General features: G+C 71.4%; 49 protein-coding genes (1 of these 49 cut by a window edge). 27 read left to right on the top strand and 22 right to left on the bottom strand.

Features of this window, described 5'->3' with window-relative positions; genetic code table 11:
* Nucleotides 1-2,470: the 3' end of an SDR family NAD(P)-dependent oxidoreductase gene (locus ACIG36_RS15490; RefSeq protein WP_399927048.1), read on the top strand. 4,976 nt of this gene lie to the left of the window's left edge; the window shows 2,470 of its 7,446 coding nt (coding positions 4,977-7,446); its start codon lies beyond the left edge, outside the window; it ends in the stop codon at nucleotides 2,468-2,470.
* 53 nt (nucleotides 2,471-2,523) lie between these two features.
* The gene (locus ACIG36_RS15485) at nucleotides 2,524-4,170 is read left to right on the top strand and encodes a CocE/NonD family hydrolase (protein WP_399927046.1); all 1,647 of its coding nucleotides are present in this window, start codon (nucleotides 2,524-2,526) and stop codon (nucleotides 4,168-4,170) included.
* Here ACIG36_RS15485 and ACIG36_RS15480 read toward each other — a convergent pair.
* Complete coding sequence (locus ACIG36_RS15480) at nucleotides 4,138-5,649, bottom strand: FAD/NAD(P)-binding protein (RefSeq protein WP_399927044.1); 1,512 nt, start codon at nucleotides 5,647-5,649, stop codon at nucleotides 4,138-4,140. The two genes, ACIG36_RS15485 and ACIG36_RS15480, sit on opposite strands and share 33 nt — an antisense overlap.
* Nucleotides 5,650-5,787: 138 nt before the next feature.
* Here ACIG36_RS15480 and ACIG36_RS15475 point away from each other — a divergent pair, with 138 nt between their 5' ends.
* Together ACIG36_RS15475 and ACIG36_RS15470 are read left to right on the top strand one after the other, a co-directional pair.
* Nucleotides 5,788-7,980 carry an MMPL family transporter gene (locus ACIG36_RS15475; protein WP_399927042.1) on the top strand — a complete coding sequence of 731 codons (2,193 nt, stop codon included), beginning with the start codon at nucleotides 5,788-5,790 and terminating at the stop codon, nucleotides 7,978-7,980.
* 43 nt (nucleotides 7,981-8,023) lie between these two features.
* A complete protein-coding gene (locus ACIG36_RS15470; protein WP_399927040.1) occupies nucleotides 8,024-9,037 on the top strand; it encodes a hypothetical protein in 1,014 nt (337 codons plus the stop codon).
* A 68-nt stretch (nucleotides 9,038-9,105) separates the two neighbouring features.
* Here the strand turns inward: ACIG36_RS15470 and ACIG36_RS15465 are convergent, their stop codons facing one another.
* Complete coding sequence (locus tag ACIG36_RS15465; RefSeq protein ID WP_399927038.1) at nucleotides 9,106-9,966, bottom strand: SDR family oxidoreductase; 861 nt, start codon at nucleotides 9,964-9,966, stop codon at nucleotides 9,106-9,108.
* 282 nt (nucleotides 9,967-10,248) lie between these two features.
* Between ACIG36_RS15465 and ACIG36_RS15460 the strand changes: the two genes are divergently transcribed.
* The 3 genes from ACIG36_RS15460 to ACIG36_RS15450 are packed head-to-tail and all read left to right on the top strand — an operon-like array spanning nucleotide 10,249 to nucleotide 12,724.
* Nucleotides 10,249-11,196, top strand: a complete 948-nt coding sequence (locus ACIG36_RS15460; RefSeq protein WP_399927036.1) for a 3-oxoacyl-ACP synthase III family protein — start codon at nucleotides 10,249-10,251, stop codon at nucleotides 11,194-11,196.
* Between the two features lie 41 nt (nucleotides 11,197-11,237).
* On the top strand, nucleotides 11,238-11,501 hold the full coding sequence (locus ACIG36_RS15455) for an acyl carrier protein (RefSeq protein ID WP_399927034.1): 264 nt from the start codon (nucleotides 11,238-11,240) through the stop codon (nucleotides 11,499-11,501).
* Nucleotides 11,501-12,724 (top strand): beta-ketoacyl-[acyl-carrier-protein] synthase family protein, encoded by a 1,224-nt coding sequence (locus tag ACIG36_RS15450; protein WP_399927032.1) that lies wholly within the window; start codon nucleotides 11,501-11,503, stop codon nucleotides 12,722-12,724. Before ACIG36_RS15455 ends, ACIG36_RS15450 begins: the two co-directional genes overlap by 1 nt.
* Before the next feature lie 28 nt (nucleotides 12,725-12,752).
* Here the strand turns inward: ACIG36_RS15450 and abc-f (ACIG36_RS15445) are convergent, their stop codons facing one another.
* Entirely contained in the window at nucleotides 12,753-14,408 is a 1,656-nt protein-coding gene (abc-f, locus tag ACIG36_RS15445) for a ribosomal protection-like ABC-F family protein (RefSeq protein ID WP_399927030.1), read from the bottom strand.
* A gap of 245 nt (nucleotides 14,409-14,653) precedes the next feature.
* Between abc-f (ACIG36_RS15445) and ACIG36_RS15440 the strand changes: the two genes are divergently transcribed.
* From ACIG36_RS15440 to ACIG36_RS15405, 8 genes are all read left to right on the top strand, one after another.
* On the top strand, nucleotides 14,654-14,893 hold the full coding sequence (locus ACIG36_RS15440; protein WP_399927028.1) for a hypothetical protein: 240 nt from the start codon (nucleotides 14,654-14,656) through the stop codon (nucleotides 14,891-14,893).
* 2 nt (nucleotides 14,894-14,895) lie between these two features.
* Nucleotides 14,896-15,504: a Clp protease N-terminal domain-containing protein gene (locus ACIG36_RS15435; RefSeq protein WP_399927026.1), complete on the top strand. Its 609-nt coding sequence runs from the start codon at nucleotides 14,896-14,898 to the stop codon at nucleotides 15,502-15,504.
* 54 nt (nucleotides 15,505-15,558) lie between these two features.
* Nucleotides 15,559-16,263 (top strand): ribonuclease H, encoded by a 705-nt coding sequence (locus ACIG36_RS15430; protein ID WP_399927024.1) that lies wholly within the window; start codon nucleotides 15,559-15,561, stop codon nucleotides 16,261-16,263.
* Nucleotides 16,260-16,592, top strand: coding sequence for a hypothetical protein (locus ACIG36_RS15425; protein WP_399927022.1), 333 nt, complete (start codon nucleotides 16,260-16,262; stop codon nucleotides 16,590-16,592). Before ACIG36_RS15430 ends, ACIG36_RS15425 begins: the two co-directional genes overlap by 4 nt.
* Before the next feature lie 189 nt (nucleotides 16,593-16,781).
* Entirely contained in the window at nucleotides 16,782-18,074 is a 1,293-nt protein-coding gene (locus tag ACIG36_RS15420) for an MFS transporter (protein WP_399927020.1), read from the top strand.
* 6 nt (nucleotides 18,075-18,080) lie between these two features.
* A complete protein-coding gene (locus ACIG36_RS15415) occupies nucleotides 18,081-20,480 on the top strand; it encodes a phosphotransferase (protein WP_399927018.1) in 2,400 nt (799 codons plus the stop codon).
* Between the two features lie 201 nt (nucleotides 20,481-20,681).
* The gene (locus tag ACIG36_RS15410) at nucleotides 20,682-21,023 is read left to right on the top strand and encodes a hypothetical protein (RefSeq protein ID WP_399927016.1); all 342 of its coding nucleotides are present in this window, start codon (nucleotides 20,682-20,684) and stop codon (nucleotides 21,021-21,023) included.
* Between the two features lie 245 nt (nucleotides 21,024-21,268).
* Complete coding sequence (locus ACIG36_RS15405) at nucleotides 21,269-22,507, top strand: PP2C family protein-serine/threonine phosphatase (protein WP_399927014.1); 1,239 nt, start codon at nucleotides 21,269-21,271, stop codon at nucleotides 22,505-22,507.
* An 11-nt stretch (nucleotides 22,508-22,518) separates the two neighbouring features.
* On the opposite strand, the gene ACIG36_RS15400 is transcribed toward ACIG36_RS15405, so the two are convergent.
* Both ACIG36_RS15400 and ACIG36_RS15395 read right to left on the bottom strand, forming a co-directional pair.
* Entirely contained in the window at nucleotides 22,519-23,343 is an 825-nt protein-coding gene (locus ACIG36_RS15400) for a DJ-1/PfpI family protein (RefSeq protein WP_399927012.1), read from the bottom strand.
* Entirely contained in the window at nucleotides 23,340-24,344 is a 1,005-nt protein-coding gene (locus tag ACIG36_RS15395) for a GlxA family transcriptional regulator (RefSeq protein ID WP_399927010.1), read from the bottom strand. Before ACIG36_RS15395 ends, ACIG36_RS15400 begins: the two co-directional genes overlap by 4 nt.
* 61 nt (nucleotides 24,345-24,405) lie before the next feature.
* Here ACIG36_RS15395 and ACIG36_RS15390 point away from each other — a divergent pair, with 61 nt between their 5' ends.
* The 4 genes from ACIG36_RS15390 (at nucleotide 24,406) to ACIG36_RS15375 (ending at nucleotide 28,682) form a co-directional block, all read left to right on the top strand.
* The gene (locus tag ACIG36_RS15390) at nucleotides 24,406-24,855 is read left to right on the top strand and encodes a DUF523 domain-containing protein (RefSeq protein WP_399927008.1); all 450 of its coding nucleotides are present in this window, start codon (nucleotides 24,406-24,408) and stop codon (nucleotides 24,853-24,855) included.
* Nucleotides 24,856-25,149: 294 nt separating this feature from the next.
* Nucleotides 25,150-25,506 (top strand): DUF805 domain-containing protein, encoded by a 357-nt coding sequence (locus ACIG36_RS15385; RefSeq protein WP_399927619.1) that lies wholly within the window; start codon nucleotides 25,150-25,152, stop codon nucleotides 25,504-25,506.
* A gap of 170 nt (nucleotides 25,507-25,676) precedes the next feature.
* Nucleotides 25,677-26,909: a GNAT family N-acetyltransferase gene (locus tag ACIG36_RS15380; RefSeq protein WP_399927006.1), complete on the top strand. Its 1,233-nt coding sequence runs from the start codon at nucleotides 25,677-25,679 to the stop codon at nucleotides 26,907-26,909.
* Between the two features lie 150 nt (nucleotides 26,910-27,059).
* On the top strand, nucleotides 27,060-28,682 hold the full coding sequence (locus ACIG36_RS15375; RefSeq protein WP_399927004.1) for an alkaline phosphatase D family protein: 1,623 nt from the start codon (nucleotides 27,060-27,062) through the stop codon (nucleotides 28,680-28,682).
* A 117-nt stretch (nucleotides 28,683-28,799) separates the two neighbouring features.
* Here the strand turns inward: ACIG36_RS15375 and ACIG36_RS15370 are convergent, their stop codons facing one another.
* A complete protein-coding gene (locus ACIG36_RS15370) occupies nucleotides 28,800-29,288 on the bottom strand; it encodes a hypothetical protein (RefSeq protein WP_399927002.1) in 489 nt (162 codons plus the stop codon).
* A gap of 206 nt (nucleotides 29,289-29,494) precedes the next feature.
* Between ACIG36_RS15370 and ACIG36_RS15365 the strand changes: the two genes are divergently transcribed.
* Complete coding sequence (locus ACIG36_RS15365; protein ID WP_399927000.1) at nucleotides 29,495-29,926, top strand: MarR family winged helix-turn-helix transcriptional regulator; 432 nt, start codon at nucleotides 29,495-29,497, stop codon at nucleotides 29,924-29,926.
* A gap of 57 nt (nucleotides 29,927-29,983) precedes the next feature.
* On the opposite strand, the gene ACIG36_RS15360 is transcribed toward ACIG36_RS15365, so the two are convergent.
* Entirely contained in the window at nucleotides 29,984-30,751 is a 768-nt protein-coding gene (locus ACIG36_RS15360; protein ID WP_399926998.1) for a FadR/GntR family transcriptional regulator, read from the bottom strand.
* Nucleotides 30,752-30,868: 117 nt separating this feature from the next.
* On the opposite strand from ACIG36_RS15360, the gene ACIG36_RS15355 reads away from it, so the two are divergent.
* Together ACIG36_RS15355 and ACIG36_RS15350 are read left to right on the top strand one after the other, a co-directional pair.
* Complete coding sequence (locus ACIG36_RS15355) at nucleotides 30,869-31,348, top strand: flavin reductase family protein (protein ID WP_399926996.1); 480 nt, start codon at nucleotides 30,869-30,871, stop codon at nucleotides 31,346-31,348.
* 20 nt (nucleotides 31,349-31,368) lie between these two features.
* Nucleotides 31,369-32,592, top strand: a complete 1,224-nt coding sequence (locus ACIG36_RS15350) for an acyl-CoA dehydrogenase family protein (RefSeq protein WP_399926994.1) — start codon at nucleotides 31,369-31,371, stop codon at nucleotides 32,590-32,592.
* Between the two features lie 85 nt (nucleotides 32,593-32,677).
* On the opposite strand, the gene ACIG36_RS15345 is transcribed toward ACIG36_RS15350, so the two are convergent.
* The 5 genes from ACIG36_RS15345 to helR all read right to left on the bottom strand — a co-directional run bounded on the left by ACIG36_RS15345 (nucleotide 32,678) and on the right by helR (nucleotide 41,414).
* Nucleotides 32,678-35,236, bottom strand: coding sequence for a DUF6185 family protein (locus tag ACIG36_RS15345; RefSeq protein WP_399926992.1), 2,559 nt, complete (start codon nucleotides 35,234-35,236; stop codon nucleotides 32,678-32,680).
* 70 nt (nucleotides 35,237-35,306) lie between these two features.
* Nucleotides 35,307-35,690 (bottom strand): hypothetical protein, encoded by a 384-nt coding sequence (locus ACIG36_RS15340; protein ID WP_399926990.1) that lies wholly within the window; start codon nucleotides 35,688-35,690, stop codon nucleotides 35,307-35,309.
* Nucleotides 35,691-35,842: 152 nt separating this feature from the next.
* On the bottom strand, nucleotides 35,843-37,444 hold the full coding sequence (locus tag ACIG36_RS15335) for an alpha/beta fold hydrolase (protein ID WP_399926988.1): 1,602 nt from the start codon (nucleotides 37,442-37,444) through the stop codon (nucleotides 35,843-35,845).
* Between the two features lie 13 nt (nucleotides 37,445-37,457).
* Nucleotides 37,458-39,008, bottom strand: a complete 1,551-nt coding sequence (locus ACIG36_RS15330) for an alpha/beta fold hydrolase (RefSeq protein ID WP_399926986.1) — start codon at nucleotides 39,006-39,008, stop codon at nucleotides 37,458-37,460.
* A 231-nt stretch (nucleotides 39,009-39,239) separates the two neighbouring features.
* Nucleotides 39,240-41,414, bottom strand: coding sequence for an RNA polymerase recycling motor ATPase HelR (gene helR / locus ACIG36_RS15325; protein ID WP_399926984.1), 2,175 nt, complete (start codon nucleotides 41,412-41,414; stop codon nucleotides 39,240-39,242).
* 293 nt (nucleotides 41,415-41,707) lie between these two features.
* On the opposite strand from helR, the gene ACIG36_RS15320 reads away from it, so the two are divergent.
* Nucleotides 41,708-42,121, top strand: coding sequence for a hypothetical protein (locus tag ACIG36_RS15320; protein ID WP_399926982.1), 414 nt, complete (start codon nucleotides 41,708-41,710; stop codon nucleotides 42,119-42,121).
* A gap of 289 nt (nucleotides 42,122-42,410) precedes the next feature.
* Nucleotides 42,411-42,941, top strand: coding sequence for an RICIN domain-containing protein (locus ACIG36_RS15315; protein WP_399926980.1), 531 nt, complete (start codon nucleotides 42,411-42,413; stop codon nucleotides 42,939-42,941).
* 91 nt (nucleotides 42,942-43,032) lie between these two features.
* Here the strand turns inward: ACIG36_RS15315 and ACIG36_RS15310 are convergent, their stop codons facing one another.
* Nucleotides 43,033-43,455 (bottom strand): hypothetical protein, encoded by a 423-nt coding sequence (locus ACIG36_RS15310; RefSeq protein WP_399926978.1) that lies wholly within the window; start codon nucleotides 43,453-43,455, stop codon nucleotides 43,033-43,035.
* Nucleotides 43,456-43,532: 77 nt separating this feature from the next.
* Nucleotides 43,533-44,108: a GNAT family N-acetyltransferase gene (locus tag ACIG36_RS15305; RefSeq protein ID WP_399926976.1), complete on the bottom strand. Its 576-nt coding sequence runs from the start codon at nucleotides 44,106-44,108 to the stop codon at nucleotides 43,533-43,535.
* A 281-nt stretch (nucleotides 44,109-44,389) separates the two neighbouring features.
* On the opposite strand from ACIG36_RS15305, the gene ACIG36_RS15300 reads away from it, so the two are divergent.
* Complete coding sequence (locus tag ACIG36_RS15300) at nucleotides 44,390-44,869, top strand: hypothetical protein (RefSeq protein WP_399926975.1); 480 nt, start codon at nucleotides 44,390-44,392, stop codon at nucleotides 44,867-44,869.
* 80 nt (nucleotides 44,870-44,949) lie between these two features.
* Nucleotides 44,950-47,718 carry a M48 family metalloprotease gene (locus tag ACIG36_RS15295; protein ID WP_399926973.1) on the top strand — a complete coding sequence of 923 codons (2,769 nt, stop codon included), beginning with the start codon at nucleotides 44,950-44,952 and terminating at the stop codon, nucleotides 47,716-47,718.
* Here ACIG36_RS15295 and ACIG36_RS15290 read toward each other — a convergent pair.
* The 3 genes from ACIG36_RS15290 to ACIG36_RS15280 are packed head-to-tail and all read right to left on the bottom strand — an operon-like array spanning nucleotide 47,654 to nucleotide 49,980.
* Nucleotides 47,654-48,850, bottom strand: a complete 1,197-nt coding sequence (locus ACIG36_RS15290; protein WP_399926971.1) for a winged helix DNA-binding domain-containing protein — start codon at nucleotides 48,848-48,850, stop codon at nucleotides 47,654-47,656. The two genes, ACIG36_RS15295 and ACIG36_RS15290, sit on opposite strands and share 65 nt — an antisense overlap.
* Before the next feature lie 18 nt (nucleotides 48,851-48,868).
* Nucleotides 48,869-49,264 (bottom strand): VOC family protein, encoded by a 396-nt coding sequence (locus ACIG36_RS15285; RefSeq protein ID WP_399926969.1) that lies wholly within the window; start codon nucleotides 49,262-49,264, stop codon nucleotides 48,869-48,871.
* Nucleotides 49,265-49,266: 2 nt separating this feature from the next.
* Nucleotides 49,267-49,980, bottom strand: coding sequence for an NADPH-dependent F420 reductase (locus tag ACIG36_RS15280; protein ID WP_399926967.1), 714 nt, complete (start codon nucleotides 49,978-49,980; stop codon nucleotides 49,267-49,269).
* Between the two features lie 92 nt (nucleotides 49,981-50,072).
* Between ACIG36_RS15280 and ACIG36_RS15275 the strand changes: the two genes are divergently transcribed.
* Complete coding sequence (locus ACIG36_RS15275) at nucleotides 50,073-51,074, top strand: helix-turn-helix transcriptional regulator (protein ID WP_399926965.1); 1,002 nt, start codon at nucleotides 50,073-50,075, stop codon at nucleotides 51,072-51,074.
* Between the two features lie 73 nt (nucleotides 51,075-51,147).
* Here ACIG36_RS15275 and ACIG36_RS15270 read toward each other — a convergent pair whose 3' ends face one another.
* The 5 genes from ACIG36_RS15270 to ACIG36_RS15250 form a co-directional block, all read right to left on the bottom strand.
* Nucleotides 51,148-51,708, bottom strand: coding sequence for a CGNR zinc finger domain-containing protein (locus ACIG36_RS15270; RefSeq protein WP_399926963.1), 561 nt, complete (start codon nucleotides 51,706-51,708; stop codon nucleotides 51,148-51,150).
* Nucleotides 51,709-51,786: 78 nt separating this feature from the next.
* Nucleotides 51,787-53,421, bottom strand: a complete 1,635-nt coding sequence (gene abc-f, locus ACIG36_RS15265) for a ribosomal protection-like ABC-F family protein (RefSeq protein WP_399926961.1) — start codon at nucleotides 53,419-53,421, stop codon at nucleotides 51,787-51,789.
* Between the two features lie 347 nt (nucleotides 53,422-53,768).
* Complete coding sequence (locus ACIG36_RS15260) at nucleotides 53,769-53,963, bottom strand: hypothetical protein (RefSeq protein WP_399926959.1); 195 nt, start codon at nucleotides 53,961-53,963, stop codon at nucleotides 53,769-53,771.
* A 64-nt stretch (nucleotides 53,964-54,027) separates the two neighbouring features.
* Nucleotides 54,028-55,110, bottom strand: a complete 1,083-nt coding sequence (locus ACIG36_RS15255; protein WP_399926957.1) for an alpha/beta fold hydrolase — start codon at nucleotides 55,108-55,110, stop codon at nucleotides 54,028-54,030.
* Nucleotides 55,111-55,320: 210 nt separating this feature from the next.
* Complete coding sequence (locus ACIG36_RS15250) at nucleotides 55,321-56,259, bottom strand: amidohydrolase family protein (RefSeq protein WP_399926955.1); 939 nt, start codon at nucleotides 56,257-56,259, stop codon at nucleotides 55,321-55,323.
* Between the last annotated feature and the right edge of the window lie 98 nt (nucleotides 56,260-56,357).

Genomic DNA, 56,357 nt, shown 5'->3' with positions numbered 1-56,357 from the left:
GCGCCGCGTCGCCGGCCTGGCCGGGTTCGCGCAGGCCATGGCCACGGGCGACGCGGTGGCGGCGCTGTGGCTGGTGACCGGCTCCGGCGCGGCGTTGCCCGCCCCGGCCATGCCCGGCCGGGAGGGGGACGCGGCGCCATGGGCCGCGGCCCGCTGCCTGACCAACGAACACCCCTCCCTGACAGTGCGCCGGGTCGCCGTCCAGGAAGGGGTGCCCGTCCGCCGCCTGGCGCTGGAGCTGCTGGCGCCCACGGACGAGGACGACGAGGTGCTGCTCACATGCGACGGCAGGTTCGTGGGCCGCGCCTGGCCGGTGTCCACCGCGCGGCCACCCGCCCGGCCGAGCCCGTACCGCTGCGAGGTGCGCGAGCCGGGGCTCGCCCACCGCGTCACCTGGACGCATGCCGTGCCACCCGTCCCGGGGCCGGACGGCGTGCTGATCGCGGTCCGTGCCGCGGGCCTGAACTACCGGGACGCCATGGAGTCGGCCGGTCTGCTGAGGCCGGGTCCGGCGTCCGTCACCCCCACCGGTCAGTGCCCGGGACTGGAGTGCGCGGGAGTCGTCGCAGCCGTCGGAACGCGGGTCACCGGCCTGGCACCCGGCGACCGGGTGTACGCCCTGGCTCCGCGCTCCCTCGCCTCTCATGTGGTGGCCGACCGGCGGCTGGCGGGCCGGATGCCCGACGGCATGGACTTCGCCGCGGCGGCCACCTTGCCGGTCGTCTTCCTCACCGTCCGCCACGGGCTGGAACGGCTGGCCCGGCTCTCCGCCGGGGAGACACTGCTGGTGCACGGCGCCGCCGGCGGGGTGGGGCTGGCCGCGCTCCAGCACGCGCGCGCGTGCGGCGCTGCCGTGATCGCCACAGCGGGTACTCCCGCCAAACGCGACCTGCTGCGCCTGATGGGCGTCGAGCACGTCCTCGATTCGCGTGGCGCCGACTTCGGTGAACGCGTACGGGAGCTGACAGGCGGGCGGGGCGTCGATGTCGTGCTCAACTCGCTGGCCGGCGAGGCCCTGGTGCGCAGCGCGGAACTGCTGCGGCCCGGGGGCAGGTTCGTCGAGCTGGGCAGGCGGGACATCGACGCCGACAGCCGGCTCCCGATGTCCCTGTTCGACCGCAGCATCTCCTTCTTCGCGGTCGATCTCAACCGGCTGCTGCACGCGGAGTCGGTTCCCGAGGAGGTGCTGAGCGAGGTGGGGGAGCGGTTCCACGACGGCACCTACCATCCGCTGCCCTATCAGGCGTATCCGGCCGGCCGGCTGCCGGAAGCGCTCGACGCGCTGCGGCACTCGCGGCACATCGGCAAGGTGGTGGTGACCTTCGACGAGCCGCCGCCGATGGAGCCGTCGCCTGTGCCCCGGCCGGAACCGGAGGCCGCCTATCTCGTGACAGGCGGGCTGACGGGCCTGGGAGCCGCCGTGGCCCGGCACCTGGCGTCCCGCGGCGCCCGGCACCTGGTGCTGGCCGGCCGGCGAGGCGGTGCCACGCCGGGGGCCGGCGCGCTGGTGCGGGAGCTCGCGGCCCAGGGCACCGAGGCCGAGGTGCACGCTGTCGACCTGTGCGACCGGGAGGCCGTGGCACGGATCGTCCGGGACGTGGCGAAGGCCGGCCGGCGGCTGCGGGGCATCGTCCACGCCGCCGCGGCGTTCGACGACGCACCGCTGGTGGACCTCACCGAGGAGCGCATCCGTGCGGTGCTGCGGCCCAAGGTGCTGGGAGCGCTGTCCCTGGACACCGCGACGGCGGCCGAGCCGCTGGACTTCTTCGTCTGCTTCTCCTCCGGTTCGGCGGCGATCGGCAACCGGCATCAGGCCAACTACGCGGCCGCCAATCTCGTTCTGGAGGCGCTCGCGCGCAGCCGGAGGGCGGCCGGCCGGCCGTGGCTCGCCGTCGCCTGGGGCGCCATCGGTGACACCGGCCACGCCGCCCGCGAAGGGTTCACGGACGTTCTGCGGCGGGCCGGACTGGGGGCGATGACGTCCCAGGAGGCCTGTGCCGTCCTGGACGGCCTGCTCGCGACGGACGTGACGACGGTCGTGGCCGGCCGCTTCGACTGGGCCCGCGCCGCCGCCCACTTCCCCGGCGTGGACGTTCCGCGCTTCGCGGCGATGGTGCCCCGGGACGGGCGGGAGAAGCACGACGGTCCGGAGCCGCTGCGGCTCCGGCTCCTGGAAGCAGGCCCCGACGATGCCCTGGAACTGGTGGCCGGCGTCCTCGTCCAGGCCGTCGCCGACGTTCTGGAGACCGATCCGAGCCGCGTCGACCGCCGCCGTCCCCTCGACCAGTTGGGCCTGGACTCGTTGATGGCGGCCGAGCTCGTCGGCGTTGTCACGCGCCGCCTGGGCTGCGAGATCCCGGCCGTGGAGCTGGTCAACGCCGGCGGCGTCGACGCCCTCGCCGTCCGGGCCCTGGCCCGTCTGGGCCAACGGCCCGGCGCGGACGCGCAGTCCGTCGCGTCCACACCGTGACAACCGGGGGCGGGCCTGCCGGCCCGCCCCGTCCCTCCCCGCGGAAGGAACCCATGGAATCGTTCCCGCCCTGCCACCGCACGTCCGGGACGGCACGGCGTGCCGTCCGAAGAAGGCGCCCCTGGACCGCCCTCCTTCTCGTCCTGACCGCCCTGGTGCCGGCCCTCGCGGGCGCCGCACCCGCCGTGTGCGCCGCCCCGCGCCCTGCCATCACGGCGCGACCGGTACTGATCCCCGCGCCCGGTGGCGCCCTGCTGAAGGGGACCGTCGCGGAGCCCGGCGGCCGGGGACCGCATCCGCTGGTGGTGATGCCGCGGTGGGCGGCGATGCCCGAGCTCGCGATGACCCGCGCGCAACTGACGGTCGCCCACCGCGGATACACCGCGGTCGTGTACTCGACGCGCGGCCTGGGAGGCCCGGCGGGCGTCGCCGACATGGCCGGCCCCCGGGACGTCGCGGACGTCTCGCACGTCATCGACTGGGCACTGCGCCACACCACCGGCGACCCTCGGCACATCGGCATGGTGGGGGCGTCCTACGGGGCGACGCTCGGCATGCTGGCGGCCGCGGCCGATCCCCGGGTGGACGCCGTGGCCGCGCTGAGCGGCTGGGTCGACATGATGGACGTCCTGGAGGACCACGGGACGCCCACGCTCATGGCGCTCGCCGTGACGCTCTACGGCTCCACCGTCCACGGAGGCGGCCGTCGCGGTGCCCTGCTGCGGGACTTCCTGCGGCAGGACCGCGAACGGCTGGCGGCCTGGGCCCGCCCCCGCTCGCCGATCACGCACCTGGACACGTACAACGCACGCGGGACGGCCTTCTTCCTCGCCCACACCTGGGGGGAGAGCGTCACCCCCTTCGGCAGGATGGGAGAGTTCTTCGACCGGCTGCGCACCCCCAAACGGCTGGAGATGCGGCCGGGTGACCACGCGGGGCCGGAGTTCGCCACCGCGGCACTTCTTTCGAGCGAGCTGATCGACTCGGTGCTGCGGTGGATGGACCACGGGCTCAAGGGGACCGGCAACGGCGTCGACCGTGAGGCGCCCGTGCAGATCAGGCCCGTGAACAGCGGTCCGATGTTCGGCGCCCGTTACGGCTTCGAGGGCCACGCCGGCTGGGAGGCCATGACCGGATCGCGTCACAGGCTCTTCCCCGGCGCCGGCCGGTCGCTGAGCGACGCGCCCGCCGGGCCGCCCTGGCGCACCACGCTGATCACCGGACTCGGCACGGTGGCCGACAACGGACCGGTGTTCATTCCGCGCTCGGTCGTCAAACTCGTCGGCGCGCACGTGCCCAGGCCGCTGTCCCTGGTCCTGCCGGGCACCGGCAGCGTGTGGGCGACGCGGCCGCTTCCGGCGCCGCGGTACGTCCGTGGAACCCCGCAGGTGCGTGTCACCGTCACCCCCTCGGCCGGGAAGGGGACGATCGTCTTCTATCTGTACGACGTGGACGCCCTGGGCAACGGCTCGTTGATGACGTGGGGACCGTGGAGCTTCTCCGGCCGGGCGCCGGGCCGGCCGTTCACCGTGGAGACCGGGCTGCACCCCACCGCGTACGACCTGCCCGCCGGGCACCGGCTGGCGATGGTGGCGGGCACCACGGACTCCCAGATGATCGGCCGGAACCGCTTGGGGGCCCGGATCTCGCTGTCGTCGGAACCCGGGTCACCGTCCTGGCTCGACGTTCCGTTGCGCTGACCGCACCGCGCCGTGGCCGCCGGCACCGTGCGCCGCCCGGGTGCCGGCGGCCACGGCGCGGGCGACGAGCCCGCTCTGGTGGACGAGGCTGGGCATGCCGAAGTAGAACAGCACGGCGCCGCGGGTGGCGTGGCCGAGCGCGTAGATTCCGGTGTGCCCACCGTCGGCGCCGAACACCCGGTGGGTGTGCCGGTCCGTGCGCAGGCCGCCGAGGGGATGCCCGGCGCCCCAGCGGTCGGCGACGGACGCCTCCAGCGGTCCGGGGGCGCAGGCGCCCGGCGCGGCCGGGTTGAGGGCGTTGAACAGGACGTCCACCAGCCGTGTGGTTCCGTTCGCGGTGAAGGTGAACCCGCCGTGCGGGGCCGGTGCCACCGCGGCCAGGCCGCCGGTGACGCGCAGTCGCCCGCTGTCCAGCAGGCGCAGAAGCAGTGCCGCCCGGTGGCGGGGCATGGGGCAGCACAGGCTGGTGACGGCACGGGCGTGGCGGCGCCACAGCGCCGTCTGCTCGTGCTCCGGCAGCAGGTTCCAGGCCTGGCCCGCGAACCGGTGCAGGGCTTGGCGCAGCACGGCCAGGGCGGCCGCGTCGGCGCCGCCGGCCAGTTGCCTGCGCAGCCGCTCGGCCGGTCCCTCGCCGAGGTCGAGCTCCCGGCGCAGGGCCTCGTGATCCGCGCCCGCGGCCCGCAGTTCGGCGCGTATCAAGTCCCACAGGTCCGCGGCTCGCCGTGCCCCCGCGGACGCGGCCAGACTCTCCAGCTGCGGCAGGGTCAGGTGCCGGGGCGGTGGCGGGGGACAGCCCGTGTTCACGGAGGGCAGCGCGCCGCTGCGGGAGGCCAGGGTGACGGGCCCGCGGTGGCCGCGGGTGGCCAGGCCGGCCACCAGGTCCACGGCGGTCAGACCGGAGCCGAGGATGCCCACGTGGCAGTCGGCGGGGACGGCGGGAAGCGTACGGGAGAGGGGGAAGGGCACGGCCCGGTAACCGGCCGCCGCCGCAAGGCCGTACGGGTCGGGGGAGGCGGTGGGCCCCGCGCACAGGACCACGTGGTCGAAGCGTTCGCGGCGTCCGTCCGCCGTGACCACCAGGACGCCGTCCCCTTCGGGCAGCAGGCGGGCGGCGGGCCGGCGCACCAGCCGCAGCCGCCAGCCGCGGTGGGCGAGCCGCCGCCAGGTCCGGGAGAGGGTCTCGGCGAGGTAGGCGCCGTACAGCGCTCGTGAAGTGAGCCCGTGGGCGTCGAGGGCACCGGGTGCTCGGTCGTCCAGCCACCGTGCGGCGTGGCCGGGGTCGTCGGCGCGCAGGGACATGTGGGCGGCGGGGATGTTGGTGAGCACGTCCGCGTCGTCGGGCTGGTAGGCGCGGCCCCGCCACAGGTGGCGTCCGCCGTCGAGCACGGTGAGGGAGCAGGGTTCGGTCATGTGCAGGGCGAGGCTCTCGACCGCGCAGGCCCCGGCCGCGCCGGCCCCGATCACAGCGATGCGCTGCATTCGCCATGCATACCCGGCATTCCCCGGAGAATTCTCCGAGAAGATTGTCCGACCATCACTCTTTCATTGTGCACGGGCGGGGAGCGGACGCCCGTCGCTAATCTGGTCGGGGAATTCCGGCCGGATCAGGGGGAGTTCATGGGGCGCACCGCTCGTATGACGCTGGTGTCCGCCTCCGTCGTCACCCTCTTCCTGCTCTGGGCCGGCATCACCGGAATCGGCCGTCTGTCCAACAGCGGATTCCTCCCCGACGACACGGCCCTGCGGAAGGACAATGCCGCCCTCGGCGCGCGATACGGTGCCGCCGCCCCCGATCTCGTCCTGCTCCTCGACGCGGAAGCGGGCGTCGACGCACCGGCCGTCGTACGGGCCGGCCGGGACATCGAGCAACGGGTACGGCGCGCCCCCGGGGTGGTGTCGGTGACGTCGTACTGGTCGTCCGCCGACCCCGCGCTGCGGGCGCGGGACGGGCGTGCGGCAATGGTGGTGGCCGACCTCGTGGCGGACGAGGCGGCGGCCACCCGGGCGGTGGACCGGTTCGTACCAGAACTGACGGGACGTCATGAGGCGGTCGCCGTCAGCGCCTCAGGTCCCGCCTGGGTGAGCGCGGAGGCCCTGCGGATCAGCCGGCAGGACCTGCTGGCCGGTGAACTGGTCGCGCTGCCCCTGACCGCCCTGGTGCTGCTGTTCGTCTTCCGTTCCGCCGTCGCGACCGTGATTCCGCTCCTCACCGGCCTGACGGCGGTGGCCGGCACGCTGGCGGGGCTGCGCCTGCTGACGGAGGTGACGCACGTCTCCGTCTACGCCGCGAACATCACCTGCGCCCTCGGGCTCGGTCTCTCCGTCGACTACGGCCTGTTCATCGTGACGCGCTTCCGGGAGGAGCGAGCCGCCGGCGCGGACCTGCGCCTCGCCGTCGAGCGCAGCAGGAGGACCGCCGGCCGGACCGTGGTGGTGTCGGCCGCGGTGGTCGCCTCGTCGCTGTGTGCCCTCTTCCTCTTCCCACTGGGTTTCCTGCGTTCCGTCGCCGCCGCCGGCATCCTGGTCGCGGTGCTGTCGGCGACGGCCGTCACGCTGCTGGTACCGGCGATGCTGACCCTGTGGGGCGCGCACATCGACCGCTGGGACGTCTTCGCACCCCTGCGCCGCCGGACCGGCGGGGCGCCGCGGCCCCCGCTGTGGGGGCGGGTGGCGACGGCCGTGTGCCGACGGCCGCTGCTGTGCACGACGGGCGCCCTGGCTCTCCTCGCGCTGCTCGCCCTGCCCATCGCGCACGCGGCCTTCGCCCCGAGCGACGCCACGGCGCTTCCCGCCGGCAGCCACACCGCCCACACCGCCCGGCGGCTCGAGGCCGGCTTCTCCCCCGCGCCGGACAGGGCCGTGACGGTGGGCCTCCCGTCCGGCACGGACGACCGGGCCCTGGACACGTACGCCCGGAGCCTGGCCGCTCTGCCGGGCGCCGGGGAGGTCCGCACCGCGACGGGCCGCTACGCCGACGGCGGGCACGAGCCCTTTCCCGAGCAATGGGCCGAGCGGTTCACTACCCCGGGCGGGCCGCTGCTCACCGTCGTCTCACGGACCGGGCGGGCCACCGCCCCGGCCCAGGAGCTGGTCCGCGACATCCGGACGGTGCCCGTGCCGGGAGGTGGCCGCGCACTGCTCACGGGCGAACCGGTACGTGCCGCCGACACCACACAGGCTCTCGCCCGGGGCCTGCCGGCCGCCTGCGCGCTGGCGGCCGCCGTCACCGTGCTCCTGGTCGGCCTGTTCACCCGCAGTCTGCTGATCCCGCTGAAGGCCGCGGCCGTGGCGGCCGTCAGCCTCGCGGCCTGTCTGGGCTGTATGGTCCACCTCTTCCAGGACGGTCATCTGCGCGAGCCGCTGGGCGGGTTCGCCGTCGCCGGGTTCCTCGACGGCTCGGTGGCCCTGTTCGTGCTCGTCATGGCGTACGCCCTCGCCGTGGACTACGAGATGTTCCTGCTCTCCCGCATCCGCGAGGAATACCTGGCCGGCGGCCGCAACACCGCCGCCGTGGTCACCGGTGTGCGGCGCACCGGCCGGCTGGTCACCGCGGCCGCGCTGATCGTGGTGTGCGCGATGGTGGCGCTGGGCACGTCCGGCGTGACCGTCCTCAAGACGGTCGGCGTGGGCCTGGCCGTGGGTGTCCTCGTTGACGCGACGCTGGTCCGCGGTGTCCTGGTGCCCGGCCTGATGGTGCTGGCCGGCCGCTGGAACTGGTGGGTGCCGTCGTGGCGCGCGGGCACCGGCCGGGAGGCCGTCGCCCGCACGCGTCGGCGGAGCACCGAAGACCCGGCAACCAAAACCGAGTAGCCGGACCCGAGTAGCCGGACCCTCTGCTGCAGGAAGGATCTCCATGCGCATCGCTTCCGCCGTCGGTGTCGTCTCCAGCGCGCTCTGGCTGCCCCGCGGGCAGTGCACCGTTGAGGAGGCAGTGATCGACGGCATCCTGTCCGATGCCGCACAGGCCCCGCCGGACGTGGACGGAGTGCCCCAGAGCCGTGGCGAGACCCCGGAGTTCATGGCCGCCGAGGCGGCCCGTCTGGCGCTGTCCCGCGCCGGGTCGACGGCACAGGACGTGGACATCCTGGCGTATGCGTGGACGCTCCGCATCGGGTACGAGTTCTACTCGCCGGCGCACCGGCTCGCCAAGGAGCTGTCCCTCGGCGACTGCTCGGCGTTCAGCCTGTGCCAGGCGTGCAACGGGGGCGCACTGGCGGTGGAGAGCATCGTGATGCGCATGCTCACCGACGAGCGGGTGCACCTGGGCGTCGCCGTGTCCTCCGACACCTACGAGGAGTTCGGCTCCCGGCGGTGGGCCGAGCCGACGATGATGGTGGGCGGTGACGGCGCGGCGGCCGTGGTGCTGACCCGGGGCCCGGGTGAACTGGCCCTGCGGTCCCTGGCGACCCGCGGCCACACCTGCGCGGACATCCTGGAGGTCGGCCAGGGAATGCGGCACCGCGTCCCCGGCACCGGGGGTGCCGCCAGGCCGCCCTCGGAGACCGAGCTGAAGGAGGCCGCGCACAGCGTGGAGAAGTTCGGGGCCAGCCTGAGCGCGGTCGTGCACGAGGCGCTGAAGGACGCGGATCTCGGCGCGGACGACCAGGGGATCGCGGCAGTGCTGCTGCCCCGGCTGGCCACCCCGTTCACCGACGCCTTCGTCCGCCCCGCCATGCCCGAGGCCCTCCGGGACAAGGCCTACGTCGCCGATCCCCACACCGGTCACCTGGGCGCGGGCGACGCCCTGGCCAACATCGAGTACGCCCAGCGCGAGCTGGACCTGGCCCCCGGCCAGTACCTGCTGGTCGTCAACGGCGGCCAGGGGGTCACGTCCTCGTGCATGGTGCTCACACCGGAGAGCCGCTGACGGCGACGGTGCCTGCGGCGGGCGGCGCGTCGGGGGCCCGCCGCACGCGCCTCCCGCCGCCGGGTCGGTCACGTCTCCATGGGGGGAACCGCCCGGTGCAGGCCGGTCAGCCGGCGCTGGATGCCGTCCATCAGGAGCGCGGGCGCGTACTGGTGGGCACGGATCATGAGAACCTCCCTGCCCGTGCAGTACCGTGCCGCGGGGCGCCGGGCACACACCGCCCGGCACACCGTACGGGCCGCCGCCTCGGCGGGCCGGAACGGGCGGTGGCGGGCCAGGCTGCCCAGAGTCACCCCGTAGGCGTTCTGGTACCAGGAGTTGTGTTCGAGGGCCAGCTGAACGAGCCGGGAAGCCCCCTGGAAGGTCATGGCTGTCTCGTGGAAGCCGGGCTCGACCAGGGCGACGTGTACGCCGAAGTGTGCGCTCTCCATCCGGAGCGCATCGCTCAGCGCCTCCATCGCGTGCTTGCTCGCCGCGTACCAGCCGTTGAACGGGGCGGACACCAGGCCTGCCATGGAGGTCACGTTGACGATGCGCCCGCCGCCGCGGCGCCGCATGACGGGCAGGACCAGCCGGCAGATGCGCGCGGGACCGAGGAGGTTCACCTCCAGCAGCCGGCGGGCCTCCTCCTCGGTGACGTCCTCGACCGCTCCGGCCAGGTGCGCACCCGCGTTGTTCACAACGGCCCAGGGGCCGCCCCCGGTCATCTCCTCCACCTGCTCGAAGGCGGCTTCGCAGCTGTCGGCGTCGGCGACGTCCATCAGGACGGTCCGTACTGTGCGGCTGTGGTCGCCCGCCGCCGCTTCGAGCGCCTTCGCCTTCTCCTCCGTACGGACCGTGCCGATGACGTCGTAGCCCCGGCGGGCCAGCTCGAGCACCACGGCCCGGCCGATCCCGCTGTTGGCTCCCGTGACGACCACACTGCGCATGTGATTCCCCCTCGGCCGAGCGCCGTCGTGATGGATTGCCCGACGGTCATGCCTACCCTTGCGCCGGTGCGGAATCCCCTTTTCTCCGTACGCGCCTCTTCATATGGGAAAGCCGTATAACCTGCTCGTCCTACGAATATTGCTCCTGCTTGTGGGTCCTTCCGGAAGCGGGTATAGGTAGAGGGTCCTCGCAGCTCCCAACGCCCGAGGGAGAACAGCTAGTTGACCCGACAGCGGCATTCCCGGATCTCCGCCGTGGCGACCCATTTCCCGGAACGGTGCGTGTCCACCGAAGCGCTCGAGGATCTGATCGCGCGGGACAGCCCGCAATTCGACGTACCTCGCGGAATGATCCGCCGGATGACCGGCGTCGACCGGCGGTACATCCGCGCGGACGGATGGACGGCCTCGGACTTCGCCGTGGCCGCGTCCGGCAAGGCCCTCGCCGAGGCCGGGCTGGGGCCCGGCGACCTGGATCTGCTGATCTTCTCGGCCGTCAGCACGGATCTGCTGGAACCGGCGACCGCCCATGTCGTGGCCGCCGGACTCGGGGCCGGCTGCCCGGTCTTCGACGTCAAGAACGCCTGCAACAGCCTTCTGAACGCCCTCGAGATCGGTGACTCCTTCATCAGGAGCGGCGCCTACCGGCGCATTCTCGTCTGCTGCGGAGAAACGCTCACCTACGCCCTGCGCACCGGCGTGTCCGGGCCGCGGGAATTCCTCGACGCCATGGTCGGCTACACCGTGTCGGACGTCGGGGCGGCGGTCGTCCTGGAAGCCTCGGACGAACCGGGCATCATCGGCTGCTCGATGCGCGCGATCTCCGCCGAGTGGGCCGCGGGTGCCGTACCCGTGCCCGGTGCCCGCGCACCGCGGCAGTGCCGGCAACGGTTCGACCTGGCGGGCATGCGGCGCGCCGTCCATCGCGCCGTGGGGGAGGGCGATCTGTCCTGGCTCGTGGCCGGCACGGGCCTCAGACCCGAGGACGCCTCGTTGTGCTGTGCTCATTTGGCCGCCGATCTGCTCGCCGACGACTTCTGCGACGTGTTCGGCGTGCCCCGGAGCCGGCTGGTGACGACGATCGCCTCCCACGGCAACACCGGGTCGGCGACGCTCCCGTTGCAACTGGAAACGAGCCTGCGCGAGGGAAGGCTGCGCCGGGGTGATGTCGTCCTGCTCGTCGGCCTCGCCAGCGGCATCGGCCTCGGCGCGCTGTGGCTACGCCTGTGACCGGCCCGCTCCGGGCGGAACGAGAGAAGGGGGACGGGCCCGTGCCCGATCCGCATGAGACCCTGCTCGGCATCCTGGAAGCCCACTTCGGTATCGACCGCGCCGAGGTGAACCCCTCGGTGCCGCTCACCGCCCTCGAACTCGACTCCCTGGCGCGGGCCGAACTCGCCCTCATCCTGCGGGACCGCCTCGGTGTGGCCCTGACCGAGGAGGACCTTCCCGAGGGCGCCACCGTGAGGAACGTCCTGGACCTGCTCGCGGCCCGGATGGAGGAGGCGGAGGCGCTGCGAGCCGGTGGAGCATGATGACTCACCATCAGGTAGTGGTGACGGGGATCGGCCTGGCCACCGCTGCCGGCATCGGGCGGGACGCCACCTGGTCGGCAGTGTGCTCCGGCCGCGGAACCGCCGCCTCCGTGCCCCTGCTCGCCGGTCTGCCCGTCGACTTCGGCTGTACGGTCCCCGGGATGGAAGCCGCCGTCGCACCCCTGCGCCGCAAGGCATGGCGGCTCGACCGCTTCGCCCGCCTGGCGGTCCTCACCGCCCGGGAGGCGCTCGCCGACGCCCGGCTGGATCCCGCCGAGTGGGACGCCGGGCGCGTCGGGGTGGTCGTCGGCAGTGGCTGCGGAGGCGTCGAGAGCCTGTGGGAGCAGCAAGGCCGGCTGCGGGACCGGGGGCCGGAGGCCGTCTCGCCGCTGATGTACCCGTTGACGCTGATCAACATGGCGGCCGGAGAGGTCGCCCTGGACTGCGGGGCCGCAGGCCCGTCGCTGGCCACGGTCACCGCGTGCGCCTCGGGCGCGGACGCCCTCGCCGTCGCGCGCACCTGGCTGACCACGGGCGTCTGCAACATCGTGCTGGCCGGGGGTGCCGAGGCAGGCCTCACGCGCCTGCACGTCACGGGGTTCGAGCGCCTGGGGGTCCTGTCCCACCGCAGGGACGATCCCGCCTCGGCGTCACGTCCCTTCGACGCCTGCCGGGACGGTTTCGTCATGGGCGAAGCAGCGGCTGTCCTGGTGCTGGAGCGGCTCGACCACGCCCAGGCACGCGGCGTGCCGGTACGGGCGGTGTTCGCGGGCTGCGGCTCGGCCACCGACGCCCACCACCCGACGGCCCCCCACCCGGAGGGGGCCGGCGCCCAACGGGCCCTGGAGCGGGCGCTCGCCGACGCGGACGTCCACCCCCGCGAGGTGGACCACGTCAACGCCCACGGCACCGCCACCCCGCTCAACGACACCATCGAGGCCGGAGTCATCACCCGCGTCCTGCCCCACGGCCCCACCGTCACCTCGGCCAAGGGCGCGCTCGGCCACACGCTGGGCGCGGCGGGCGCGGTGGAGGCGGCACTCACGGTGCTCACGATCCACCACGCGCTCGTCCCCCCGACCGCCAACCTCCGGTGCGTCGACCCGGCTGTCCACCTCGACCTCGTGCGGGGCGCGGCCCGACCCCAGCGGGTCGAGGTGGCGGTGAGCCACTCGTTCGGCTTCGGGGGGCACAACACAGTGCTGGTTTTCCGGGCGGGGTAGGCCGCTCAGGCTGCCCGAGCCGACAGGGTCACAGGCTCCTCCGGCCGTCGCGCAGCTCCAGTCGTTCGCCCTGGAACCGCTCGCGGAAGCCGCGGTCGTGCGAGACCGTGACCACCGCGCCCGGGTACGCGGCCAGTGCCGCCTCCAGGTCCTCGACCAGGTCGAGCGCGACGTGGTTCGTCGGCTCGTCGAGGACGAGAAGGTCCGCGGGCCGGGTCACCAGGTTCGCGATCTGCAGCCGCCGCTGCTGACCTGCGGACAGCGCCGTGACCGGGACATGCAGGTCCTCCTCGCGGAACAGGCCCAGTGCCAGCAGCTGTTCTGCGTGCTCCTCCGGCAGGCCCGGCCGCCCGGCCGCGAAGGCGGCGAGGAGCGGGAGCCGCGTGGAACGCGCGGGCAGCTCCTGAGCCAGGTACCCGATCCGGGCAGGGCGGCGGACCGTGCCCGCGTCCGGCTCCAGGTCGCCCGCCAGGACGCGCAGCAGCGTGGTCTTGCCCGCCCCGTTCTCGCCCGTGACCAGCAGCCGCTGCCCAGGTGCGATCGCCAGCAGCCCGTCCAGACGCAGCCGCTCGCCGACGGCTACGCCGTCGAGCTCGGCCAGCGGGCGGTCGGGGGCAGGGCGCTCGCCGCCCGCCGCCGGCAGCGCTGCCGTGAACCGCAGTGGTTCCGGCGGGGCCGCCACCGGGTTGCGCCGCAGGTGGGCCAGCCGCTCGCGGACCGCCCGCACCTGGCCGCCGAGCTTGGCCTCGTGCGAGCGGCGGTGCTTGCCGAAGCCCTGCCGCGGGTCCTTGCCGGTGAAGGCCAGCCGCTTGCCGGCGGCCTCCAGGAGTTCCTCGGTACGGGCAATCTCCTGAAGCCAGTCCGCGTACTCCTGCTCCGCGCGGCGTCGGGCGGCGCCCCTCGCGGCGCGGTAGCCGGCCCAGCCGTCGCCGTACCGGCGCACCGTGCGCGTATCCCGGTCGACCTCGAGGATCGTGGTGGCGATGCGCTCCAGGAAGCCGCGGTCGTGGGTGACCGCGACGACGGTGCCGCGGTGCGCGCGCAGGTGCTCCTCGAGCCAGCGCACGGCCGCCGCGTCGAGGTGGTTCGTCGGTTCGTCGAGGAGCAGCAGCTCGGGTGCGGCGGCCAGCACGCAGGCGAGCGCGAGCCGCGACTGCTGGCCGCCGGAGAGCGAGCCGAGCACGCGGTCACGGGTGATGCCGGCGAGCCCGAGCCCGTGCATGGCGGCGTCGACACGGGCGTCCGCCTCGTATCCGCCGCGTTCCTCGTACGCCATCAGCAGCTCGCCGTACGCGGCGAGTTCGTCCTCCGACGCGTCACCGAGACGCTCCTCCGCGGTGCGCAGCCGGCGCTCCATGTCGCGCAGTTCGGTGAGGGCTAGGTCGACGGCGTCCTGCACGGTGCGGTCCGGGTCGAGGCCGAGGGTCTGGGTGAGGTGGCCGGTGCCGCCGGGGAAGCTGAGGGTGATCTCCCCGGTGTCCGGCACGTCGGCCGCGGCGAGCAGCCGCAGCAGGGTGGACTTGCCCGAGCCGTTCTCGCCGATGACGGCCGCCTTCTCGCCGGGGCGGACGGTGAAGGAGACCTGGTCGAGGACGGTCCGGGTGCCGTAGGACTTGGTGACGTCCTTGACGGAGAGCTGCACCACGGCAGCAGCGGGCATGGCGGTATGGGCGCGTTCGCGCATGTGAACTTCCCTGGGAATGCAAGTGTCTACGGGCAGCAGAAACGGCGGCGTCGGCCGTGCCCGGACTCAGAGAAAGTAGAAGAAGGCCATGCGCCCACCATAGCAAGACGATACGTCTCGGCATCTGGTTTTTTCCGCCTCCCGAAGCCCGTGATCCACGCCACCCGCCGCCCGAGCGGCCTGCTCCCCGCGCGCTTGTCAACGAGTGTTGACGGCGGCTCGGTGTGTCAACCATCATTGACGGCATGGCTGGAACGGATGCTGACGCGGATGCGGGAGAGGCAGCCGGAACCGCCGAGGCCGCTTTGAACGCGGATCCCCGCGTGGGACTACGGGCCGTCGCCGCGCTGCGGCGACTGGTCGAGCACCTGGAGGCCCTGCAGGTCGGCCGGGCACGGCAACTGGGCTGGTCCTGGGAGGAGATCGGCGGCGCCCTGGGCGTCAGCCGGCAGGCCGTCCACAAGAAACACGCCAGGAGGGGTTAGGCATGTTCGAACGGTTCACCAAGGACGCCCGCGTGGCGATCATCAGCGCGCAGGAGGAGGCACGCGCACTGGGTCACGGACGCATCGGCCCCGGGCACCTCCTGCTCGGCGTCACCACGTGCTCCGGGGCCACCGGCACCGCGACACTGATCAGGCTGGGAATCACGCCCGAGGCGCTGCGCGACGCGCTGGCGGCCGCGGGCGCTCCCGCAGCGCCCTTCGACGAGGAGGACGCACAGGCGCTGCGCGCCTTCGGTATCGACCTGGAGGCCGTGCGCGGGCAGGCGGAGAAGGTGTTCGGTCCGGGCGCCCTGGACTCGCCTCCGCCGGCTCCGGCGGGGGAGGGGCGCGGGTTCCTGCGTGGCCGCGAGAGCGGTTCACCGGTTGCCCGGAAGCCGCACATCCCCTTCGAGCGCGAGGCCAAGAAGGCGCTGGAGCAGTCGCTGCGGGCGACCCTGGAGCGCAAGGACCGTTCCATCGGAACCGAACACGTCGTGCTCGGCGTTCTGGACGCCGGTGGAGGGGCGACGGCGGACGTGCTGGGGAGGCTCGGCACCGATCCGGCCGCCGTACGGGCAGGGCTGCTGGCCGACCTGGACCGGGCCGCCTGAGCCCGCCCTGGCGGTCTGCGCAGCGGCCCCGCCCCGAGCTGAGATCATTGCGGCATGTCTATTCGCATCATCGCCGCCTGTGACGGGGCTTCGAAGGGCAACCCGGGGCCCGCTGCCTGGGCTTGGGTCGTAGCCGACGCACAAGGAACCCCCGAGCGCTGGGAGGCGGGCCCCCTCGGCCGGGCCACGAACAACGTCGCGGAGCTCACCGCGCTCGAGCAGCTCCTCGGCGCCACCGACCCGGCCGTTCCCCTCGAGGTGCGCATGGACTCGCAGTACGCCATGAACGCGGTGACCAAGTGGCTGCCCGGCTGGAAGCGGAACGGCTGGAAGACCGCCGCCGGAAAGCCCGTCGCCAACCGTGACCTCGTCGCCCGCATCGACGCCCTGCTCACCGGCCGTCCCGTGGAATTCCGCTACGTGCCGGCGCACCAGGTGGACGGCGACCTCCTGAACGCGATCGCCGACCAGGCAGCCAGCGATGCGGCCGTGGCCCAGCTCCCGGCGGGGACCTCCCACGGGGCCGGGGCCATGCCGGTGCCCGCCGCACGTCCCGAACCCGCGCAGGGCAAGCAGCCCCGTGCGGGGAGGGGTGGGAAGCCCTCGGCGGCCGGAGCCGCCCGTACCACGAGAACGCTCCGCGCGAAATTCGCGGGCCGGTGCGTCTGCGGCCGGTCGTACGCGGCCGGAGAGGACATCGCCAAGAACGCGAAGGGCTGGGGTCACCCGGCATGCCGTGACGTGGTGGCTCAGGCGTGATCAGCGCGGCCATGTGGAAACGGTCGGCGACAGCTGTAGTGGTGAACCTGCTGCTGGGCATTCCTGGAGTCGTGCCGGTGTGGCTCCTGTGGTACTTCGCCGTGAACTGGCCGCTCGCCGCGATCGGCTGGTCCGACCCGGAGCCGACGGAGAACGACGGCACGCTGCCGGGGCTGCTGGTCGGAGTGCTGCTGCTGGGGCTGTTCGTCCTGTGGTGGCTCATCAACCGCTCCGTACGGCGCAGGACCACGCTGGATGCCCGGCTCTACTGGCCGGTGAGTGCTGTGGCGACGCTCGTTCCTACGTTCGTGCTCATGGTCGTCCTGTAAGGCGGGGCTTCCGGTGCACGGCATCCGGGTGATCCCGACCATGGACGGCAGGCGCTGAACGACGGTGGTCTCCAACTGCCCCCCCACCAAGGTGCGATGACGGACGAGTCCCCCGAACCCTTTCCCGTGTAGATCGTTGTCGTAGGTACGACGGTGGAGCGGCAAGGCTTTGGTGGGGAGCGAGGCGTGGTGAACGACGCCACGGAGGACGGCAGTCTCTGGCGGCATCGTGGCTTCCTCCGATACTGGAGCGCGAACGCCGTCGACCTCGTGGGCAGCGGTGTCACGCAGGTGGCGCTCCCGCTGGTCGCGGTCGTGGCGCTGCACGCCTCCGTCTGGCAGGTCGCGCTGTTGTCGTGCGCCCAGAAGCTCCCGCCCCTGCTGGTGTCGCTGCCCGCCGGGGCGGTCGCGGACCGGCACCGTAAGCGTCCCGTGATGGTGGGCGCGGCGCTGGCCGGCGGTGCCGCGTTCCTCATCGTCCCACTTGCCGACGCCATGGGCCGGCTGTCCCTCGAGCTGCTGTACGGGGTGGCGCTGGTGAGCGCGGCCGCGGAGGTGTTCGGATCCACCGCCCGCATCAGCTTTCTTCCCTCGCTGTTGCCCCGTTCGCGGCTGCTGGAAGCCAACTCCAAGCTCAGCGGGGTCAACTCCCTGGCCGACAGTGCCGGATCCCAGATCGGTGGCGCTGTGGTCACCGTCCTCGGTGCCGCCCATGCCATCTACCTGGACGTCGCTTCCTACCTGGCCTGTGCCCTCCTCCTGGCCCGCATCCGTACCCCTGAACCGGCCGCGCCGCAGCCGACCAGGAAGACGACCTTCCGGGCCGAGATCGGCGAAGGGCTGCGCTATGTCTGGTCGCATCCCACGATCCGGCCGTTGGTGCTCGCCGCCACCGCGTACGTCGCCGTCATGGCCTTCCTCGCCACCCTGTGGTCCGTCTACGTGCTGCGCCAACTGCACTACTCGAGCGCGGCCTTGGGTGCCACGCTGAGCGTGGCCGCACTCGGCGGGTTCTGCGGAGCCCTTGTCGTCCGCCCGGTGGTCGCGCGGTACGGACCAGTGCGCGTGATGCTCGCTGCACTGGCCCTGGCCCCGTTCACCGAGGTGCCGCTGCTGCTCGCCACGCCCGGTCGTCCCTGGCAGGTGGCGGTCGGTTTGGGATTGTTCGTCCAGTTGGGGTGTGCCGTCGTCCAGGGTTCCACCCAGCGCACTGTCCGCCAGGCCGTCTGTGACCCCGCACTGCAGGGCCGCATGCTGGCCACGAGCCGGTGGGTCGTCTACGGCTCCCAGCCGGTGGCCGCCCTCCTCGCCGGCGCCGTCGGGACCTGGCTCGGGCTGTGGAACGGCCTCGTCATCGGCACCCTCGCCCTCGCCGTCCCGTTCCTCGTACTGCGCTCTTCCTCGCTCCCCGGCGTGTGCCAGGACACCGCCGTCACCGAAGAAGCCCGTCAGGCACGGTGTGTGCCCACAAAAGGAAAGTGATGCCGCATGAGCCCTGGAGCGATTCCGGGCCAGTCCCGTCAGCCCCGCCCCGTCGGACGGTACGTTCCCGCCAGGGGAATCTACACGGAGTCGGCGCGTCTTCAGCGGCTCGGCTGGCTTCGCTCCATTACCCGGCTGGGACTGGGCTCCTTGCAGCACACGCAACTCGACGCCGGCAAACTGACCGGAAACATCGAGGGATTCGTCGGTACCGTCGAGATTCCGGTCGGCGTGGCCGGGCCCTTGCTGTTTCACGGGGACAATGTCCAGGGCGAGATCTATGCCCCCATGGCGACCACGGAGGGCGCCCTCGTATCGTCGGCGACGCGGGGAGCCCTGGCCGTCACCATGGCAGGTGGCGTCAGCACCCACGCGGTCGCGCAGACGATGACGCGTGCACCTGTCTTCGCCTTCACCCGGCTGTCGGCCGCCGGCCGTTTCGCCTCGGAGATTCTCCAGCACCTCGGCGACCTCCGTACGGTCATCCGGCAGGTCTCCGACCATGCCGAACTCGTCTCGATCGAACCCGTGGTGCTGGGCAGGACCGTTCACCTGAGGTTCCGGTACACCACCGGGGACGCGGCAGGCCAGAACATGACCACTGCCTGCACCTGGCACGCTTGCCAGTGGATCCTGGAGCGGCCTCATCTGATCGAAGGCGAGGAGCTCGAATCCTTCATCATCGAGGGAAACACATCGGGCGACAAGAAAGCATCGTCGCAAGCCGTGGCGGAAGGCCGCGGAATCAGGGTGTCCGCTGACTGCGTCCTGCCAGGAGGCGTTGTCGAGCGGGTCCTGAAGACGACATCCGACGATCTGGTCAGGGGTTATCAGCACATCGCCGCCGGGGCCGTGCACAGCGGAGTGCTGGGCTCGAACGCGAACACCGCCAACATCGTGGCGGCGATTTTCACCGCGACGGGTCAGGACATCGCCTGCGTCCACGAGTCGGGCGCGGGGCAGTTCCTCCTCGAACGGACGCCGGACGGCGTCTATGCGAGCATGACCCTTCCCGGCCTGGCGGTCGGCACGGTCGGGGGCGGTACCCACCTCCCCACGCAGCAAGAACTCCTGGAAGCGATGGGGTGTACGGGCCGGGGAAGCGCGGCCCGACTGGCGGAAATCATTGCCGGCTTCGCACTGGCCCTGGATCTCTCCACGGTCTCGGCAGCCGTTTCCGGGCAGTTCGCCAGTGCCCATGAACGCCTGGGGCGCAACAGGCCGGTCCGCTGGTTCCAACGCGAGGAGCTCGACGCCCGGTTCTTCGAATCGGCGCTGGGCCACTCCGTGATGCCCGGCGTCAAGGTCAGAAGCGTCGAAACCGCCCACATTCCCATGGGGCCCAGCGTCCTGTCGGAGCTGACGTCGCGGACGGTGAAGAAAGCCGTCGGGCTCTTTCCGATGCAGCTGAGGGTCGACCACGACGACGTGGAGCAGAAGCTCGACGTCATGGTCAAGGTGAAACCCACCGACCGGGAGGTCATCAAGATGGGCGGAATGGCGGCCGCCCTGTGTGGTGGTCCGGTGGCTGCCCACTACCGCAGATTCGAGCAACGCCTCGGCTTCGTGGGATGCGATGTGCGGGAACTGGCTCTGTACGAGCAGACCGATTCCCGTTTCACCAGCCTGATCCCGGAGCTGTACCGGACCTATCGCGATGACCGGAGGGAGGCGTACGTCATCGTGATGGAGTGTCTCGGCGACATGGAGCGGATGGACACGTCGGATCACGCACGCGGATGGTCACGCAGGCATCTCGGCATCGCTCTGCGTGACCTCGGGCAACTCCACTCCGTCTGGTACGGCAAGGAATCGGGGCTCCGCCGGATGCCGTGGATCGGGCACGTCCCGAATGCCGCGGACATGGTGGAGATGAAGGAACTCTGGCTGGCGCTGGCCGACCACTCGGCGCAGGAGTTCCCCGAGCTCGTCGGCGAACGCCACCACGACCGGCTGGTTTCCTGCATCGGAACCATTGACCGCTGGTGGCCGCAGATCGAGGCGATGCCGAGGACGCTCGTCCACAACGACTGCAATCCCCGCAACCTCGCCATCCGGGCGGACGGCAGGCTGTGCGCGTACGACTGGGAGCTCGCCACCCTGCACATTCCCCAGCACGACCTGGCGGAACTGCTCTGCACCGCGCTGGAACCCGGCGACATCGATGCAGCGGTGGTCGAGGAACTTTCGGAAGTCCACCGCCGGTCGCTCGAGTCCCATGCCCGGACCCCCATCGACAGGAGCCAGTGGGAATCCGGCTACCGCCTCGCCCTCATGGACCTGGCCGTCAACCGATTCGGGCTCTACTTCGTGGCGCACACCGTTCGCCACTACGGCTTTCTCGAGCAATGGTGGCGCAACCTCTGGTCCTTGATCGATCTGGCGGAAGCTGCCGACGGGAGCTGATTCCCGGCTCTGGGGCGACAAGTTTTCCGCATGATGTTTCCTCGGATCGTAACTTTGATCGCCTCGTTCCGTTAAGCCAACCGGGTGAGAGGCGGCGGTGATATTGCGTGGAGCGGACCGCCGTTCTCCCTGTGCTGTTTCCCATCGAAGAGAAAAGGCGGACCAGTGGGTTCACTGAAGCGATTCGCAGTTCTGTCCAGCATGGCGGTGGCGGTTCTGGCCTCCCCCGCGGGGATCGGGGCCGCGAGTGCCGACACGATCGATCTGGGGGCGGGCGGCCTGCTGTCCAACGTCGGGAGCAGGAACTCCTCGGCGCACTCCAACCTGTGCGGCGCCAGCAGGGTGGGTCTCCTCAACGACCGTACCTGTGTGACCCGGCGTGACTCCCACCACCGCCACGACCAGGGCCGTCAGGTGACCGGCCCGACCGGCGGGCTGCTGTCCAACATCGACTCCCGCAACGCCTCCGGATACAGCAACAACTGTGGAACGGACACCGTCGGAATCCTCAACCACACCACTTGCGTCGCCGAAGAGAAGTAGGGCACGCAGGCGGGCCACTCCGGGACGGTGGCGTCATCCGACGCCGTACATGCGTTCCCACGGGTCGTTCCGGGGTGGCCCGGCCCCGCTGCCAGGGCTGTCCGCGCCCCGTCACAGTCCCCCTACGACACGGAAGGGTGCGGCGGGTACGCCGATCACCTCGCTGGTCGTTTCGCCGGTCGTCCTCCCGCCCGGAATGAGACTCGGACGGACGGATGCGAGACTGAGATGGCGGAGGTGGTGTCATGGTCGACAGGGACGACCGGGCGGTCACCACCGGGGCGGACGAGCAGATGATGGAACAGCTGCTCGCCGAGGCCAATGCGATCGTCCCCTACCGGCTGCCCGGACTGGTGAACCGGTGCGCCCGAGCACTCGGCCTGGACAGCGCCACGATCTATCTCGTCGACCTCCAGCAGCATCTGCTCATCCCGCTCGACGACCAGACCGAACGACTGCCGGTGGACTCCAGTGAGGGAGGCTGGGCCTACCGCACCCTCTCGCTGCGGGTCCACGAGTCCCGGGAGGGAGTGGTGGTGTGGCTGCCGATGGTGGACGGCGCGGAACGGCTCGGCGTGCTGGGGATACGGGCAACGGCGCTGGACGGGGTGCGGCTGCGCCGTTGCCGCATGCTGGCGCGGGTCCTGTCCCTGGTGGTCACCTCCAAGCGCACCTACAGCGACTGGTTCGTCGCCCGCATCCGCACGCAGGGCATGGATCTGCCCACCGAGATGCTGCGCGCCTTCCTGCCACCACGCAGCGTCGGCCGCACCGGCGTGATCTCCACCGCCGTGCTGGAACCCGCCTACGAACTCGGTGGAGACGCCTTCGACCACTCGGTGAGCAAGAACATCCTGCACGCCAGCATCTTCGACGCGATGGGCCACGACCTTGCCTCGGGACTGACCACCTCGGTGGTGATGGCCGGCTGCCGCAACGGCCGCCGCTCCGGCGCCGACCTGCCGAACATGATCGAGGTGGTGGACCGGACGCTCGCCCAGTGGCTCCCCGAACAGTTCTGCACGGGCGTGGTGTGCCAGCTGGATGTGGACACCGGCGTGCTGCGGTGGTGCAACTGCGGCCACCCGCCTCCCCTGCTGATCCGCAACGAAGCCGTGCTGGAGCATGCCCTGGAAAGCCCCCCTCAGTCGCCCATGGGGCTGCCGTTCCAGCTCGGACCCACCCACCGCGAGGTGCACAGCGCGACGCTGGAACCCGGTGACCGGGTGCTGCTGTACACCGACGGCGTCACCGAGGCCCGCGGCAAGGACGGGGAGGCGTTCGGCCTGGACCGGTTCACCGACTTCATCATCCGCTCCTCCGCCGCGGGCCAGCAGCCCTCAGAGGTCCTGCGACTGCTCATCCACGCGATCCTCGAGTATCAGGGCAACGCCCTCAGCGACGACGCCACCATCCTGCTCCTCGAATGGCACCCGGAACTCATCGAATGGCACTACGGAGGCAGCCCCACCGAAGCCTCCTGACGGGTTCCTTCTCAGCCTCTCCGGCTCTTCGGCGCTACTTCCTGTTCCTGGGATTCGGCCAGGAGCCGCAAGGCGCGTTGCTTGAGTTCGGGGTCGGCCTTTGCGGCGTCGCCGGCGTCGAAGGGAGGACGGGGGTCGTATTCGATGGCCAGCTGTACGGCCTTGGCCGTGTCGTCTCCGGCGATCAGGGACGCCAGGTACAGCGCCATGTCCAGCCCCGCCGACACGCCCGCCGCAGTGATGATCTTTCCCGAGCGGACGTAGCGTTCGGGCAGGTAGGTGACGTCGTAGTGGGTTCGGAGATACTCGGCGGAGGCCCAGTACGTCGTTGCCCGTCGGCCCTTGAGCAGTCCCACCGCGGCGAGAACGAGTGAGCCGGTGCACACAGAGGTGGTCCACTGGCTGTGCCGGTCGATCCTGCGGATCCAGCGCAGCAGTTCCTGGTTCTCCATCGCCGCGACTGTGCCGCGGTTGCCCGCGCCGGGGACGAGGAGTACGTCGAGGTGGTCGACGTCGGCGATGGACCGTTCGGCCATGACGGCCACGTCACGGGTGTCGGTGCGGACGGGGCCTCGCTTCTGGGCGACCATCGTGACGGTGGCGCCCGGCAGCCGGGACAGCACTTCCGCGGGGCCGGTGGGATCCAGCAGGCTGTAGCCGTCGTACAGCAGGATGCCGATATCCAGCATCGTGCCGGCCGCCGCCGGCGTGGGCGGCGCTGCCTGCGCAGGCTTCGCCGCCTGTGCCGTTCCTGTGCCGGCCGCGCTGGTCATGGTGAGCGCGGCGGTGGCCGCGGCCCCGCGCAGCAGGTGCCTTCGCGTCGTCATATGGCTCATGGCAGGCAAGTCTTGTCTCCTGCCGGGACGCGTGCTCGCGGCATGTCCGGCATCTTGCGAATCATGTCCCCGCCCACTCCGTAGTGGTCCAGGAAGGCCTGGCGCAGTGTCTGCGGTGACGTGAATCCGCAGCGGCGGGCTATCGCGTCCAGTGACAGGCGGCTCGACCGCACCAGATGCGCGGCCGCCTCCGTTCGGGCCGCCCGTACCGCTCGAGCCGGTGTCGTACCGAGGTGCTCGGTGAAGAGCCGTGTCAGATGCCGCGTGCTCACACCTGCGCGGGCCGCGAGTGTGCCCGGGGTCAGGTCCTCGGCCAGGTGGGCGGCGATGTAGCCGGTGAGGTCCCGTACCAGCCGGTCGCCGGGCGGCGGTGCGGCCAGGAACATGCTGATCTGGGCCTGGTCGGCGGGACGGTGAAGGTACGAGACCAGCTCCCGGGCCACCGCGCGGGCCAGCGTCGGCCCGTGGTCGTCCTCGATCAGCGAGAGCGTGAGATCGAGCGCGCTCGTCACCCCGGCCGCGGTGTAGACGTTCCCGTCACGGATGTACAGAGGACCGACGTCCACGGCCACATCGGGGTGCCGGGCGGCGAGTTGCTCGCCGTACCCCCAGTGCGTCGTGACCCGTCGATGGTCCAGCAACCCCGCCGCGGCCAGCACGTAGGTCCCGGTGCACACGGAGGCGACGCGTCGGCTGCGCTCGGCCAGTCGGCGGACCTGCGCCAGCAACCGCTCGTCCGCCGACGCCGTCTCGTATCCCACACCGCCGACGACGATGAGTGTGTCCAACCGCCCCGTGACCGCCTCCAGCCCACGTCCGGCACCCAGCACGATCCCCGCCGAACTGCGGGCCGCGCGACGGCCGAGCGTTCCCAGCTCTATGGCGTACGGCGGGGTCGCCCCGTACCGGTTGGCGATGTCCAACGCGCCGCTGGGGCAGGCAATGTCGAGAATCTGCGCATCGTCGTAGGCGACGATGAGGATGCGCCGCTGATCGTCCATGGCACCGATCCCATCACACGCCCGCGCAGAGGCCGGCCTACCGCCCGGCTAGCCTGGCGGCATGGAAGCAATCCTGGTCAGCGCGTGTCTGCGTGGGGTGCCATGCCGGTTCGACGGGCGTCACAAGGTGTCGCCGGAGATCGAGGAGGCGGTGGCCGGTCGCGAAGTCGTTTCCTTCTGCCCGGAGGTCGCGGGCGGGCTCGCGACACCGCGCAGGCCCGCGGAACTCGTGGGCGGCGACGGGCACGACGTGCTCGACGGGACCGCGCGGGTCGTCGAGGACACCGGACGTGACGTGACGGCCCAGTTCGTGGACGGAGCCCGCCGCGCACTCGCGGCGGCTCGGCACGCGGGCTGCACCCAGGCGCTGTTGATGCCGCGCAGTCCTTCGTGCGGCCGCGGTGTGGTCCACGACGGCTCGTTCGCCGGGGAGCTGATACCGGGGGACGGAGTGACGGCGGCCCTGCTCGAGCGGAACGGGATCGCCGTGCGCCCCGCCCCCGGCGTGTGACGGCCGCCGCCTCCCGGCGGTGACCAGGGCGTCCGCACTCGGCGAGCCCGCACGGAACCCCGGCACGCGCGCCACTTGGGCGGCGTGCCCGGGGCGGCAGAGCCGCTGACGCCCACCCCCGCGGTCAGCTGTGCGCATCGCGTGCGCCCATGCGCGCACGCAGGCGCCCGGAAGCGCTCATCGGGCGCTGTTGCCCGCATCCTCGCGACCGTTGACCGACCCCTTTGAGCCACTTACGTTCGGGATGAGGCCCGGTCCATGTGGACGGGCCCGTCGCGGCTCTTGGGGGCGCAGGTGCACTGGTATGTGGATGTGCTCAAGAAATACGCGACATTCAGCGGACGGGCGGGCCGCCCCGAGTTCTGGATGTTCACCCTGATCAGCTTTGTCATCAGCATCGTGCTGGCCGTCATCGACGCTCTGCTCGGCACGGGCATCATCATCGAAACCGTCTACGACGTCGCCGTGCTCGTTCCCAGCCTCGCCGTCAGCGTCCGGCGTCTGCACGACACCGACCGGTCGGGCTGGTGGCTGCTGATCGGCCTGATCCCGATCGTGGGTCTCATCGTCCTGATCGTGTTCTGGGCCACGGCCGGCAAGCCGCAGGAGAACGCCTACGGCCCGAATCCACAGGAGGTTCCGGCCCACTAGGGCCCCGCATCCGCAGCGACCCCGGCGCCCGGACGGCGCCGGGCTTTGCTGTGATCGGGCCGGGCCGCTGGCTGATCCGTAATTCGTTTGACCGGGGCAACGGGTCGACGCTGCACTGTGGCGGGACACCACGAACGTGGTGCCGGCATCCCGGGGAGGCAGCGGCAGCAATGGAGATCCGTCCGACGACCGACAAGGATCTCGACGTCTTCGTCGACACACTGCATGCCGCCTTCGGGCTCTTCCGGGAAACCCCGGCCGAGGGCGGCGGCGGGGTCTGGTGGGCGGCCCTCGAAATGGACCGTGGCCTGCTCGCCCTCACGGCGGACGGGCGGCCCGTCGGCACCGCCGGCGCGTACTCCTTCGAGCTCACCCTGCCCGGTGAAGTCCTCGTCCCGGCCGCCGGGGTGACCGCCGTCGGCGTCCTGCCCTCGCACCGGCGCCAGGGCGTGCTCAGCGCGATGATGCGGCATCAGCTTGCCGAGCTGCGGTCTCGAGGGGAATTCCTCTCCGTACTGCTGGCCGCCGAGGCCCCGATCTACGGCCAGTTCGGCTACGGACCGGCGACCTACCTGCAGCGGCTGACGGTGCCGCGCCACCAGGCCGCCTTCGCCCTCCCCCGAGCACGCGGAGTGGCCGACGCACCGGCGACCGGATCGGACACGGGCTCGGTCGAGCTGCTGCGGCGTGCCGAGTGCGGCGAGATCCTGGAAGAGGTCTACGACCGGTACCGCCGCGCACAGCCCGGCGCACTGTCCCGGCCGCACCGCTGGTGGGCCTTGGGCGCGGGCCGGCCCCCGGTCGCTCCCGCACCGCGCTACGTCGCCGTCCACCGGGACGCCGACGGCGTCCCGGACGGCTACGCCAGCTACTCGGTCGGGTCCGGCACCCTGACGGTCGACGAGACCATCACCGCCGACGACGCCGTCTTCACGGCCCTGGCCCGGTTCGTGCTCGGACACGACCTGGTCACCCAGGTCGTGTTCAAGCACTTCCCGCCCGAGCACCCGCTGCGCCTGCAGCTCGCGGACTTCCGCGCCGGCCAGGTGAGCGACGACACCGACGGGCTCTGGGTGCGGCTGCTGGACGTCCCGCGTGCGCTGACCGCGCGCGGCTGGTTCACGGACGGCGAGCTCGTCCTCGACGTCGACGACCCGTTCCTCGGCGAACACGGCCGCTACCTGCTGACCGTCCGGGACGGCAAGGCCGAGTGCGTCCCGACGGACCGGGAGCCCGACCTGTCCCTGGACGTGGGTGACCTGGGCTCGGTGTACCTCGGCGGCACCGCCCCGAGCACGCTCGTGCGAGCCGGGCACATCCGGGCCCACCACCCGGGCGCGGCCACCCTCGCTGACGCCCTCTTCCGCGCCGACCGTCCCCCGCACTGCCTGCACTGGTTCTGAGCGGGCGCTCGCAGACAGCAGGCAGGTGCACGAGGAGTCGGCGGACTCCTACGGATGCGTCTGTATGCCGCCTTGACGCTGGAGGATGACGCTTTCTCTGGGTATCCCTTTTGCCGAAGCGACCGGCGGGTCTGAAGGGAGAACCCAGATATGGCGGGACATCAGGACTTCGATCGGATCGGACCAGCAGCGATCGGCCACGTCAGACGCAGACACTTCACGCTGACGGCCGCCGCGGCGGTGCTGGCGTTCGCCGCCACACCCGGCAGGGCGAGCGCCGAGGAACTCCGGGATCGCGACCTCGGTGCCGACCCCTTCACCCTCGGCGTCGCTTCGGGCGATCCCCTGCCGGATGCGGTGGTCCTGTGGACACGACTGGCGCCGCGCCCTTGGGAGCCGGGGAGCGGGCTGCCTGCCGCGGGCATGTTCCCCGTCCGCTGGGAGATCGCCGAGGACGAACGCTTCGCGCGCGTCGCCCGCCGGGGGCAGACGATCGCCGGAGCCGACGCCGGGTACAGCGTCCATGTCGACGTCCGGGGGCTCCAGCCGGGCCGGACCTACTGGTACCGCTTCCAGGCCGGTTCCTGGACGAGCCCCGTCGGCCGCACCCGTACCGCCCCCGCCGCCGCGAGCTCTCCCGAACGGGTGCGTCTGGGCGTGGCGTCGTGCCAGCAGTTCGACGAGGGCTACTACACGGCTCTGCGGCACCTGGCCCACGAAGACCTCGACGTCGTGTTCTTCCTGGGTGATTACATCTACGAGAACGCCATCGACGCCGCGGCCGGCGACCGGAAGCTCCCCGAGGGCAGCCGGCTCCCCGACGTCTTCGCGCACGAGACCGTCACACTGTCGGACTACCGGCTGCGGTACGCCCTGGGCAAGTCCGACCCCGATCTGCAGGCCGCCCATGCCGCCCACCCCTGGTGCGTGACCTGGGACGACCACGAGGTGGAGAACAACTACGCGGCGGCGGTCTCCCAGGACAACGACCCGACCGGCCAGTTCCTGCTGCGCCGGGCCGCGGCCTACCGCGCGTACTGGGAGAACATGCCGCTGCGCCTGCCGCAGCTGCCCATCGGGCCGGACATGCGACTGTACCGGCGCCTGCGTTACGGGAGGCTGGCGCAGTTCGACATCCTGGACACCCGTCAGTACCGCTCCGACCAGGCCTACGGAGACGGCTGGAAGCAGCCCGGACCCGCGTCCGAGGACCCCGCCCGCACACTCCTGGGCTCCGCACAGGAACAGTGGCTCTACAGCGGATTCCGCCGGTCCACAGCCACCTGGAACGTCCTTCCCCAGCAGGTCGCCTTCTCCCGGCGCAGACTGCGCCGGGAGAATTCCCCCTTGTCGATGGATGCCTGGGACGGCTACCCGGCAGCCCGCAAGCGGCTTCTCGACGCCGCCGGCACCGCGGGGATCACCAATCTCGTCGTCCTCTCGGGCGACTCCCACATCCACCTGGCCATGGACATCAAGGAGGACTTCGACAACCCCGGCTCCTCCACGCGCGGGATCGAGATCCTCGGCACGTCCATCTCCAGCGGGTCCGACGGGCTCGAGAAGCCCGAGGACTGGGAGAGCCTTCTTTCCGTCAATCCGCACATGGCGTACTACGCCAAACGCCGGGGCTACGTCGTGGTCACGCTCACCCCGTCCCAGGCACGGGCCGATTACCGCATCCTGCCCTATGTCACACGCCCCGGCGCCCCCGTCTCCACCGCCGCCGGCCTGATCTGCAGGGCCGGCCGCCCCGGTTTCGAACGGCCCTGAAGCGCGCTCCGCGACCGGCCGCGCGGCACGGTCCGCCGGATCCGGTCCCGCACCCGCCGCTGTGAGGGTGCACGGTCGCGGCCTGTCCCGGGCCGTAACCGTGCACTCCGCTCGCCGTCAGGCGCCGGTGGTGGATCCGGGGCGGATGATCATCAGGACGGTGACCACGGCCCAGGAGAGGGCGAACAGCCCGGTGACCATCGACAGCCGGGGAAGTCGCGCGGCGGCCGAACGTGCGGCTTCGTCGCTCCAGGGCTGCTCCAGCACGGTCATGACGGCGTCCTGGGTGTAGACGGCGACGCCGAGCAGGACGGCGGCCACCGCGGTCAGGGCCATCGACACCACCAGCCAGGTGTCCCCGAGCACGCCCATCTGACGGGCGGTGGCCATGCCGAAGACCGGGACGCTGACGCCGAGGACGGCGTAGACGCGGGTGACGCGGTGGAGCAGCCGGACGGCGGACAGGCCCGGACGGGGGCCGGCCGCGCCCGCGGCGGGGGCCAGGAACTGCCGGGCGTAGCGCGGGAAGAGGCCGGCGGCGACGGTGGCCGGGCCTATCAGCAGCACGGCGGCCAGGACATGGAGGCTGAGCAGGAGCTTGGTCATGGACCGGATTCCTCGAGTTTCAGTCCGACTTAAACTCCTCGGACGTTAGCATCCCCCTGTGCGGGCGGGACGACAGGCCCCCGTCGGCCTCAGACGTGACGAGAACAGGAGCAGGTGGCACGGCCTTGGCGGCAGACAACCCCGCAGACACATCTCCCGAACGGTCCGGACGGTCTGCCGCGCCCGCTTCGCCGCCCCTCGCGCTGTTGTTCATCGGTGCGGGACGGTTCGTCCAGGAAGAGGTCAACCGGCGCCTCGAGGCCCAGGGTCACTCGCTGCGGCTCATGGGCGCCCTGGGTCATCTGGCGCACGAACCGGGGTTGTCCTACAGCGAGTTGGGCCGCCGCGCCGGGGTGACGGCCCAGAGCATGCAGGCCACGGTACTTCGGCTGGAGCGGGCCGGTGCCGTCGCCCGGTCAACGCCTGCCGGACGCGGCCGGACCGCCGAACTCCACGTCACCGAGGAGGGCACGCGGATGCTGGAGGACATGCGGTCCACGCTGACCGATGTGGAGGAGGCCCTGCTGGCCGGCTTCCCGGCCGAAGACCGCGCCGCCCTCGGCAAGGCCCTCGGCCGGCTCCTCGGCAACCTCGACCGACTGCGCGGGCCTGGCGCGGGAGGGTCCCGTCCCGCATGACGTAACAGGGGCTGTCGTCCCCGGCTGACGAGCAGCTGCGACATCCGGCCCTCGCACTCAGCCGGCTGCAGCCCCTCCCGTATCCGACGTGCCGACGGGGGAGCCGGCCAGCCGCAGGGCGCGGTCGCGGTCGCGGGTGTCGAGGGCGTCGATGAGGGCGGCGTGGCGATCGTGCCGGGCGCGGAGGGTTTCGGGGGTGGCGACGGGCTCGGCGAGTTCGACGACCGTCAGCAGGCCGCCGTACAGCGAACGCAGCAGGCTGCTGGGGCTGAGGGCGGCGAGGCGGGTGCGCAGCAGCCGGTCGGCGTGCGCGAAGGCGACCGGGTCGGGGGCGTCGGCTGCCTCGGCCAGGGCGGCCAGGTGACGCCGCAACTCGGCGATGTCGGCGGGGGACGCGTGCCACAGGGCGTCCTCGACGAGCAGGGGGTCGAGGGCGTCGCGGATGCGCAGGGCCTCGTCGGGGTGCTGCTCGTCCAGGGCCTGGGCCCAGGCGTCCAGACGCCTGGCGGGGGGCGGTTGGGCGGCGAAGAGTCCCCCGCCGGGGCCGGGGCGCACGGTGACCAGGCCGCGGGTCTGCAGGAGGCGCAGCGCCTCGTTGAAGGTGCCGGCGGATACGCCGCACTCGGCGCGCAGGTCGTCCTTGGTGCCGAGGCGGGTGCCCGGCTGGGTGCGGGCGATGCGGTCGGCGATGTGGTCGGCGGCGACTTCGGCACGCGAGGGGGAGGACGGGCGCTCCCAGTCGTCGCGGCGCAGGGCGGGGGGTTCTGTGTCCTCGCGTGTGTGACGCGCGTCGTGCCCGCCCGTGCGGTGGTCTGCGGTTCCCACGGTGTCTCCTCGGCGCCCGGCTGAATTGATTATGACGAATACCCTCGCACCCCTTGACGTCTTTCGTAAAGCGCATGCATGATCACCGTAATCATCATAATGATTTCAGGGGGGTTCATGGACGAGCAGGACTTCCGTGATGCGATGGCCGGGGTCTGCGCCCCGGTGACGATCGTGACGGCCGCCGAGGACGGGATCCCCTACGGCGTCACGGTGAGCGCCTTCAGCTCCGTGTCGCTGCGCCCCGCGATGGTGTCGGTGGCGCTGGACCGTTCCTCCGGCGTGCTCGGGCACATCCTCGCGACCGGGCGGTTCGGGGTGAACGTGCTGGGCCGCGACCAGGACGAGCCGGCCAGGACCTTCGCCCGCCGGATACCCGACCGCTTCGCCGCGTCCGGGGTGCCCTGGCGCTACGACCACGGGCTGCCGCGACTGACCGGCGCGCCGGGCTGGCTCGTGTGCGGGCTGCGCTCGGCGGTCGAGGGCGGCGACCACCTGCTGCTCCTCGGCGACGTCGAACACGTCCGCACGTCCAGGGCCGCGCCACTCGTCTACAGCCACCGCACCTTCGGTACCCACTCCGCGTTCGCGCGCTGAACCTCAGGCAGGAGACCCACATGACCACCATGCATTCCCGTCCCGTACCGTCCGCCGCCGCTTCCGCCCCGGTCCCGACCCGCGCGGAGCTCCTCGGACGGGCGGAGGCGCTGCAGCCGCTGCTGCGTGAACATGCCGCCCGGATCGACGCGGACCGGCGGGTGACCGACGAAGTGATCGACGCCCTGGCGCAGGCCGGGCTGTTCAAGATGACCGTGCCGCGGCGCTTCGGCGGTCACGAGAGCGACGTACGCACCGTGATCGACGTGACGGCCGCGATAGCCGAGGGCGACGGCTCGACAGGCTGGGTGACCGCTGTGGTCAACATGTGCAACTGGCTGGCAGCGCTTTTCCCCGAGCAGGCGCAGGAGGAGGTCTTCGGCGCCGACCCCGAGGCCCGGGTCACCGGGGTGTTCAGCCCGACCGCCACCAGCCGTAGGGTCGAGGGCGGCTGGCGGGTGACCGGCCGCTGGTACTACAACTCGGGTTCCTCGCACTCCTCGTGGGCCGTCATCGGCATGCCCCTCACCGACGGGAACGGCGAGGTGGTCGACCAGGCGATGGCCCTGGTGCCGCGGTCCGACCTGGCACTGGAGGACACCTGGTTCGTCGCCGGGCTGCGCGGCACCGCCAGCAACTGCCTGATCGCCGAGGACATCTTCGTGCCCGAGCACCGGGTGATGTCCGTGCCGCGCGCCATCGAGGGCGACATTCCCGCCGACCACGGCCCGAGCGGCCTGTTCCGCACCGCCTTCGCCCCCTGGCTGGCCGTGGGCCTCGCGGGCCCCCAGCTCGGCATGGGACGCGCTGCCCTGAAGCTCGTCACCGAGAAGGCCGTGACCAAGCCGGTCTCGTACACGTACTACGAGACCCAGGCGGAGTCGGTCGGCGTGCAGCTGCAGGTCGCCGAGGCGGCCATGAGGATCGACACCGCCCATCTGCACGTGTACCGCGCCGCCGCCGACCTCGACACGGCCGCGGACCGGGGCGACGACCTCGACCTGCTGACCAGGGCGCGGGTGCGCGCCGACACCGGACACGCCATCGACAACCTCATGTCCGCCATCAACACCCTGCTCAATGTGCACGGCGCCGGATCCTTCGCGGACACCAGCGCGCTGCAGCGGATCTGGCGCGACGCGAGCGTGGCCGCCCGGCACGCGGCGTCCACGCCCTCGATCGGCATGGAGGTCTACGGGAAGGTGCTGCTCGGGATCGAGGAGCGGATCACCCCGTTCGTCTGATCGCATCCGTGGCCGGCCACTTCGCCGGGCGGGGGCGGACATGCCGCCGTCACGTCGCGGCCCGTCCCGCTCGACGCCCGGTGGGTCACTTCCACCGGGCGTCGGAGCCGGCGAAGAACTTGAGGATGGTCAGGACCGCGATCAGCTGCATCAGGATGTAGGCGACCTGCGCGGAGAAGCTGCGGATCTGGTAGATGGACAGCAGGAGTCCGATGCGGTTGGGCCAGAAGCGCCGTTCGGAGCGGAAGGTGTCGGCGTCCATGGCCAGGCTCGTCAGGGTGAGCACCAGCAGCATGAGGGAGATGCCGACGGCGATGTTGCCGATCTCCTGATCGGTGATGAGGTTGCCGAGCAGGCCCAGTGCGATCAGCAGGGTGTAGGCGATGGTCAGGCTCAGGGCGCGGGCCGGGCCCCGGCGGCCGGGCAGCATGCGCCACAGCGCTCCCAGGACGAGGCCGGCGCCCGCCCAGACCAGTTCCCAGTAGACGAACATCCACACGATCTCGGGCAACCCGAACATGTACAGCCCCCGGCGCATCCACTCGGCCGGCGGTGAGTACGCCATCCAGACCATGAGGATGCTGCCGGGAACGCCGAGGGCGGCCGCCAGCGCGGCGGCACGGCGTGCGTTGTCCCACCACTTGGCGTGCGGGCCCCAGCTGAGGGCGACGTCGATGACGGTGACCTGGGCCGGCAGCCAGGGCCGTGCCGTGCCGTCGGCGCCGGGGGCCGGGCGCCAGCGGTGCAGGCGGCTCAGCTCCTTCTCGATCGCGTGCCGCTTGAGCATGCCCTCGCCGCCGCCTTGGTCGATGGTGCGCAGGGCGGTGGTCAGTTCACGGTGGCGGCGGGCCCGGGTGATCAGGTCGTTGCGCTCGGCCTCGGTGATGGTCTCGCACAACTGCGGGGAGCCGGCGCACCCTTCGAGGTGCTGGTTCAGGACCGACCGGCGCTGTCCGACGGCCAGCAGGCCGTAGAGGGCGGCGATGGCGAGCACCAGCCAGAGGGCCGCGAGCGCCTGGCTGCCGGCGTAGGAACCCTGGCGCCAGGCCACCACGACGGCGAAGAACACGGCCAGCAGGAGACGGTCCAGGGGCATGGGGCTGGCGTACGGCACGGTGGGCGCGAGGTCCCTGGCCCGGAGGAGGGCGACGATCGCGATGCCGGTCAGCACCCAGGTGTGGGTGTAGTACCACGCCGGGACCTGAGAGGCGAAGGAGGCCGTGTCGCGGGCCAGGAAGGCGAGGTGCTGGACGTGGTACGCGGTGACGGTGTGGTCGGCCAGCCAGCTGACGCGCTGCCACTTGCGCTCGATGGCCCACATCGCCCAGCCCAGGAGGAGAAGGACGACGGCGGCGAGCGCGGGGCCGAGGCGGCGCAGCCTGAACGGCGTGGCGGTGGGGCGGATCAGCCCGCCTCCGTGGGCGAGCATCCAGGCCCACAGCACGATGCCGGCCAGCCACAGCCACTCCATGGCAGCGGCCACCGCCAGCAGCACGGCGAACCCTCCGTCGGACGGGCCGGTGACCGTGGCCAGTTGCGGGGGGAGCCCGAAGAGGGACGGCGCCGCGGCCACCAGGGTGGTGGCCGCCGCGAGGAGCGAGGCGGCCACCATGACCGACTTCCTCGGGCGGGCCGAGGCGACCAGGAGCCAACCCGCCACGACGCCGATCAGCACGGGCCAGCGCATGCTGTATCCAAGCCAGGCGGGCGGGTCGTCGGCGAGGGCCTCGGTGATGGTGAGCATCGCCTTGTACAGCAACAGGACCATCACGCCGAGAGCCGCCTTGAGCACGCCCCACCACCACAGGGAGGTGCTGCTGCTCTTCTCCGGCTCGGTGAGCCCGGGTCCGGCGGGCTGGCGGCGGGCGCGCAGGGCGGCCGCGACGATGACGATCGAGCTGCCCACCCACCAGGTGGTCATCCCCGCGGCGTTGGCGACCAGCCATGGCTCGCTGCTGCCGCTGGTCGCGGCCCAGGCCCGCTGCCAGGGAGGGAGCACGTCCACCGTCACCATGGGGCCGGACGTCCTGGACTGCCCGAGTCCGGTCCACTCCAGGTGTCCCTTGTCCGCCTTCGAGGGCCGGGGGGTCACCCGGGAGGCGGCGAGGCCGCCCAGGTCGATCCGTACGCGGTCCCAGTGGGCGCCCTTCAGGGCCGGCGGTGCGGCGAGGGAGAAACTCCACTGCTTGGTGCGGACGTCCATCACCCAGGGCCCGGCGTTGAACCGCCCGCCGTTGTTGAACCGGAACTGCGTCTCGTAGCCGACCTCGACCCAGGCCCCCTCGGCCTTCACCCGCGGGCTGTGGATGCGCCATTCCTCGGGCCGCTTCATGGTGTCCGGGGCCCGCAGCAGGCAGCGCAGCGCACGCCGGTAGGGCTCGGAACTCTCGCTCAGCAGCAGGTCGTTGGCGTACGTCCACCCGGTCGGCACCCGGACCGTCATCAGCCCCGTGGCCTCGGCGACGGAACGGGCATGGTTCTCGAGCCGCAGTTCCACGTCGGTGCGTGCCGCGGTGAGCTGCCGCGTGTGGCAGTCGACGGGGGGCGGGGCCCCGGCGTCGTCGGCCCGCGCCGGCCATGCGCCCCACCACATCAGGCCTGCGAGCAGCGCGGCGGAGCAGCGCCGCCACCACGGTCCGCGCATCACGGGGACGCGTGCCGGCCGTCGTGCCCGCCCGCATCCGGGCAGGTGCCCCCGGGCCCGCGGCGCGGTCTCACAGTGTTCCGCTCTGGCCTCCCGGACATCCACTCACGGGAGTGCACTGCAGAATTACCTGACACACACGGCTCCGGGCTTCGCCGCCACTGCTGTTTTTGACGAATCGCCATTGGGAAGGCCGGGTGTGCCCGGTGGTGGCGGCCTTCTCGACCTCGACGCGGAGCGTGCGCGCCGCGACGTCGTGGGTCTCGACCAGGACCTCGTCGGCGGCGACGGGGAAGTGGTCGTGCAGCAGACACAGCCCGAACCGGTCGAGGTTGCCGTGCTTCTCCAGCACGGCCACGAGGTCGCGGACGAACTGGCTGTCCTGGGGCCCCAGGCCCTCGGCTTCCTCGAACCGGGGAAGTGCCCGGCCGGAGTCGATCGTCTGGTCTGCCATGGTCCGCTCCTCAATGACGTGAGTGATGACATCAGAAGAGCAAAATATGCGGATATGGGCCTGTAATCCGGTATGGCGACCGGTTCCGGCGCGTCGCTCGGGCCTCAATGGTTGACCGTGCAACTGAACTTGGGGCCGCCCGAGGCGCTACTTCACGGACCGATCTCGAACTGCGGCGGCTTGAGGCCGCTGAGGCATCCGGTCTTCGGGGCGGTCGGATTGTCGAAGAACGAAGCGGTGATCTCCTGGGCGCACCGTGACGTGGCGAACACCACATGGGGCTCGTAGGGCACCGTGACGACCGTGGCGCGGCTCAGCGTACGGGCGACGTACGGGCCGTTGTCCGCTCCGGTCTGCGAGTCGAAGCCGCCCGACACGGCGAGGGTGGGGATGTCGCTCCGCGTGACGTCCCGGATCGAGGGCGGCGCCGCGGGGACGTTCCAGACGTGGCAGTCCTGACGAAGGAAGGCGAGCTGCGGAGCCTGGGCCAGCACCGAGCGCGGGAACGACGGGAACACGGCCCGCCCGCCCCGGATCGCCTCGGCCCGGCTCTCGTACGGCACCCACTCACTGCAGAAGACGCCGTAGACGAGCCCGTGGGCAACCCTGCCGAAGGCCTGGGGACTGAGCTTGCCGCCCGCCCACTGCTCGGCGATCCGCCGCGGATTGCCGTGGGCCAGCTCGTCGAGGGAGCGGGGCACACCCGGCGCCACGTGGGTGGCGGAGGTCATCCAGTTCACCAGGGCTCCACCGTCCAGCACGACCTTCACCGGCGTCGGATGGCCGGGGACCGTGACGGTGGTGGTGACCGGGCGCGCCTCGAGCTCACGGACGAGGCGCTCGAAGGTGGCGGACAGGTTCGGATAGCGGCTGTTGCACGCGGGCTGCTCCGCGCAGGCCTTGAACAGGCCGTCGAAGCCCTGCCGGGCGCTGCTCCAGGTCAGCGCCGATCCCGCCCTGGACGGCGGCAGGATGCCGTCGATGCCGACCGACCGTATCCCCTGGGGGTGCAGGCGCATGTGGATGAGCGCCAGGTGGGTGCCGTAGGAGATGCCGAACACGTTCCACTGGTCGATGCCCAGCGCGACACGCAGGTCCGCGTAGTCGGCCGCGCTCTCGGTGTCGTTGTAGGCGCCGAGGTCGACGCCGCGGCCCGCCAGCTGGTCGCGGCAGGCGCGCGTCGCCTCGACGTGCAGGCGCTCGGTGGACGGTGCGCCGTAGACGAGGCCGACCGCGCGTGCGTTGAACTCGTCGATGGTGCGGCAGGTGAGCGCCGGGTCGGCCGAGTACGTGCCCCGCTGGGACATGAAGATCACGTCCCGGTCGCGGTTCAGGCCGCCGTCGATCGCCATCTTCGCCTCTCCGACGGCATCGTCGCCGGGTCCGCCGGCGAGCCACACGATCGGGTCGGGTTTCGGTTGGGCGGCGGCCGCCGGCACGACGGCGACAGCGAGGGTGATCTGTCGGCCGTCGGGCTTGGCGCGGTTCTCGGGCACGGTGAGCGTTCCGCAGCGGGCCTTTGCGAGCACGGCTATGGGCTCCGGCGTCTTCGGACAGGGGCCCGGCGCGAAGCGGACATCGCCCACCTTCCGGGCGACTGTGCCGATCGCTGCTCTGGTGCTGGTGCCGTGTTCTGTGTGTGCGGGCGTTGTCGCGAGCAGGCCGGTGACGAGGAATCCGGTCGCCACGGCGGCCGGTGTGGCGTGGAGCCGGCGCACGGTACGGCGACGGCGGGGTGCGTGGTCGAGTCTCATCATGCCCTCCCGGTCACTTCGGGATGATCGTGAACGGTTTCGGGGTGAGACCGGCCACGCAAGCGGTGTCGGGCGCGGTCGGACGGGCGAGGAACGAGGCCAGCACCCGTTGCGCGCAGGGCGATTGCGGGACCACCCAGTGTCCGATTCCGGGGACCTGCACGGAGGTCGAGCGGGACAGCGTACGGGTCGCGGCCCGCGCCCAGCTCGCCCCGGTCTTCGTGTCGAACGTCCCGGAGACGGTGAGCGTCGGCACCGTGCTGACGGTGGCCACCCGCTGGACGGAGGTGCGGTCCGGTACGTTCCAGATGCGGCACACCTGGTGCTGGAACGGAAGCTGCGGAGCCTGGGCCAGGACCGTGTCGGGCCACCCGGGGAAGGCCCGGCGCCCCGCCTTCAGCACGTCGGACGGCGTGGAGCCCGGCACCCACTCGCTGCACGCCACCGACTCCGTCAGGCCGTGGGCGGTCTGGCCGACGACCTGGACCGAGCCGGCCGCGCGGGCCTGCGCGAAGCGCTCCGGACGTCCGTGGGCGAGCTCCTCGAGCGCCGCGGGAACGTCGGGGGCCGGAACGGCGTTGGCGACCAGCAGGTCCAGGAGTGCGCCCCCGTCGAGGACCACCTTCACCGCATCTCCTCCGCGTGGCGGCCGGGCGTTCAGCGTCAAGGGCTGTGCTTCCAGCCTGCGCACCTGTTCGGTGAGGGTGTGACGGAGGTTCGGGTAGCGGCTCCTGCAGCTCGGCTCGGCCGCGCATGCCCCGAGGAGGTTCTCGATGCCCTCCCGGGCGCTGCTCCAGGTCCACGGCAGGCTCGCGATCTGCGGAGGAGTGACCGAGTCGATCGCCACCGCGCGAATCCCCTGGGGGTGCCTGCGCAGGTAGGTGAGGGCCACGTCGCTGCCGTAGGAGTAGCCGTAGACGTTCCACTGGGGGATGCCCAGTGCCGTGCGCAGGTCGGCGAAGTCGGCGGCGTTCTCAGTGGTGTTGTAGGCGCTCAGGTCGATCCCGTCGGCCGCCAGGCGGTCCCGGCACTTCTTCACCGAGTCCAGCATGAGCCGTTCCGCCTGCGGCGAGGCGTAGCCGAGGCCCACGGACTGGGCGGAGAACCGGTCCAGCTCCGGGCAGGCGAGGTTCGGCCGGTCGTAGAGGTTGCCGCGCTGGGCCATGACGATCAGCGTGCGATCCCGGTTCAGGCCGGAGTCGACGAGGAAGGGAATGTCGTCGAACGTCTCGCCGCCGGGGCCGCCCGCCATGAACACCACCGGGTCCTCGGCGGGCTTCGCCGACGTGGCGGGGATGACCGCCGCGGCCAGCCGGATCGTCCGGCTGCCGGGGCGGGCGCGGTTCTCGGGGACTTCCAGGAAGCCGCACCGTGCGGTGCTCAGCGCGGCGATCGGCTCGGGCGTCTTCGGGCAGGGACCGGGCACGAACCGCGCCGGGGCCGTCGGGCCGGGCCCGGCGGTGCGGCTGTGCGGTGACGCGGCACCGCTCGGTATGGGGCCGAACGCCGACAAGGCCAGGGCGGCGGCCGTGGCAGCCACCGCATGTATGCCGTGCTTGGTCATGTGGTCCTGCTTCCTCCGCCGACACCTGCGGCGCTGCCCAGCCGGACAACGCCGCAGCGTTTTGGGACGGATCGTGGCGGTATGGACGATACCGGGGTGGGCCGGACGGGTGCACGCGGAGTGTGGGAGACGGGTGAACAGCTTCTGTAGACGGTAGGCCCCGCTCAGTACGGTCGGGCGGTGCCGCTGATGGAGTCGCTCACGACGCCATCAGCGGAACGGCTTTGTACGTCAGCTCGTGAGGACGACGAGTCGCTGGGTCGCGCGGGTCATCGCGACATAGCGGTCGACCGCTCCTTCGATGCCCTCGCCGAACGTCTGCGGATCGACGATGACGACCAGATCGAACTCCAGCCCCTTCGACAGTCCCGGTGTCAGCGACCGGACGCGCGATGTCGCCCGGAACGTGGGGTCGCCGATGACGCAGGCGATTCCGTCGGCATGTGCGGCCAGCCAGGTGTCGAGGACCGAGTCCAGATCCGCGACGGATCCGTGGACGACGGGGATCCCGCTGCTGCGGATGGACGTCGGCACATTGGCGTCCGGGAGCGCGGCACGGATGGCCGGCTCGGCTTCCGCCATGACCTCCTCCGGCGTGCGGTAGTTGACGGTCAGGGAGGCCACGGTGATCCGGTCGAGCCCGACCCGCTCGAGCCGTTCCCGCCACGACTCCGTGAACCCGTGCCGCGCCTGGGCGCGGTCACCGACGATGGTGAAGCTCCGGGACGGGCAGCGGAGCAGCAGCATCTGCCACTCGGCGTCGGTCAGTTCCTGGGCCTCGTCCACGATGATGTGCGCGAACGGGCCGGCGAGCAGATCCGGTGCGGTGCCGGGCAGCGCGCTCTCGTCGATCAGGGTGTCCTGCAGGTCCTGTCCGTGCAGCATCCCCACCGCGCCTTCGCTTTCGTCGATCAGGACGTTCTGCAGCAGACTGCCGATGGCGTCGGCCCTGCGCGCACGTTCGGCGGCGACAAAGGCCTCGTGCCGGCGCTTGCGTACGGACGCCTCCGGGTCGCCGAGCCGCTGCCGTGCCGCGTCCAGGAGCGGCAGGTCGGACACCGTCCAGGCCTGGGCGTCCTCGCGCTGAAGGGCGCGAACGTCATCGGGGCTGAGCCAGGGAGCGCACTTGCGCAGGTAGGCGGGCACCGTCCACAGATCTCCGACGAGGTCGTTCGCTTCGATCACCGGCCACGCACGGTTGAGGGTCCGGGCCAGTTCCCGGTCCCGCAGCAGCGACCTGCGGAGCAGCTCGGGCGGGGCTTCACTGTCGTCCTTGTCCATCAGGATCGTGATCAGTTCCTCTCGTAGCTGCTCGCGCGCCTCGTTGTGCGGAGTACCTGGTTCCACCGCTTCGAACGCCGCCGCCCAATCGTCGGCGCCCAGCCGGATGTCGGACCAGGGAGTGGTGATCGTCATCCCCTCGGTGGGCGGCTCCTCGTAGAACCTGACGGCCGTCTCGATCGCCTTCACCAGCTCCGCGGACGACTTCAGGCGGGCCACGTCCGGGTCGCTCTCGACCGCTGCCGCGGCTCCTTCGGCGACGAGGTCGCGCAGGGTGCAGGTCTGCACGCCCTCCTCGCCGAGACTGGGCAGGACGTCGGCGACGTACGCCAGGTAGGGCTGGTGCGGACCGACGAACAGCACGCCGCCCCGGCGGTGACCGAGGCGAGGGTCGGAGTGGAGGAGGTGGGCGGCGCGGTGCAGAGCGACGACGGTCTTGCCCGTACCCGGACCGCCGTCGACGACGAGTGCGCCGCGTGATCCCGCCCGGATGATGGCGTCCTGGTCGGCCTGGATGGTGGAGAGCACGTCGCGCATCCGGGCCGACCGGTTGCCGCCCAGGCTGGCGATGAACGCCGACTGGTCGTCGAGCGCGGCATGCCCCTCGAGCCCGTCGGCGGTGAACACCTCGTCCCAGTAGTCGCTGATCCGGCCGCGGGTCCAGCGGTACCTGCGGCGGCTCGTCAGGCCCATCGGGTTGGCGTGGGTCGCCGCGAAGAACGGCTCGGCCGCGGGGGAGCGCCAGTCGATCAGCAGCCGGCGGCCCGTGCTGTCGGTGAGGCCGAGGCGTCCGATGTACACGGGCTCGGGGTTGTCCGTGTTGTCCGTAGGGACGATGTGTCCCAGGCACAGGTCCAGACCGAAGCGGCGCAAGGTGCGCAGACGGCCGGTCAGTCGGTGGATCTCCGCGTCGCGGTCCATGGCCTCCCGGCCGATGCCGCCGGGTGCCCTGCGCGCGGCTTCGAGCCGGTCGGACAGTTCGGCGATCGCCTGCTCGAGGCTCTCCGCGATGGCCGCGAAGTGCTGTTCGTCGCCGGCTGTCAGCGCCGGGTCGGCCTTGGGGGAGAGATGGTCGGGCAGGTCGAACGCGCTGATGGTGACGGGGTTCGTGGTCAGGGGGTTCAACACATGCACCGCGTGAATCTCCAATTTCGGCAGGTTCTGAGCTCGGTCCGCGATTTTGACCCACGACCGGGGCCTTGCCGCAAGCCCCCCAGTGCGCTATAAGTTGAGAGTGGCGAGGAGTGGGTATTGCTCCTTGCCTTTCTCTTTGTCGTCATTGTCCGCTCCGGACGGACAAGCCCTCCACGTATCGACGGCGCCCCAAGAGCAGTGGTTTTCAAGGTGTCCGGCTACTCAAAGGGAAATGAGTACATGCGCTCTGTCCCGGGGCCGGGGCGCGGCGGGACGCTTCCGCCATGCGCAGCCACAGACCACTGAAGCTCATTCCCTCCCTGCTGCTGGTTCTCGTGCCGGTTGCGGCATGGGCCGCCTGGCTGGGCTGGGACCAGCGTCGTGACGTACACCCCGACGGCTCGGTGACCGGCCCGTACGAGGCCTGGCAGGTGGCCGGGCTGGTGCTGACGCTGCTGGCACCGGTGTACTGGGCGGCATCCCGGCGACACGTCGCGGGCGCCGTGCTCGGCACCACGGCGGGTCTGACCACCGCGGCCTGGTACGACTGGTCGGACGACGCCAGCGGCCTCTTCGCGATCGGCGTGGGCATGGTCATGACGGCAAGCCTCGTGGCGACCTACGCTCTCTCCACCCTGATCGCCTCCGTAACGAGCCCGCGTCCCGCACGACCTCAGCCCCGGATCTCCGGGCGGTAACAACCGCCGCCCACTTGGGCACCCGCCCGCCCCCGCCCCAGGCGGGGCAGGCTGCTGCGTGGCGTGGACGAGGAAGCGGCCACCGTATGGTTCGAAGGTGGCGGCGGCGCGGGTGCGCCACAGGCAGACCGCCGACCGGAAGCCGTGACCATCGGTCATCAACGCGGTGGCGGTGGGTGGGCGGAGGTGGTCTGCCGGAACAGCCCGCTCGTCTATCGAACATACAAGGCGGTCCTGCATCCTTGTTCGGTCGCGCCTCGGCCCGGGGCACTGATCAGGAGGAGTCACCATGCGCAGACGCATCGTGAGCCAAAGACTCGCCGCCGTCCTGGCCTGCGGGGTCGTTCTCGCCTCGGGAACGTCGACCGCGGAAGCGGCGTCATCGCCGGACAAGGCGGCAGCGGGTGGTACCAAGATCCGCAGTGAGTACCGGATGTTGTGGGCGGATGTGGAGAGCGCGTCCTTCGCCGACGGAGCCCGGGTCATTCAGTGGCCGGCCGACGACAGCCTGCCCAACCAGCGGTTCGACTTCCTCCGTCAGGCCGACGGCTCGTACCGGATTGTGGCGCGGCACAGCGGCAAGTGCCTGGATGTGTACGACGCCAGCCAGGCCGACGACGCACCCTTGATCCAGTGGTCCTGTAACGGGGACAGCAACCAGCGGTGGTGGCTGGAGGGTGTTGGGGGAGGGGCATTGCAGCTGAAGGCTGCACACAGCGGGAAGTGCGTGGAGGCGTCGTGGAGTGGCGCCGCAGGTGACCAACTTCGCCAGTACCCGTGCAACGGTGCGGTCAACCAGCGGTGGTCTCTCTGGTCGTGACCCGGCGCGTGGGATCATGTGAGGCCTCGATCCCTCAGGAGCCGCTGCCGGGCCCTCGCTCTGACGGGGCCCCGCAGCGGCCCTCCGTACCTCAGGGGCGCACCAGTACGCCCACCGTGCCGAAGGCGTAGGAACCCTTGTAGCGGTCGTCGCCCCGGAAAGTGGCGACGTAGCCATTGGTCAGCGTGCCCACGCTCGTCGTTCCGAGGCGGAGGGGGCCGGTGCAGGCAGCCTCGCCGTCGGTGTTCGTGTAGGCCCGGCAGATCTCGGCGCCCCCGGGCGTGGTGAAGTCCACGCGCTTGTCCGCCAGGGGAGTTCCGTTGTCGGCGTCGTACAGGAAGGCCCGCGCTCCGACGGAGGGCGGGAACACGTCGGCGCCTCCCTGCGTGGCTGTGATGCGCGTCCGATGACGCTCAGGGGCACCGTGCTCCCCGTGCGCCGAGGCCGTTTGCACAGCCGTCAGGACAGTGGCGGCGGTGAGAACCGCGATGCCGAACCAGGACCGTACGGACATGGAGTACTCCTTGGACCGAGCGAAAGCCGATGATCGGCTTCTCATACCGGTCGCTCAACGGCGAGAAGGGTCACGGGTTACGGTCGTCGTGAGCGCTGCCGGTCGCGCAGTTCGCGCCACTCGGGTCCGAGTACCGACCAGACCTCCATGTCGTGCCGGACGCCGTTCCACAGGTGGCTCTCGCGCAGGACTCCGTCCCTGGTCATCCCGAGCCGTTTGGCGACGTTGATGCTGGGAGTGTTGCTGGACGGGATGCGGCATTCCACACGGTGCACCTTCCGCTCGAAGACCACCCAGTCCAGACAGACCCGGGCCGCGCGGGTCATCAGGCCGCGCCCGGTGGCCGACGGCTCGAGCCAGCAGGCTGCTTCGCAATAGCCTCGTGCCACGTCCATGACCCTGAGGAAGATGCCACCGACGAGCACGCCCTCGAGCCAGATGCCGAAGACGCGGCCGGTGTCGGCCGCTGCCCTGTCGGCGTACAACTGAAGGAAGGCACGGGCCGAGGCGAGGTCCTCGGCGGCCGCTGCCAAGGCGATGTACCGCCCGATGTGTTCCCTGCCCCGCTCGACGTGCGCCAGGTACTCCTCGGCCTGCCACGGCTCCAGGGGACGCAACTCGGCACCGTCCACACCCAGAGTCGTCGCGAACATCCTCGCCCCTCGCGCCGCCGTCCCCGTTGCCCACCGGCCACCCAAGCGCGGCCTTCCGGCGTCGTACAGGGGTCATGCGCGCCGCTTCCGGCGCGCAGTCGCGTTCGAGGGCGCGTGTTTCTGCCGCGCTCCAATTGACCGTTCGAGGAATAACCGCTCGTGTTCACATACGGCTAGCTTGCTGAGGACGCCCGGTCGAGCCTAGGCCCCGCACTCTCCTGTGCTGTGTGGAGCGCGTGCCGCCCGGCGGGGCGAGCGCCGTGCGTACGGGGGAGGGCTCGATGACCGCGGATCAGGATGCTCGCGTTCTGGAGTTGGCTCGCGAGGCGATACAGGAGATTGCGCCTGAGGAGCTCCTGGTGTTCGACACCGTGGGCGAGGCGTTACTACGGCAGGCTCCGCGGCGTGGTCGTCGGCGCCGGGACGGTCCGCTGGGTTTCGGCCTGCCGGAGGTGACGACGCTGATAACCCCGGTTGCGCTGTTCGTGGCGCAGGCTGTGGTGGCGCGTCTGGCGGAGCATGCCGGTGACAGTCTGTTGATGACGTGCAGACGGCGGTTCCGGAGGCTCTGGCGGCGGCCGCGCCCGGGGCGGCAGAGGCTGGACGGTGGCTCGAATGCCGCCCTCGTGGAACTCTCGCCCGAGCTCCGTGCGTCGCTGCATGCGCTGGCCCGGGGCAAGGCCCGCGAGCTGGGGCTGGAAGAGGCGAAGGCTCAGCGCCTGGTCGAGGCGCTGCTACGAGCCTTGCCGGGCGGCGAGTAGCAGTGGAGCGCGGTGCCGCCCAGGACGGGCCGTGCACATCCCAGGAGCTCACCGCGCGTGGGCTGCCGAGCGGGACGACCATGGCCTTTGCTGTGCTGGTCCTGCTGGCCGTCGGTACCACCGCCATGCTGTCCTCGGGCCTTTGGGGCATGCTCCCGGGCAATGCGGAGCGTCTTTACCGCTGCGTGCCGCAGGACATGCCGACATCGCCCCACACATGGGGGCTGTCCGACCTGGGGCGGGCGAGCGAGACACCGGCCATGCCGGACTGTCTTGCCACTGCCGCCAGGTCAGCGGCCCTCACGATGATCCTGCCGTGCGCGGTCCTCGCCGTCCTTGCCGCTGTCCTCTTCTGGACGCAGACGTGGTACGCGCTCCGGCGGCTGGTCCCCCTCGAAGGCCGCAATCCGCCGGGAGAGCTCGACGCCGAGTTGCGCAGGCTGGTCACGCTGGCCGGACCTGCCGGATTTGAGCGCTCCCCGGTTTTCCTGATCGACACCCGGGGCCGGCTCGCGGGCGCCCGCGTCATCGGCCGGCTGCGGCGCCATTATGTGTGCCTGGACGCGGGCCTCCTTCTCCTGTTCACCACAGACCGGCGGGCCTTCAGAGCCATCGTGCTCCACGAACTGGCCCACCTGCGCAACGGTGACGTGCCCGTCACCTACCTGACCATCGCGGTGTGGCGAGCCTTCGTCCTTGTCCTCCTGGGCTTCGCAATTGTGGTCACCTGGCTGGGGCCGTGGCGGGAAGAGAACGTGCCGCGCGTCAGTGAAGAACTCTCCATCGCCGACCTCGGCCTCATGCTGAACGCAGGGTCGCGGGTCGCCGCCCTGTCAGCGGTCATCCTTCTGGCCCGTAACGCTGTTCTGCGGGTCCGGGAACTGTACGCCGACGCGCAGGCGGCCCGGTGGAACACCGAAGGGGACCTCACGCCTCTGTTCGGCGCGTCCGCGTCGTCACGCCGTTGGAGCTGGGCCGCACCGCACCCGCATCCTGACCAGCGTCTACGAGCGATGCGCGAGCCGAGGACCCTGCTGCGGCCGTCGTACTGGATGGCCGCTACCACGGGCATGGCCATCGCTCTCCTGTTCCGGCACCTCGTCCTTCCCGCGTTCCTTTTCCTGGCCGGGCACCACCTCCTCTATGTGGCGCTGACTACGGGGCTGTTCGGACTGGCCGTGGGCTTTCCTCTGGCGATCCTCGGATGGCGCGCGCGGATCCTCGCCGGACCCGCATCCCCCTTGTCGGCGCACGTGCTGCCCGCGGCCTCTTGTCTCGCGGCAGGCATGGCCGCCGGTCACCTCATGGACTTCTCATCGCTCGGCGTACCGTCGGAAGGGGCTGTTCGCACCACAGCCATCGCCTCCTTCTCCCTGGCGTGCGTCATCGTTCTCGTGGCGGGCTGGGTAGCCGGAATCGCGCGGTCATGGACGCCCACAAGCCCACGGCTCTCACCGCTGTACGCCGTGTGGGCCACCGCGGCAGCGGCCGGCCTGCTGATCACCACCTATGCCGGATGGTGGGCACGAGCCTCGTGGCCAGTCCTCCTGACGGCGACGGAGGAAGTCGCCACCGTTGTGGCGCGCTTCGTGCAGTCAACGGGTGGTCAGCTCACGGACGACATCACGCTCCTCGTGGCGTACGCGCCGCAGGGCGAGCTGGTCGCCTTCCCGTGGGCCGTTCAGGTGTGCGCTGTCCTGTCCTGGCTGCTACCGCTGGTCCTCGCTCGTTCCTGGCTCAGGGGGAGTGGCGGACGCACCGCCCTGCGCGGCGCGCTGGTACGTGCACTGGTGGGTGCGGCCGGTGCGCTGGCCGTCCTCCTCGCGCTGCGGATCTCAGCCCCCGCAGCCGCGGACAGCCAGGCCGGGCTGATTGCGCTCTTCCACGCTCGGGAGGCAACGGCCGTGCTCGTGATCCAGGGGGCCATCAGCGCGGTCGTCGTTGCCTCGGCCCGTCCGCACGCGGTCGCGGTCGGGCTGTTCGCAGGCCACATCACCGGCCTCATGGCCGCCGGTCTGATCACTTTGACCTCTGGCCCATTGAACTGCCTGGCTGCCGCGGCTGCTCCAGCCGGCGTCTGCCGGTTCCTGCCCGACGGGGCGTCGGCGGGCGTCGCGGCAGGTGCGCTCGGCCACGGTGTGATCGCCCCGGCGCTCGGCGTCCTGGCCGGAATCGCAGTGGTGGGCCTACGGTCCGCGGCACGACGTCGGTCCCTGCGTTCACCGGCCCGCGGGCGATATCGATCGCGCATCGCAGCGGGGGCAGCTGCAGCGGTTGCCTGCACGATGTTCACAGTCTGGCCGACGCCCAAGAGCGCTCCGGCATCAGCGAAGGACAGGATTCCGGCTCGGCAGCCGACAGACTGGATCCTGACGGACTTCAGCGCGCCACTGGCCCGCTTGCACGCCACTGAGCTCGACGTCTCCCGACTGGCACCGTTCCTCCGGGCAGTCGGCGGGCGGGCGGAACTGCTGGCGGTGTGCTCACTGATCGACAGCGTGGCCCGCGCCGCCGACCAGGTGCCCACCATGCCGTGGGAGCACGGCGGGAGCCAGTGGTCGACGGGGGTCGCCTTCGTCCGCTGGGCGGCTGTCGACTGCGTGGCCAGGGTGACCACCCACGGCACCCTTCCACCACAGGCAATGATCGAACTGCACAAGGGCGAATGGCTGTTCATAGAGGCCAAGTGGAGAATGGCCGATGCCTTGAGCGTTAGCAGTCGACTCGGCGCGTCCTCGTTCCACTCGAAGAAGACGCGGCTGTGCGGCTCGACGCCCTTGGCCTTCAGGGCCCGGTGCGGCTGTTCGTGGCGAGGCGGCGTTCGAGAGGGGTGCGGTAGCAAGGGGTGACGCGGGCGCCGTCGAGGAAGGCGGTCAGGCGGGTGATCTCTTGGCGTATCGCGGTGCGGGCCTGGTGGCCGGGGTCGGTGAGGAGGTGGTGGTTGATGTGGCCGTCGGAGTGCTGGGCCCAGGCGCCGATGATGCGGCCGTTCCACCAGATGGTGGGGCCGATGTTGCCGTTGCGGTCGAAGAGGGCTTTGGTGTGGTCCGGGTCGAGGTAGAAGCCGCGGTGGCGCCAGCCCATGGCGGTCGGGTCGAGGCTGGGCAGCAGGGCGGCCGCGGGCTCGGTGGTGTCGGGGAGGGCGTCGAGGTCTTCGGGCAGGAGGTAGCCGGTGCCTTCGTCGAGTTCGACGGCCTGGGCGCCGGTGGCGGCGATGGCCTTGCGGGTGTCGGTGAGGTTCCAGCCGGTCCACCACTTCAGGTCGTCCACGGTGATCGGGCCGAACGTCCTGAGGTAGTGGCGGGCGAGCGTGGTCATCGCGTCCACCGCGGGAATGCGGGGCAGGGGCCGGGCCGGTGCCCAGTGGAACTGTGCCGAGGTCCACGATCCGGCGGGCCGGGACCGCCGTATGCGGCCCTCGGCGGCGAGCACGCCGAGGAGCGGTGTACTGACACGCTGCCGGGACTCGTACGGCTTGCCCGGGAAGGTGACGATCTGCTCGCGCAGATCGGGTACGTCGGCGGCCAGTTGGGCGGCGGTGGCCCGTCCGCGCCCGGTGAGGGCGTCCAAGGTGGCCTGTTCGACGGCCTGGTAGCGGTGCTCGTCCCAGCCGAGGGCCCGACGCAGGTGTGCGAGGGTCTCGGTGCGGTGGCGGTGGGTGTCGCGTACGGTCGCGGACCGCACGGCCGGGGCCAGGCGGGCGGGGACGACGAACATGGTGCGGCGCATGCACCGGATGCGTTCCAGCACCGGTACGCCGGCCGGGGCGTCGTACAGGGAGTGGTCGATGGCGGCGGCGGTCGGCTGGTGCATGCGGGCCGCGGCGGCGAGGAAGACGGTGGCGGGGTCGGTGGCGTGCAGGCCGGTCAGTGCATCCGCCACCGCCTCGGCCGTCTTCTCCCGCACGGAGGGCGCGAGGAGATGACGACGTACGAGGCGGGCGCGGCGCTGAGCGGCGGTGATGCGAGGCAGGACGGTCATTCCAGAGGGGGGTGGGGGTCAGCGGGTGCCGTGGATACAGAAGGGCTGGCCCGAGGGGTCGAGCAGGACGGTCCAGTGCTTGCCGCCGGGCTGGTGGCCGGGCTTGGTGGCGCCCATCTCCAGCAGCTGCTTCTCCGCTGCCTGGACGTCGGTGAAGGTGAAGTCCATGTGGAAGGGCAGGTCCTCCTCGGGCCAGGTGGGGGCCTGGTAGGAGGGCGAGGTGTAGAAGAGGTACATCGCCCCGTTCACGTGGAAGGCGAAGGCGGCGTCGTCGCCGTTCTCGTCGGGGTAGGTCCGGGAGACCTTGGTGCCGAGTGCGGTGGCGTAGAAGTCGGCCAGCTCTCGGCCGTCCTTCGCCCACATGGCGTGGCACATGATCTTCCCGGCCAGGGTGCCGTTGGCCTGCGTCGTCATGGTCAGCGCACCACCTTGATGCCGAAGTGCGTGCCGAAGCCGAGGGCGAAGCCGATGGCCGAGTGCATGTGCGCGTACATCTCCATGCCGCGGGCGCAGACGAGGGGGCCGAGGTCGAGGACGTCGGCCCAGCCGTAGGACTTCAGCAGGTCGATGGCCTGCTGTCTGGCGTCCGCGTCCTCGCCGGCGACGAACATGGTGTGGTCGCCGTTGCCGACGGCCTTCGGATTCACGACGGTGGCCTGCTCCTGCGTCACGAAGGACTTCACGACCTTGGTGCGCGGCAGGGCGCGCTGGATCCGCTCGCCGAGGCTGTCGACGTCGCACGGGTCGAGCTTCGGCATGGTCCCCCACGGGGTGGGCCAGGGGTGCTCTACGTCCGGGTTGTAGATGTACGGGACGGCGTAGTCGATGAGCGTCTTGCCGGCCAGCTGGTCGGCGATGGCGGTCAGGGCTGTGACGGCGCTGTGGCCGTCGATGCCGTTGATCACCAGGCCGTCGGAGGCGGCCGCGGCGTCACCGAACGTGTGCAGGGTGATGCCGGGGTGCTCGGCGAGGAAGGCCTTGAAGGGCTCGGTGCCCATCATGTCGGGCTCGGTGCGGGCCAGGGTGGCCTCGGGGTCGCGGGTGCCGACGTGGACCTCGTGACCGAGTTCGGCGAGCTTGGCGATGTGGGCGCGGGCACCGCCACCGGTACCGAGAACAGCAATTTTCATGGGGAACCTCCCGTTTTGCTCCGTGCGGACAGGTCCACGATAGGAGGCATTCAGGACAGGGTCTGTCCTTTGAGCGCGTCATCATGGAATTCATGACGAGCGACATGACCGCCCGCATGCTGCGGCTGCTGTCCCTGCTGCAGACCCGCCGGGAATGGTCCGGCGCCGACCTCGCCGAACGGCTCGACGTGACCGTGCGTACTGTCCGCCGTGACATCGACCGGCTGCGCGAGCTGGGCTACCCGGTCGACAGCGCCCGCGGCCACGCCGGCGGCTACCGCCTCACCTCCGGCACCGACCTGCCGCCCCTCCTCCTCGACGACGACGAAGCCGTCGCCATCGCCGTCGCCCTGCGTACCGCCGCCGGCGGCCTGACCGGCATCGAGGAAACCGCCCTGCGCGCCCTGGCAAAACTCGAGCAGGTCCTGCCCCGCCGCCTGCGCGGCCAGGTCACCGCCCTGCAGACCTCCCTGGCCGGCATCACCTGGGAGGAGCGGCGGCCGCGTGCCGACCCCGCCCTCCTCGCGGTCCTCGCCGTCGCCTGCCGCGACCACGAGATCATCACCTTCGACTACACCACCCGCCACGGCACCGCCACCCGGCGCCGCGTCGAGCCCTGCCATCTGGTCGACTCCGGCGGACTGTGGTACCTCCTCGCCCACGACATCGACAAGAACGACTGGCGCCTGTTCCGCCTCGACCGCACCACCGGCGCCACACCCACCGGCCGGCGCGTCCCGCCCCGGCCGGTGCCCGGCGACGACCCCGCCGCCTTCGTCGCCGGCCGTCTGTCCGCCGCCCCCACCCGCTACCGCGCCGTCGCCACCGTCCACGCCCCCGCCGAACGAATCCGCGCCCGCACCCGCGGCCTGGCCACCCGCCTGAAACCCATCGACGACCACACCTGCCGTGTCGACGCCTCCGACGACTATCTGCCCCGCATCGCCCAGACCCTCGCCGGCCTCGACGCCGACTACACCCTCGACGCCGACCCCGAGGTCATCGACCACCTCCGCCACGCCGCCCACCGCACCCTGCACGCGACGAACGGTCCCCTCACCGACCCGGACGGCCGGCCGCCCGACGGGCGATGACAGCCAGGCACCCCCAACCCGGCCGACGACGGGGACGGGCGCGCCACAGTGCTCCGAACGGTGCCGACCGCGGTCAGCCCGCGGAGGTGACGGCTGTCTTCCTGCGGGCGCGGTACGCGGCGGCCTTGATCTTGTTGCCGCAGGACTCCATGCCGCACCACTGGCGTCGTGTGCCGCGCGAGCGGTCGATGTAGATGCGGGTGCACTCGGGGTTGCCGCACTCCTTGAGGAGAGGGACGTCCGGGCCGCTCAGCAGCTCCACCGCGTGCCGGGCGACGGCGGACAGCGCTTCGCGCTGCGTCGCCGCCGTCCAGCGGCCGGAGTGGGTCAGCTGCGGCGCCGCGGGAGCCCTGCGAGCCGCGTCGTTGACCACGGCCAGCGCCTCGTCGTCGAAGGCCGAGCCGAGACGCCGGGCCGTGACCAGCTGGTAGACGGCCTCCCGTACGGTCGTTGCCCGCTCCACGTCGGCCTGCCGGGCGGGCGAGACGGAATCGACGAGGCCGGACTCCACGTACCACGCGTCCAGGCGGCCCGGTGCCGCGAACATCTCGAATCGTGCCGTGCGGCGTGCCCGGAGCGTGGCCGCGAAGTCCAGGGCCGGATTGCCGCACACAAAGACATGATCCAGGTTCACGTCACCATCCTGACGGGTGACCATGGCGCCCGCAAGGATCGTCGGTCGTCACCGTGGGGCCCTGGGCCCGCCCTCCGCTCAGGCGTGCGGCGCCCCCGTCTCCCTCAGCTCGCCGTCGGCAACCCGCAGCCACCGTTCGACACCGATCCGTTCGAGGAAGCGCTCGTCGTGGCTGACCACCACGAACGCGCCGCGGTAGCACGCCAGGGCGCTCTCCAGCTGTCCCGCGCCGACGAGGTCGAGGTTGTTCGTCGGCTCGTCCAACAGCAGCAGCTGCGGCGCCGGTTCGGCGCACAGGACGCAGGCGAGCGTGGCGCGCAGGCGTTCGCCGCCGGAGAGAACGCGTACGGGCAGGTGCGCTCGGGGGCCGCGGAACAAGAAGCGCGCGAGCAGGTTCATCCGCTCCGCCTCCGGCCGGTGCGGGGCGAACACCGCGAAGTTCTCGGCCACGGTGCGGTCGGGCTCGAGCAGATCCAGGCGCTGCGACAGCGAGGCGATCCGCCCGTCGGCACGCTTGATGTTCCCGCTGTCCAGGGCGAGCTCACCGGCGAGCAGCCGCAACAGGGTGGTCTTGCCCGCGCCGTTGGGTCCGGTGAGCGCGATGCGTTCGGGCCCGCGGATCGTGAGGTCGACGCCGTTCCCCGCGAACAGGTCCCGCTCGCCGTGGCGGACCTGCATCCGCTCGCCCAGGATGACGGTGCGCCCGGCGGGGACGTCGGTATCGGGCAGCTCCAGGACGAGCCGCTGTTCGTCCCGCAGGGCGCGTCCCGCTTCGTCGAGCCGGGCCTGCGCCTCGTGGACCCGGGTGGCGTGCGTCTGACCCGCCCGGCCGGCGGACTCCTGGGCGCCGCGCTTCATGTTCCCGGCGAAGATGCGCGGCAGGCCGGCGTTCTTGAGGTTACGGGCGGCGTTGCTCGCGCGGCGCTCGGCCCGTTCGCGGGCCTGCTGCATCTCGCGCTTCTCCCGCTTCAGCTCCTGTTCGGCGTTGCGTACGTTCTTCTCCGCGACGTCCTGCTCGGCCCGCACGGCCTGCTCGTAGTGGGTGAAGTTGCCCCCGTGCAGGCGGAGTTCACCGCGGTCGAGTTCAGCGATGCGCTCCATGCGGTCCAGCAGGGCACGGTCGTGGCTGACGAGCAGCAGGCTTCCGTTCCACTCCGAGAGCACGTCGTAGAGCTTGTGGCGGGCTTCGAGGTCGAGGTTGTTGGTCGGTTCGTCCAGCAGCAGCACGTCGGGACGCTTGAGCAGCTGCGCTGCCAGACCGAGGCTGACGATCTGGCCGCCGCTGAGCGTGCCCAGGGTTCGGTCGAGGGCGAGATGGTCGAGGCCGAGCCGGTCGAGTTGGGAGCGGGTGCGCTCTTCGATGTCCCAGTCGTCGCCGATGGTCGCGAAGTGCTCCTCACTCACGTCGCCGGACTCGACGGCGTCGATGGCGCGGATCACCGCGTCGACGCCCAGCACCTCGGCCACCGTCGGTTCGCCGGTCAAGGGGAGGGTCTGCGGGAGATGGCCGATCGTGCCGTTGATGGTCAACGACCCTGCTGTGGGGTGCAGTTCACCGGCGATCAGCTTCAACAAGGTGCTCTTTCCGGAGCCGTTGGGCGCCACAAGGCCCGTACGGCCGGCACCGATGGTGAAGGACAAGCCCTCGAAGACCGGGGTGTCGTCGGGCCAGGAGAAGGTCAGCTGGGAGCAGGTGACGGAAGCATCGGACATGGGGATGACCTCACGAGGAAAGAGGGCAGAGCACTCCGTGGGGGAAAGCCGCTGTACGGGAATCCGCCGTGCGAAGGACGCTGCGCCTGAGACAGGGAAAAGGGGGCGACGAAATGACCACAACGACGGCACTGTCAAAGGTGCGCCTGCCGATGGCCGATCGGATCCGGGTATCACCCGGAGATGTCGTCGTCACCCGCCATGTCTGAACTCCTCTATGAAAGATCACTGACGGGCCTACCTTACCAGGCTCCGAACGTGCGGCCGTACGAAGGGCTTTCCTCCGCCGCCGCAGCCGACGTGAAGGCCTGCGGCCTGCCGGCCCGCGCGGCGGAGGAAGGCGCGCTTCAGAGGGCCAGGTCCCACGCCAGGCAGGGGAGGAGGTTCCTCGTTCCTTCGGGGTTGTAGGTGTCCCGCTCCGGATCCCTCGGCGAGGCCGCCTTCACCTCGACCATGTCCTCGTAGGCGATCCGCTCGGGCAGAGCGCCGAACCGCGCATGGCGTGCTGCCGAGTCGCTGTCCTGTGTGCTGCGTTCCCGCATCGTCGTCCTCCCGCTCGCTCGGTTGCGTCGTGCATGGCGTGTCCGCAGTGCAGTTGGTGGCCCATCAGAGGCGGTTGGTGTCGATCACGGCTCGGGCGAACGCCGCGGGTGCTTCCTGGGGCAGGTTGTGGCCGATGCCCTTCAGGGTCCGGTGGTCGTACGGGCCCGTGAATCTGTCCCGGTACGCCGTCCCGTCGCCCGGAACGGTGAACGGGTCGTACTCGGCGTCGAGCGTCACCGTCGGCACGGCGATGACCGGCCGGGCGGCGAGTCGCTTCTCGTGCGGCTCGTAGCGCGGTTCACCTTCGGCGAGGCTCAGCCGCCAGCGGTAGTTGTGGATCACGATGGCGGCGTAGTCCGGGTTCTCGAAGGCGGCGGCCGTGCGCTCGAAGGTGGCGTCGTCGAAGTCCCACGTCGGGGACACGGTGTCCCAGACCAGCCGTGTCAGGTCGTGCCGCTTGGCCCTGTCCTCCATGGCCGTCCGGCCCCGCTCGGTGGCGAAGTAGTACTGGTACCACCAGGCGTGCTCGGTCGCCGGCGCCAGCGGCTGGAGGTTCGTCTGCAGGTTGATGACGAGGTAACCGCCCACCGACACCAGGGCTTTGCAGCGCTCGGGCCACAGTGCCGCGATGATGTCGGCGGTGCGGGCTCCCCAGTCGAATCCGGCGAGCACCGCCTTCTCCAGCCCCAGTGCGTCCATCAGGGCGATGATGTCGAGGGCGATGGCCGACTGCTGCCCGTTCCTGAAGGTCCGGGAAGAGGCGAAGCGCGTCGTGCCGTGGCCGCGCAGATAGGGAACGATCACTCGGTGGCCCTCCGCCGCCAGCAGAGGTGCGACCTCGGCAAAGCTGTGGATGTCGTACGGCCATCCGTGCAGGCATATGACCGGCGGCCCGTGCGCCGGCCCCACCTCGGCGTAGCCGATGTCCAGCAGACCCGCCCTGACCTTCTTGAGCGGGGGGAACGCGCTGCCCACTCGGGGACGGGCCGCGGCCGCGGCGGCCGTACCGGGCCGGTGACCTGTCATGGCCGAGGCATGTGCCGTCCGTGGTGTCCCCGATGCTCCCGGGGCCCCCGCCAGTGTCACGGCGACCGCGCTGCCTGCGCCCAGGCCGAGCGCCCTGCCGAATGTGCGTCTGTCGATCATGTGAAGCCCTCCGTGCGCCTCGAAGTGCCGGCCTGCGACCGATCTGCGCCTCGCAGGAGATCTCACGCGCACGGGGTCCGACGACCGCTGTGGGCGTGCCGGACGACTGTGGCACAGCATCGCGTCACCGGTCAAACAGGTGACGCACGCCAACTCTTCGCAGAGCAGGGTTGCTTGACGCCCAGGACTGGTCTGGTCGACTGGTATCGGTCAGCCCCGGGCGAGCCGGGGGAGGAGGGCTTCGGCGCTGCCGCGATTGACGGCGTGCAGTTGCCCGGGGGCCCAGTGCGGGTAGCCGTCCAGTGCCGCGTCGAAGTCGGTGCCCCAGTCCTCGGGGACCATGGGGAAGTCGCTGCCGTAGAGCACGTGCCCGGGGGCCGCGAAGGCGAGGAGCGAGGGCAGTGTGGTCGCGCCGGCCGCGAAGGCGGTGTCGAAGTAGAAGCGTCGAAGTTCGGCCAGGACGTCCTCGGGGGTGGTGTCCTGCCTCAATCGCCCGGCGCAGGCGAACCGGTGGGCGGCGTACGGCAGGAAGCCTCCGGCGTGGGGAAGGATCATCCGGATCCGCGGATACCGGCGCGGAACACCGTTGAGGACCAAGTGCAGGGCGGTGCGGGTGGTGTCGTAGGGGAAGTCCACCAGCGGGCCGGGCAGGTCTGGGAGCACGGTTCCCGGCGGTGCGGTGGGGTGAATCAGGACGGTCGTGGCGCGGGCGTCCAGTTCGGCCCAGAGCGGCTCGAACGCGGGGTCGCCGAGGTAACGGCCGTGGGCGTTGCTCAGCAGCATCACCCCGTCGGCGTCCAGTTCGTCCAGGGCGTGCGCGGCCTCGGTGAGCGCGCCGTCCACGTCCGGCAGGGGAAGGACGGCGAAGTGCCCGAACCGGTCGGGCCGGTCCTTGACCAGTTCCGCCGTGTACTCGTTGACCCTCCGGGCCGCGGCGCGCGCCCCTGCCGGGTCGTCGGGTGCCCCGACCGGGGCGGCGAACGACAGCACGCCGGTGGCGATCGACCGGCGGTCCATCATCGCGATCGCGCTCCGCTCGTCCCAGACCGGCGCCGGCCAGCCGAAGGCTGCGGCACGGCCGGACATCGCCCGGCGCTGCTCCGGCGGAATCAGGTGCTGGTGGACATCGATGCGTGCGGGATCCGTCATGCCTTCCGAACCTCCTCGAGTCCCTGTCTGCCCGGTCCCGGGCAAACGACCACGGCAGGGCGGGGCGGGCTGTAGCCGCCCGTACCCACCATCTGACG

This window comes from Streptomyces sp. NPDC053048 (assembly GCF_044547045.1).
Taxonomy (GTDB): Bacteria; Actinomycetota; Actinomycetes; order Streptomycetales; family Streptomycetaceae; genus Streptomyces.
This window is presented reverse-complemented; position numbering and strand designations above follow the sequence as displayed.

Excerpts from the sequence above, each read along its gene's own strand:
- ACIG36_RS15485 (WP_399927046.1), top strand. The coding sequence starts at position 2,524 with ATGGAATCGTTCCCGCCCTGCCACCGCACGTCCGGGACGGCACGGCGT.
- ACIG36_RS15480 (WP_399927044.1), bottom strand. The coding sequence starts at position 5,649 with ATGCAGCGCATCGCTGTGATCGGGGCCGGCGCGGCCGGGGCCTGCGCG.
- ACIG36_RS15475 (WP_399927042.1), top strand. The coding sequence starts at position 5,788 with ATGGGGCGCACCGCTCGTATGACGCTGGTGTCCGCCTCCGTCGTCACC.
- ACIG36_RS15470 (WP_399927040.1), top strand. The coding sequence starts at position 8,024 with ATGCGCATCGCTTCCGCCGTCGGTGTCGTCTCCAGCGCGCTCTGGCTG.
- ACIG36_RS15465 (WP_399927038.1), bottom strand. The coding sequence starts at position 9,966 with ATGCGCAGTGTGGTCGTCACGGGAGCCAACAGCGGGATCGGCCGGGCC.
- ACIG36_RS15450 (WP_399927032.1), top strand. The coding sequence starts at position 11,501 with ATGACTCACCATCAGGTAGTGGTGACGGGGATCGGCCTGGCCACCGCT.
- abc-f (WP_399927030.1), bottom strand. The coding sequence starts at position 14,408 with ATGCGCGAACGCGCCCATACCGCCATGCCCGCTGCTGCCGTGGTGCAG.
- ACIG36_RS15440 (WP_399927028.1), top strand. The coding sequence starts at position 14,654 with ATGGCTGGAACGGATGCTGACGCGGATGCGGGAGAGGCAGCCGGAACC.
- ACIG36_RS15435 (WP_399927026.1), top strand. The coding sequence starts at position 14,896 with ATGTTCGAACGGTTCACCAAGGACGCCCGCGTGGCGATCATCAGCGCG.
- ACIG36_RS15430 (WP_399927024.1), top strand. The coding sequence starts at position 15,559 with ATGTCTATTCGCATCATCGCCGCCTGTGACGGGGCTTCGAAGGGCAAC.
- ACIG36_RS15415 (WP_399927018.1), top strand. The coding sequence starts at position 18,081 with ATGAGCCCTGGAGCGATTCCGGGCCAGTCCCGTCAGCCCCGCCCCGTC.
- ACIG36_RS15410 (WP_399927016.1), top strand. The coding sequence starts at position 20,682 with ATGGCGGTGGCGGTTCTGGCCTCCCCCGCGGGGATCGGGGCCGCGAGT.
- ACIG36_RS15405 (WP_399927014.1), top strand. The coding sequence starts at position 21,269 with ATGGTCGACAGGGACGACCGGGCGGTCACCACCGGGGCGGACGAGCAG.
- ACIG36_RS15400 (WP_399927012.1), bottom strand. The coding sequence starts at position 23,343 with ATGAGCCATATGACGACGCGAAGGCACCTGCTGCGCGGGGCCGCGGCC.
- ACIG36_RS15395 (WP_399927010.1), bottom strand. The coding sequence starts at position 24,344 with ATGGACGATCAGCGGCGCATCCTCATCGTCGCCTACGACGATGCGCAG.
- ACIG36_RS15390 (WP_399927008.1), top strand. The coding sequence starts at position 24,406 with ATGGAAGCAATCCTGGTCAGCGCGTGTCTGCGTGGGGTGCCATGCCGG.
- ACIG36_RS15380 (WP_399927006.1), top strand. The coding sequence starts at position 25,677 with ATGGAGATCCGTCCGACGACCGACAAGGATCTCGACGTCTTCGTCGAC.
- ACIG36_RS15375 (WP_399927004.1), top strand. The coding sequence starts at position 27,060 with ATGGCGGGACATCAGGACTTCGATCGGATCGGACCAGCAGCGATCGGC.
- ACIG36_RS15370 (WP_399927002.1), bottom strand. The coding sequence starts at position 29,288 with ATGACCAAGCTCCTGCTCAGCCTCCATGTCCTGGCCGCCGTGCTGCTG.
- ACIG36_RS15355 (WP_399926996.1), top strand. The coding sequence starts at position 30,869 with ATGGACGAGCAGGACTTCCGTGATGCGATGGCCGGGGTCTGCGCCCCG.
- ACIG36_RS15350 (WP_399926994.1), top strand. The coding sequence starts at position 31,369 with ATGACCACCATGCATTCCCGTCCCGTACCGTCCGCCGCCGCTTCCGCC.
- ACIG36_RS15345 (WP_399926992.1), bottom strand. The coding sequence starts at position 35,236 with ATGCGCGGACCGTGGTGGCGGCGCTGCTCCGCCGCGCTGCTCGCAGGC.
- ACIG36_RS15340 (WP_399926990.1), bottom strand. The coding sequence starts at position 35,690 with ATGGCAGACCAGACGATCGACTCCGGCCGGGCACTTCCCCGGTTCGAG.
- ACIG36_RS15335 (WP_399926988.1), bottom strand. The coding sequence starts at position 37,444 with ATGAGACTCGACCACGCACCCCGCCGTCGCCGTACCGTGCGCCGGCTC.
- ACIG36_RS15330 (WP_399926986.1), bottom strand. The coding sequence starts at position 39,008 with ATGACCAAGCACGGCATACATGCGGTGGCTGCCACGGCCGCCGCCCTG.
- ACIG36_RS15320 (WP_399926982.1), top strand. The coding sequence starts at position 41,708 with ATGCGCAGCCACAGACCACTGAAGCTCATTCCCTCCCTGCTGCTGGTT.
- ACIG36_RS15315 (WP_399926980.1), top strand. The coding sequence starts at position 42,411 with ATGCGCAGACGCATCGTGAGCCAAAGACTCGCCGCCGTCCTGGCCTGC.
- ACIG36_RS15310 (WP_399926978.1), bottom strand. The coding sequence starts at position 43,455 with ATGTCCGTACGGTCCTGGTTCGGCATCGCGGTTCTCACCGCCGCCACT.
- ACIG36_RS15305 (WP_399926976.1), bottom strand. The coding sequence starts at position 44,108 with ATGTTCGCGACGACTCTGGGTGTGGACGGTGCCGAGTTGCGTCCCCTG.
- ACIG36_RS15300 (WP_399926975.1), top strand. The coding sequence starts at position 44,390 with ATGACCGCGGATCAGGATGCTCGCGTTCTGGAGTTGGCTCGCGAGGCG.
- ACIG36_RS15295 (WP_399926973.1), top strand. The coding sequence starts at position 44,950 with ATGGCCTTTGCTGTGCTGGTCCTGCTGGCCGTCGGTACCACCGCCATG.
- ACIG36_RS15290 (WP_399926971.1), bottom strand. The coding sequence starts at position 48,850 with ATGACCGTCCTGCCTCGCATCACCGCCGCTCAGCGCCGCGCCCGCCTC.
- ACIG36_RS15285 (WP_399926969.1), bottom strand. The coding sequence starts at position 49,264 with ATGACGACGCAGGCCAACGGCACCCTGGCCGGGAAGATCATGTGCCAC.
- ACIG36_RS15280 (WP_399926967.1), bottom strand. The coding sequence starts at position 49,980 with ATGAAAATTGCTGTTCTCGGTACCGGTGGCGGTGCCCGCGCCCACATC.
- ACIG36_RS15275 (WP_399926965.1), top strand. The coding sequence starts at position 50,073 with ATGACGAGCGACATGACCGCCCGCATGCTGCGGCTGCTGTCCCTGCTG.
- abc-f (WP_399926961.1), bottom strand. The coding sequence starts at position 53,421 with ATGTCCGATGCTTCCGTCACCTGCTCCCAGCTGACCTTCTCCTGGCCC.
- ACIG36_RS15260 (WP_399926959.1), bottom strand. The coding sequence starts at position 53,963 with ATGCGGGAACGCAGCACACAGGACAGCGACTCGGCAGCACGCCATGCG.
- ACIG36_RS15255 (WP_399926957.1), bottom strand. The coding sequence starts at position 55,110 with ATGATCGACAGACGCACATTCGGCAGGGCGCTCGGCCTGGGCGCAGGC.
- ACIG36_RS15250 (WP_399926955.1), bottom strand. The coding sequence starts at position 56,259 with ATGACGGATCCCGCACGCATCGATGTCCACCAGCACCTGATTCCGCCG.